The 42,851-nt window shown below is 71.7% G+C and carries 32 protein-coding genes (1 of these 32 running past the window's edge); 8 read left to right on the plus strand and 24 right to left on the minus strand.

The annotated features are described in order from the left end of the window. From ACFVDM_RS25610 to ACFVDM_RS25625, 4 genes are all read right to left on the minus strand, one after another. Positions 1-403: the beginning of an ABC transporter permease gene (locus ACFVDM_RS25610; RefSeq protein WP_383644487.1), read on the minus strand. The gene continues 578 nt to the left of window position 1, outside the view; the window shows 403 of its 981 coding nt (coding positions 1-403); it begins with the start codon at positions 401-403; the stop codon falls past the left edge of the window. Beyond that, positions 400-1,470, minus strand: coding sequence for an ABC transporter ATP-binding protein (locus ACFVDM_RS25615; protein ID WP_383644489.1), 1,071 nt, complete (start codon positions 1,468-1,470; stop codon positions 400-402). Before ACFVDM_RS25615 ends, ACFVDM_RS25610 begins: the two co-directional genes overlap by 4 nt. Before the next feature lie 42 nt (positions 1,471-1,512). After that, positions 1,513-3,192 carry an ABC transporter substrate-binding protein gene (locus ACFVDM_RS25620; protein WP_383644492.1) on the minus strand — a complete coding sequence of 560 codons (1,680 nt, stop codon included), beginning with the start codon at positions 3,190-3,192 and terminating at the stop codon, positions 1,513-1,515. A 150-nt stretch (positions 3,193-3,342) separates the two neighbouring features. Further along, entirely contained in the window at positions 3,343-4,317 is a 975-nt protein-coding gene (locus tag ACFVDM_RS25625; protein WP_383644495.1) for a LacI family DNA-binding transcriptional regulator, read from the minus strand. Between the two features lie 293 nt (positions 4,318-4,610). Here ACFVDM_RS25625 and ACFVDM_RS25630 point away from each other — a divergent pair, with 293 nt between their 5' ends. Further along, the gene (locus ACFVDM_RS25630; RefSeq protein ID WP_383644498.1) at positions 4,611-6,482 is read left to right on the plus strand and encodes a ricin-type beta-trefoil lectin domain protein; all 1,872 of its coding nucleotides are present in this window, start codon (positions 4,611-4,613) and stop codon (positions 6,480-6,482) included. A 61-nt stretch (positions 6,483-6,543) separates the two neighbouring features. On the opposite strand, the gene cimA is transcribed toward ACFVDM_RS25630, so the two are convergent. From cimA to ACFVDM_RS25650, 4 genes are all read right to left on the minus strand, one after another. Beyond that, entirely contained in the window at positions 6,544-8,151 is a 1,608-nt protein-coding gene (gene cimA, locus ACFVDM_RS25635) for a citramalate synthase (protein WP_383644501.1), read from the minus strand. Positions 8,152-8,429: 278 nt separating this feature from the next. Then, a complete protein-coding gene (locus tag ACFVDM_RS25640) occupies positions 8,430-9,761 on the minus strand; it encodes an MFS transporter (RefSeq protein WP_383644504.1) in 1,332 nt (443 codons plus the stop codon). A gap of 163 nt (positions 9,762-9,924) precedes the next feature. Further along, positions 9,925-11,010 (minus strand): branched-chain amino acid aminotransferase, encoded by a 1,086-nt coding sequence (locus ACFVDM_RS25645; RefSeq protein WP_383644507.1) that lies wholly within the window; start codon positions 11,008-11,010, stop codon positions 9,925-9,927. 240 nt (positions 11,011-11,250) lie between these two features. Then, the gene (locus ACFVDM_RS25650) at positions 11,251-12,288 is read right to left on the minus strand and encodes a 3-isopropylmalate dehydrogenase (RefSeq protein WP_383644510.1); all 1,038 of its coding nucleotides are present in this window, start codon (positions 12,286-12,288) and stop codon (positions 11,251-11,253) included. Positions 12,289-12,417: 129 nt separating this feature from the next. Here ACFVDM_RS25650 and ACFVDM_RS25655 point away from each other — a divergent pair, with 129 nt between their 5' ends. Further along, positions 12,418-13,980, plus strand: coding sequence for a purple acid phosphatase family protein (locus ACFVDM_RS25655; RefSeq protein WP_383644513.1), 1,563 nt, complete (start codon positions 12,418-12,420; stop codon positions 13,978-13,980). 27 nt (positions 13,981-14,007) lie between these two features. Here the strand turns inward: ACFVDM_RS25655 and ACFVDM_RS25660 are convergent, their stop codons facing one another. The 4 genes from ACFVDM_RS25660 to ACFVDM_RS25675 form a co-directional block, all read right to left on the minus strand. Beyond that, positions 14,008-14,139, minus strand: a complete 132-nt coding sequence (locus ACFVDM_RS25660) for a hypothetical protein (RefSeq protein ID WP_383644516.1) — start codon at positions 14,137-14,139, stop codon at positions 14,008-14,010. A 268-nt stretch (positions 14,140-14,407) separates the two neighbouring features. Beyond that, complete coding sequence (locus ACFVDM_RS25665) at positions 14,408-14,965, minus strand: GNAT family N-acetyltransferase (RefSeq protein WP_383644519.1); 558 nt, start codon at positions 14,963-14,965, stop codon at positions 14,408-14,410. A 125-nt stretch (positions 14,966-15,090) separates the two neighbouring features. Further along, complete coding sequence (gene pruA / locus ACFVDM_RS25670) at positions 15,091-16,722, minus strand: L-glutamate gamma-semialdehyde dehydrogenase (RefSeq protein ID WP_383644522.1); 1,632 nt, start codon at positions 16,720-16,722, stop codon at positions 15,091-15,093. A 40-nt stretch (positions 16,723-16,762) separates the two neighbouring features. Then, the gene (locus ACFVDM_RS25675) at positions 16,763-17,689 is read right to left on the minus strand and encodes a proline dehydrogenase family protein (RefSeq protein ID WP_383644525.1); all 927 of its coding nucleotides are present in this window, start codon (positions 17,687-17,689) and stop codon (positions 16,763-16,765) included. A gap of 190 nt (positions 17,690-17,879) precedes the next feature. Between ACFVDM_RS25675 and ACFVDM_RS25680 the strand changes: the two genes are divergently transcribed. Next, complete coding sequence (locus ACFVDM_RS25680) at positions 17,880-19,022, plus strand: PucR family transcriptional regulator (RefSeq protein ID WP_383644528.1); 1,143 nt, start codon at positions 17,880-17,882, stop codon at positions 19,020-19,022. A 24-nt stretch (positions 19,023-19,046) separates the two neighbouring features. Here ACFVDM_RS25680 and ACFVDM_RS25685 read toward each other — a convergent pair whose 3' ends face one another. Next, complete coding sequence (locus ACFVDM_RS25685; RefSeq protein WP_383644531.1) at positions 19,047-19,526, minus strand: carboxymuconolactone decarboxylase family protein; 480 nt, start codon at positions 19,524-19,526, stop codon at positions 19,047-19,049. A gap of 47 nt (positions 19,527-19,573) precedes the next feature. Here ACFVDM_RS25685 and ACFVDM_RS25690 point away from each other — a divergent pair, with 47 nt between their 5' ends. Continuing rightward, entirely contained in the window at positions 19,574-20,992 is a 1,419-nt protein-coding gene (locus ACFVDM_RS25690; RefSeq protein ID WP_383644533.1) for a PLP-dependent aminotransferase family protein, read from the plus strand. Positions 20,993-21,044: 52 nt separating this feature from the next. Here the strand turns inward: ACFVDM_RS25690 and ACFVDM_RS25695 are convergent, their stop codons facing one another. The 8 genes from ACFVDM_RS25695 to ACFVDM_RS25730 all read right to left on the minus strand — a co-directional run bounded on the left by ACFVDM_RS25695 (position 21,045) and on the right by ACFVDM_RS25730 (position 32,035). Further along, positions 21,045-21,572, minus strand: a complete 528-nt coding sequence (locus tag ACFVDM_RS25695; protein WP_383644536.1) for a hypothetical protein — start codon at positions 21,570-21,572, stop codon at positions 21,045-21,047. Further along, on the minus strand, positions 21,569-22,186 hold the full coding sequence (locus tag ACFVDM_RS25700; RefSeq protein WP_383644538.1) for a TetR/AcrR family transcriptional regulator: 618 nt from the start codon (positions 22,184-22,186) through the stop codon (positions 21,569-21,571). Before ACFVDM_RS25700 ends, ACFVDM_RS25695 begins: the two co-directional genes overlap by 4 nt. Before the next feature lie 104 nt (positions 22,187-22,290). Further along, entirely contained in the window at positions 22,291-23,883 is a 1,593-nt protein-coding gene (serA, locus tag ACFVDM_RS25705; protein ID WP_383644541.1) for a phosphoglycerate dehydrogenase, read from the minus strand. 265 nt (positions 23,884-24,148) lie between these two features. Next, positions 24,149-25,150: a ketol-acid reductoisomerase gene (gene ilvC, locus ACFVDM_RS25710; protein ID WP_383644544.1), complete on the minus strand. Its 1,002-nt coding sequence runs from the start codon at positions 25,148-25,150 to the stop codon at positions 24,149-24,151. A gap of 114 nt (positions 25,151-25,264) precedes the next feature. After that, complete coding sequence (ilvN, locus tag ACFVDM_RS25715; RefSeq protein ID WP_018553223.1) at positions 25,265-25,792, minus strand: acetolactate synthase small subunit; 528 nt, start codon at positions 25,790-25,792, stop codon at positions 25,265-25,267. Between the two features lie 20 nt (positions 25,793-25,812). Beyond that, on the minus strand, positions 25,813-27,669 hold the full coding sequence (locus ACFVDM_RS25720; protein WP_383644547.1) for an acetolactate synthase large subunit: 1,857 nt from the start codon (positions 27,667-27,669) through the stop codon (positions 25,813-25,815). 214 nt (positions 27,670-27,883) lie between these two features. Next, a complete protein-coding gene (locus tag ACFVDM_RS25725) occupies positions 27,884-30,736 on the minus strand; it encodes a putative bifunctional diguanylate cyclase/phosphodiesterase (protein ID WP_383644550.1) in 2,853 nt (950 codons plus the stop codon). A 336-nt stretch (positions 30,737-31,072) separates the two neighbouring features. After that, positions 31,073-32,035 (minus strand): 2-hydroxyacid dehydrogenase, encoded by a 963-nt coding sequence (locus ACFVDM_RS25730; protein ID WP_383644553.1) that lies wholly within the window; start codon positions 32,033-32,035, stop codon positions 31,073-31,075. Positions 32,036-32,146: 111 nt separating this feature from the next. Here ACFVDM_RS25730 and ACFVDM_RS25735 point away from each other — a divergent pair, with 111 nt between their 5' ends. The 3 genes from ACFVDM_RS25735 to ACFVDM_RS25745 all read left to right on the plus strand — a co-directional run bounded on the left by ACFVDM_RS25735 (position 32,147) and on the right by ACFVDM_RS25745 (position 34,820). Continuing rightward, positions 32,147-33,109 (plus strand): aldo/keto reductase, encoded by a 963-nt coding sequence (locus ACFVDM_RS25735; protein WP_383644603.1) that lies wholly within the window; start codon positions 32,147-32,149, stop codon positions 33,107-33,109. Positions 33,110-33,231: 122 nt separating this feature from the next. Next, complete coding sequence (locus ACFVDM_RS25740) at positions 33,232-34,512, plus strand: PQQ-dependent sugar dehydrogenase (RefSeq protein WP_383644556.1); 1,281 nt, start codon at positions 33,232-33,234, stop codon at positions 34,510-34,512. A 38-nt stretch (positions 34,513-34,550) separates the two neighbouring features. Next, entirely contained in the window at positions 34,551-34,820 is a 270-nt protein-coding gene (locus tag ACFVDM_RS25745; protein WP_383644559.1) for a DUF6191 domain-containing protein, read from the plus strand. Between the two features lie 28 nt (positions 34,821-34,848). Here ACFVDM_RS25745 and ACFVDM_RS25750 read toward each other — a convergent pair whose 3' ends face one another. The 3 genes from ACFVDM_RS25750 to ACFVDM_RS25760 all read right to left on the minus strand — a co-directional run bounded on the left by ACFVDM_RS25750 (position 34,849) and on the right by ACFVDM_RS25760 (position 40,653). Further along, positions 34,849-37,974, minus strand: coding sequence for an AAA family ATPase (locus ACFVDM_RS25750; protein WP_383644606.1), 3,126 nt, complete (start codon positions 37,972-37,974; stop codon positions 34,849-34,851). Between the two features lie 57 nt (positions 37,975-38,031). Beyond that, entirely contained in the window at positions 38,032-38,205 is a 174-nt protein-coding gene (locus ACFVDM_RS25755; RefSeq protein WP_383644562.1) for a hypothetical protein, read from the minus strand. A gap of 216 nt (positions 38,206-38,421) precedes the next feature. Then, entirely contained in the window at positions 38,422-40,653 is a 2,232-nt protein-coding gene (locus ACFVDM_RS25760) for an MMPL family transporter (protein WP_383644565.1), read from the minus strand. 298 nt (positions 40,654-40,951) lie between these two features. On the opposite strand from ACFVDM_RS25760, the gene ACFVDM_RS25765 reads away from it, so the two are divergent. After that, positions 40,952-42,814 (plus strand): protein kinase, encoded by a 1,863-nt coding sequence (locus ACFVDM_RS25765; protein ID WP_383644568.1) that lies wholly within the window; start codon positions 40,952-40,954, stop codon positions 42,812-42,814. Positions 42,815-42,851 lie beyond the last annotated feature (37 nt).

Below are 42,851 nucleotides of genomic sequence, written 5' to 3' on the forward strand. Positions count from 1 at the left end.
TGTCCATCCAGGAGCCGCGCCGCCAGCCCGCGAAGACCCCGAGGCCGGTGCCGAGGACGAAGCTGATCAGTGTGGTGATGCCGACGAGGGCGAGGGTCCAGGGCAGCGACTGCGCGATGATCTCGCTGACCGGGGTGGGGAAGAAGGTGAAGGAGAGGCCGAGGTCGCCGTGGAGCAGATGGGACCAGTAGTCGGTGTACTGCTCCCAGAGCGACTGGTTCTTGTCGAGGCCGAAGAGGGCCTTCAGCGAGTCGATGGCGCTGGTGTCCAGCTGGCCCTGGAAGCGGGCGATCAGTGCCTGGACGGGGTCTCCGGGCATCAGCCGCGGGATGAGGAAGTTGATGGTGATGGCGGCCCAGGCGGTGACCAGGTAGAAGGCGAGCCGTTGGAGCAGGAACTTCACTTCGCAGCCTCCTTCTCGTGGTCGTCGGTGCGGGCGGTGCCGGTGTTCTCGTACAGCCAGCAGGCGGCCCACTGGCCGTCGGCCAGGTCGAAGCGCGGCGGCAGTTCGGTGCGGCAGCGCTCCATCGCCTTGGGGCAGCGGGGGTGGAAGCGGCAGCCGGCCGGCGGGTCGATGAGGGAGGGCGGCTCGCCGGTGCCGTTCTCCTCCCCGTCCTCGTTGTCCTCGTCGTCGCCCGCCCGGTCCGGGTGGGGGGCGGAGGCGATGAGGAGCTGGGTGTACGGGTGGGCGGGGCGCTGGGTGACGGTCTCGCTGTCGCCGCCCTCGACGATGCGGCCCGCGTACATCACGAGGGTGGTGTCGGCGAAGTAGCGGGCGGACGCGATGTCGTGGGTGATGTAGAGGATCGCCAGGTGGAAGCGGTCCTTGAGGTCCTTGAGGAGGTTGAGGATCCCGAGCCGGATGGAGACGTCCAGCATCGAGACGGGCTCGTCGGCGAGGAGGACCCGGGGGTCGGCGCCGAGCGCGCGGGCGATGGCCACGCGCTGGCGCTGACCGCCGGACAGCTCGTGCGGGAACTTGTCCAGGTACTGATGAGGAGGAGTCAGCTGGACCCGGTTCAGCAGAGCGGTCAGGTTCTTCTCCAGCTCCTCCTCGCCGCTGCCGGCCCGGCCGTGGATCCTCAGTGACCGGGTCAGGTGGTAGCGCACGGTGTGCACGGGGTTCAGTGAGGCGAACGGGTCCTGGAAGATCAGCTGGACCCGGCGTACGTAACTGCGGAAGGACCGGCCACGTCCGGCCTTCACCGGCTGCCCGTCCAGGAGGATCTCGCCCGAGGTGAGCGGATACAGCTGGGCGAGCAGTCTGGCGACGGTGGACTTCCCGGAGCCCGACTCCCCCACCAGGGCCGTGACGGTGCCGCGCCGCAGTTCCAGCGAGGCGTCGTCGACGGCGTGGACGGTGCGGCGGGTGCGCGCGAGGAGGTCGCGGGCGGTGCGCCGCACGGCGAAGTGCTTGGTGACTCCGCGTGCTTCGAGCACGATGTGGTTGTTCTCTGACTGTTCAGACATGGCCGATACCCTGCGTCCCTGAATCCCCTGAATCGCTGCGTACTACTTGGCGGGCTTGAGCCTCAGCACGATCTCCAGCGAGGAGCGCTGGGTGTGCTGCGGGTCGGCGTACGGGTCGGCCTCGGTCGGCCAGCCCACCCAGTTCTTGGTGGAGTACTCCGCCCCGATGGGGGCCGCGGCGGTCGGGACCATCGGCGCCTGCTCGACCATGATCTTCTGGAGGGTGGCCATCGCCGCGGTGCGGGCGGTCTCCGTGGTGGCCTCGGCGAAGTCCTTCAGCGCCTCGGTCGCCTCGGTGCTCTTGAAGCGGCCGAAGTTGCCCTGCTGGGAGGGCTTGCCGATGGGCTGGAGCAGCGCGCCGTCCATGATGTTCTGGTACATGTCGTACGGGGTGGCGCCGCTGTTGGTCCAGTGCAGGGTGGCGTCGAAGTTGCCGTTGGCGACGTTCGCGCCCCAGGCGTCGGCGGTCTGCGTCTTGACCTTGGCGTCGATGCCGATCTGCTTGATGTTGTCCTTGATGATCGACAGGCCGGTGATGTAGTCGTTCCAGCCGGCCGGGTCGGTGAGCGTCAGCTTCACCGGCTTGCCGGACGGGTCCTTGAGGACGCCGCCGGCGAGGGTGAAGCCGGCCTTCTCCAGGACCTTCTTGGCGCCCTCGACGTCGGGCTTGGTGGTGGCGCTCTTGTACTCGGGGGCGATGAAGGACTCACCGGCCGGCAGCGGAATGCCGGTGGGGTTGGTGATCTCCGGGTAGAGCGTGGCCTCGGCCTGGGTGTAGATGGCGTTGCGGTCGATGACCATCGCCATGGCCTTGCGCAGCGCCGGGTTGTCGAAGGGCTTGCGGGTGGTGTTGAACCAGAGGCCGTGGATGCCGAGCCCGGAGGGGAACCACAGCTTGTGGTTCTTCGGGTCCTTGTCGATGAAGAGCTTCTTGAAGTCCGGCATGAAGACGAACGACCACTCCAGCTTGCCGCTGGCCAGCGCCGTGGTGGCGGCGTTGTTGTCGTTGTACGTGCTGTAGCGCAGCTCCTTGACCTTCGTCGACCCCTTCCAGTAGGTCGGCGTGGCGACCAGGGTGGTGGTCTGCGGGGTGAAGGTCTTCAGCTTGTACGGGCCGGAGCCGACGGGCGTCCGGTTGGGCCAGGTCTCCGGGTTGTCGACCTTCTCCCAGATGTGCTTGGGCACGATGTACTGCTGGATGATCTTGTTCTGGTTGACGTACTGCGAGTCGTCGAAGGTCAGGACGACCTTCTTGTCCTGGACCTCGACGCCGCCCCACTTGATGCCGTCGGCGTTGAGCGCCGGGTGCTTCTTCAGCAGGTCGAAGGTGAACGCGACGTCCTCGGCGGTGAGCGGCTTGCCGTCGGCCCACTTGGCGCGGTCGTCGAGGGTGAACGTGACCTTCGTGTAGTTGAGGTCCCACTTCCAGTCCGTCGCCAGCCACGGGTCGGCCTTGTCGGACGGCCGGATCTGGCTCACCATCGCCAGCGGCTCGTAGATCATCCAGCGGTAGCCGAGGGTGGCACCGGCCGAGGTGTTGAGGAACGGGTTGCTGTTGTTGGTCTGCGGTCCGTCCGGCTTGCCGAGGTTCAGCACACCGGTGGCGCCGCCGCCGGACTTGTTGTTCCGGTTGGAGTTGGCGGACGAGCATCCGGCGGCGAGCGCGACCACCGCGGTGGCGACCGCGACGGCTCTGAGCGTGTGGTGACGGCGTGCGGACATGGCGACTCCAGGAGGGACTGGCGGGTCTGGGAGATCCGGAAACGGGCAGCGCGGGGCACGCCGGACGACGGCCTGTGCGGTGGTACGGGGTGCGGTGCGGGCGGCCCGCCGTGCGCCACTCGGCGCCCTGGCGGACCGGAGCCCGGTCCGCTAGGGCGCCGAGTGGCGCACGACCAGTTCGGTGGGCAGGACGACCGGCGCGTCGGGTGCCGGTGTGCCGCCGAGGTGGGAGAGCAGCATCCGTGCGGCCGTCTCACCCATCTGCCGGGTGGGCTGGCGCACGGTCGTCAGGGGCGGTTCGGTGTGCTCGGCCATCGGGATGTCGTCGAAGCCGACCACCGCGACGTCGTCGGGCACGCTCCGTCCGGCGGCGCGCAGCGCCCGCAGGACGCCGGCCGCCGAGATGTCGTTGTGGGCGAAGACCGAGTCGAACTCCGTGCCGGAGGCGAGGAGCCGCTCCACGGCCAGCCGGCCGCAGGCCTCGGTGAAGTCGCCGCGGACGACGAGGTCGGTGGGCAGCACAGAGAGGAATCCCGCCAGCCGGTCGCGTACGCAGCCGAAGTCCTCGGGGCCGGTGACGACGAGGGGCCGGGTGCGGCCGGCGGCCCGCAGATGGCGAGCGGCCGACGCGCCCCCGTCGTGGTTGGTGGTCACGACGGAGGGGAATTCGGGGTGGTGGCCGCGATCGTCGATCAGCACGATCGGCAGGCCGCTGCGGTGCAGGGAGGTGAGGTGGTCGAGGGTGTTCTCCGGTTCGACGACCACGAGTCCGTCGAAGGCGCGCGCCGACACCTGGCTGGTGAAGCGCTGGACGGACTCGGCGCCGCGGTTGCAGGTGAAGAGCAGGAGTCCGTAGTCGGCCGCCTCGACGGTGTCGACGACGCCCTGGAGCACCTCGCCCATCCACGGCCAGGTCAGCGAGGGCACCAGCATGCCGACCGTACGGCTGCTGCCGCGGGCCAGTCCGACGGCTCCCGAGCTGGGTACGTAGCCGAGCTGTGCGATCACTTCACGAACGCGGGCGGCCGTCGAACCGTCCACTTCTCCCTTGGTGTTGATGACCCGGGACACGGTCGTCTTGCTGACGCCGGCCTCACGGGCGACGTCGGCGATGGTGACACGCATCGGGGGCCTCCAGGACAGAACGGGACAGAGCAAGCGGCCGGGAGTGGAACCGGTACCGCAACCGGTTCCGGAACCGGTACCGGCGTTGGTGGCGTGAGTTAACCCCGCTGGAACACGGCCGTCAATACTTCACGTCGAAATTGGTCCGGACCCATTTCGACGGCACGCGGAGACGGTGATTGCGTTCAACTAATGAACGCGCAGGCCTCTTGACGTGAACACGCGGGTGCCGTTCACTCCTGCCTCGTCCGACGGCACTTCCCCCACGCTCCCGCCGAGGAAGGCATCCAGCCATGACCCGTTCAGGAAGGGCGGCGAGGGCACTGCTCGCCGCCGTGCTCGCGACCGCCGGTCTCTCCGGGCTCTCGTCCGGCACCGCCCAGGCCGCGGGCGAGACGGTGCACATCGCCCTGACCACCACGGACGACGCGGGGGGCCGCCATGTCACGCGCGGCCTCCAGGACCAGACCCCGATCACCTTCACCGCGGGCAGCGGCGGCGCCGGCACCACCGTCACGGTGGACGAGAACACCCGCTACCAGACCTTCACCGGCGGCGGAGCCTCCTTCACCGACACCGCCGCCTACCTGATGAAGAGCAGCGGGGCGCTCAGCCAGGCGACCCGTGACGCCACGATGAAGAAGCTCTTCTCCCCCACGGAGGGCATCGGGCTGTCCTTCGTCCGCAATCCGATGGGCGGTTCGGACCTGGCGCGGTACGGCTACACGTACGACGACCTGCCGGCCGGTCAGACCGACCCGTCCCTCGCGAAGTTCTCGATCGCACATGATCTCGAAGACGTGCTGCCGCTGACGAAACAGGCCAAGCAGCTCAACCCGGCGCTGACGACGGTGGCCTCGCCGTGGACCGCGCCGGCCTGGATGAAGGACAGCGGGCAGCTCAACGGCGGCTGGCTGAAGGCGGAGAACTACGGCACCTACGCCGACTACTTCGTGAAGTACCTCCAGGCCTACCGCGACCAGGGCGTCCCGGTCGACTACGTCACCGCGCAGAACGAGCCCACCTGCTGCGGCGGTTACCCCTCGATGAGCTGGAACGGCTCCGGCCTGGCCTACTTCACCAAGAACGAGCTGCTGCCCAAGCTGGCCGGCGCGGGCCTGGCCACCAAGGTGCTGGCGCACGACTGGAACTGGGACACCTACGACGCGTACGCCGCGGCCACCGTGGACGACGCCGCGGTCCGCAGCCACCCCAACTTCGGCGGGGTGGCCTGGCACGGCTACGGCGGCGACATCACCAAGCAGACGGCGGTGCACGCCCAGTACCCGTCGATGGACGCCTTCCAGACCGAGCACTCCGGCGGCACCTGGATCGCCGACCAGCAGCGCGAAGACATGATGAACATCATCGATTACACCCGCAACTGGGCGAAGTCGGTGACCAAGTGGTCCCTGGCGGTGGATCAGAACCGCGGCCCGCACAACGGCGGCTGCGGCACCTGCGACGGCCTGATCACCGTGCACGACGGGGATTCCAGGAGCGGCCAGGTCGACTACACGATCGAGTACTACACGATGGGGCATCTGACCAAGTTCGTCCGGCCCGGCGCCGCCCGGATCTCCTCCACGGCCAGCTCCACCGTCCCGAACGTCGCCTGGCGCAACCCGGACGGCTCCAAGGCACTGATCGCGTACAACGGCGGCGGCTCCGCCCAGCAGCTCACGGTCAACTGGGGCGGCAGCACCTTCACCTACACCCTGCCTGCCCGCACCTCGGCGACCTTCACCTGGTCGGGGACGCAGTCCGGTTCGGGCAGCGGCGGCACCTCGGGCGCGTTCAACGGTTCCGGCAAGTGCCTGGACGCGACCGGGAACTCCGGGGCGGACGGCACCCCGGTCCAGATCTGGGACTGCACCGGCGCGGCCAACCAGCGCTGGACGCTCCAGAGCGACGGCAGCGTCCGCACGCTCGGCGCCTGCCTGGACGTGACCGGGGGCTCCACGGAGAACGGGGCGAAGGTCCAGCTGTACACCTGCAACGGCACCGCGGCGCAGCGCTGGAGCTACAACGCCGCGACGGGCGATCTGGTCAGCACGGCGGCGGACAAGTGCCTGGACGTCGTGGACCGGTCGACGGCCAACGGGGCCCGTACCCAGATCTGGACGTGCACCGGCGCGGCCAACCAGAAGTGGCGCCTCCAGTAGCGGCGCCCGCGCTTCCCCGGACGTGGGGGTGGTCGGGCCGTGGCCGGACCACCCCCACGTCCTACTCGGTGGGCTCGACGCCCGCGCGGAGCAGCCCGTAGGTGTACGCGTCCTCCAGGGCCTGCCAGGACGCGGCGATGACGTTCTCGGCGACCCCCACGGTCGCCCAGTCGCCGGAGCCGTCGCCCGTGGTGATCAGGACCCGGGTGGTGGACTCGGTGCCGGTGCGGCCCTCCAGGATGCGGACCTTGTAGTCCATCAGCTCCATCTTGGCGAGCTGAGGGAAGATCCGCTCCAGGGCCACGCGCAGCGCCCGGTCCAGCGCGTTGACCGGGCCGTTGCCCTCGGCGGTGGCGACGATGCGCTCGCCCTGGGCCCAGAGCTTCACGGTGGCCTCGTTGGCGTGCGTGCCGTCGGGGCGGTCCTCGACGATGGCGCGCCAGGACTCGGTGCGGAAGTAGCGGCGTACCCGGCCCTCGGCCTCGGCGCGCAGCAGCAGTTCGAAGGAGGCGTCGGCGGCCTCGTAGGTGTAGCCCTGGAGCTCGCGCTCCTTGACCCGCTCGACGACGCGGCCGATGAGCGCGCGGTCGCCGCCGAGGTCGACGCCCAGCTCCTGGCTCTTGAGCTCGATGGAGGCGCGGCCGGCCATGTCGGAGACCAGCATCCGCATGGTGTTGCCGACGAGGGCGGGGTCGATGTGCTGGTAGAGATCCGGGTCGACCTTGATCGCGGAGGCGTGCAGCCCGGCCTTGTGCGCGAACGCGGAGACGCCGACGTAGGGCTGGTGGGTGGAGGGCGTCAGGTTGACGACCTCGGCGATGGCGTGGGAGACGCGGGTCATGTCGGCGAGCGCACCCTCGGGCAGCACCTTCTTGCCGTACTTCAGCTCCAGCGCCGCGACGACGGGGAAGAGGTTGGCGTTGCCGACCCGCTCGCCGTAGCCGTTGGCGGTGCACTGGACGTGGGTGGCGCCGGCGTCCACGGCAGCCAGGGTGTTGGCGACGGCGCAGCCGGTGTCGTCCTGGGCGTGGATGCCGAGCCGGGCTCCGGTGTCGGCGAGGACCGTGGAGACGACGGCCTGGACCTGGGCCGGGAGCATGCCGCCGTTGGTGTCGCAGAGGATGACGACGTCGGCGCCGGCCTCGGAGGCGGCCTTGACGACGGCCTTGGCGTACTCGGGGTTGGCGCGGTAGCCGTCGAAGAAGTGCTCGCAGTCGACGAAGACCCGGCGGCCCTGTTCGCGCAGGTGGGAGACGGTGTCGCGGACCATCTCCAGGTTCTCGTCCAGGGTGGTGCGCAGGGCCAGCTCCACATGGCGGTCGTGCGACTTGGCGACCAGCGTGATCACCGGGGCGCCCGAGTCCAGCAGCGCCTTGACCTGCGGGTCGTCGGCGGCGGTGCCGCCGGCCCGGCGGGTCGCGCCGAAGGCGACCAGCTCCGCGTTGCGGAAGTCGATCTCCTCGCGGGCACGGGCGAAGAACTCGGTGTCGCGGGGGTTGGCTCCGGGCCAGCCGCCCTCGATGAAGCCGACGCCGAACTCGTCCAGGTGCCGGGCGATGGTCAGCTTGTCCGCGACCGTCAGGTTGATGCCTTCACGCTGGGCGCCGTCGCGCAGCGTGGTGTCGAAGACGTGGAAACTGTCGTCGGTGGGCTTGGCCTTGGTGGTCATGCTGGTCTGACTCCTGTCGGATGAGTGGATCCGGACGATCTGATTCCACTTGCCCCCATCATCCCGCGTGCCTCGCCCCGGCCGTGGTGAGGGCCGGAAAACGAAAAAACCCCTCGCGGGTGCGAGAGGTCTGCGCGCGGGTCTGGGGCACGGTGGCCGTGCCGTACGTGGTGATACGGAACGGTCACTGCGGACCGGCGCGCCTGCTGCCAATAATCATGACGAACGAGGGCACGGAGGCAGTCTCGCACAGGACCGCCCCCGCGCCCCGCCCCGTCTCAGGATGCGGGCGTGATCGTGGTCGCTTCCGGGACGGCCGCCCGCTTCCCCCCGTCGAGGGCGGCGACCCGGTTCAGATCGATGTCCCTGGTCTCGCGCATCGTCAGATAGACGACGAGCGAGACGGCCGCGCACCCCGCCACGTACCAGTAGAAGCCCGATTCGTGACCGGCCCTCTTGAACCACAGCGCCACGTACTCGGCGGTGCCGCCGAACAGCGCGTTGGCCAGGGCGTAGGAGAGCCCGACACCCAGCGCGCGGATGCCGGTCGGGAAGAGTTCCGCCTTCACACAGGCGTTGATGGAGGTGTAGCCGGTCACCACCAGCAGGGCCAGCAGCGCGAGGCCGAAGGCGGGCCAGAAGGTGTCCGCGTGCCGCAGCAGCGTCATGATCGGCACGGTCAGGAAGGTCGAGCCGACCGCGAAGGTGATGAGCAGCGGGCGGCGGCCGATCCGGTCGGAGAGCATGCCGGCCGGCGGCTGGACGCACATGAAGACGAACAGCGCGCAGAAACTGACGAGCGAGGCGGTGGACTTGTCCATGCCCGCGCTCTTCGAGAGGAACTTCGTGAGGTACGTCGTGTACGTGTAGTAGGCGACGGTCCCGCCCATGGTCAGCGCCATCACCAGGAAGGCCTCGCGGCGGTGCTGCCACAGCAGCCCCAGGGTGCCCCGGCTCGCGTCGGCGGCGGCCCCGGAGTCCGCGTACACCTCGGTCTCCAGCAGGGAACGCCGCAGGTAGAAGACGATCGCGGCGCCGAGCGCGCCGACGACGAAGGGGATGCGCCAGCCCCAGCTGTGCAGCGCGGCGTCCGACAGGTTGCGCTGGAGGAGGATCTGGAGACCGAGGCCGACGAGCTGCCCGGCGGTCATGGAGACGTACTGGAAGCTGGAGGCGAAGCCACGCCGCTCGGGGGCGGAGGCCTCGGTGAGATAGGTGGCGCTGGCGGCGTACTCGCCGCCGACGGACAGGCCCTGGAGCAGCCGGGCGAGCATCAGGACGGCGACGCCCGCGTATCCGGCGGTGGCGTAGGTGGGGGCGCAGGCGATGAGGATCGCGGAGGCCGACATCAGGGTGACGGTCAGGGTGAGCGCGGCCTTGCGGCCTCTGCGGTCACCGATCCGGCCGAGCAGCCAGCCGCCGACCGGGCGCATGAAGAAGCCGACGGCGAAGATGCCCATCGTGTTCATGAGGTTGGCGGTCTCGTTGCCCTCGGGGAAGAAGGCGTCGGCGAAGTAGACCGCGAAGGTGGCGTAGACGAACCAGTCGAACCACTCGACCATGTTCCCGGCCGAGCCGACCCAGATTTTCTTCCACTGCTCTCGTCCCATGATCCGTCACCGTGCCCGAACCGCCGGAAGCCGGACAAGGGCGCACAGCACGGGCGCCACCCGGACGTGTGTGCGCCCCCTCCACGACCGGGTGAGAGGCCGGAAACGGACGGGGCCGCGCCCCCGGAACAAGAGGGGGCGCGGCCTCGGTGGAAGGTCCGTCCTAGCCGAGCGGGTGCATCCAGCCGTGGGTGTCCTCGACGACGCCGCGCTGGATGTCCAGCAGGCGCTCGCGCAGCTTGAGGGTGACCGGGCCGGGGGTGCCGTCGCCCTGGGTCCACTCGCCGCCCGCGCTCTTCACCGTGCCGACCGGGGTGATGACGGCGGCGGTGCCGCAGGCGAAGACCTCGGTGAGGGTGGAGTCGGCGGTGTGGTCGCGCCACTGCCCGATGGAGACGCGGCGCTCCTCGGAGGTGCAGCCGAGGTCCCCGGCGAGCTTGAGGAGCGAGTCGCGGGTGATGCCCGCGAGGAGGGAGCCGGTGAGGGTCGGGGTGACGATGTGGTCCCCGTAGACGAAGTACAGGTTCATCCCGCCCAGTTCCTCGACCCACTGGTGCTCGACGGCGTCGAGGTAGGCGACCTGGTCGCAGCCCTTGGCGGCGGCCTCGGCCTGGGCGAGGAGGGAGGCGGCGTAGTTGCCGCCGGTCTTGGCGTCGCCCATGCCGCCCGGGACGGCGCGGACGCGGTCCTCGGAGAGCCAGATGGAGACGGGCTTCACCCCGCCGGGGAAGTAGGCACCGGCCGGCGAGGCGATCACGAGGAAGAGGTACTCGTTGGCGGGCCGGACGCCCAGGCCGACCTCGGTCGCGATCATGAACGGGCGCAGGTACAGCGACTCCTCGCCGCCGTGCGGCGGCACCCAGGCCGCGTCCTGGCGGACCAGCGCGTCGCAGGCCGCGACGAAGGTCTCGACGGGCAGCTCCGGCATGGCCAGCCGGCGCGCGGAGGCCCGGAAGCGCTCGCCGTTGGCCTCGGGCCGGAACGTGGCGACCGTGCCGTCGGGCTGGCGGTAGGCCTTGAGCCCCTCGAAGATCTCCTGGCCGTAGTGGAGCGTCATATTGGCCGGGTCGATCGACAGCGGGGCGTACGGGACGAGCTGCGCGTCGTGCCAGCCGCGCCCCTCGGTCCACTTGATGGTCACCATGTGGTCGGTGAAGTAGCGGCCGAAGCCCGGCTTGGCCAGGATGGCCTCGCGCTCCGCGTCGGACAGTGGGTTCGAGGAGGGCTTGAGCTCGATCGTGGTCGTCATGAGTGCGTGTCCTTCACCGTATTTGTGTGTGTCGGGCCGCGTCCGCGCCTCCCCTGTCAGACAGGTACTAGGACGTCCGAGCTTCACTGCGGCCACGGTCCCGTTCGATTATCGCCCGACGGGGGCCGTGCACGGAAATGACGCGTATGCGGTCCGGGTTCGATGGTGGCACCCGGGGCCGCACAGGAGAAGCCGCCGGGTGCGTCTGCGACCCGGCGGCTTCGTGGTGGAGTCGTCGGATCAGCCCGCTACGCGTACCGCGAGGGCGTCGCCGATCTCGTCGGTCGTACGGGCCCCGTCGCGCTCCGCCAGGTCGGCGGAGACGGCGTCCTCGATGCGCGCGGCCTCGGACTCGTAGCCGAGGTGGCGCAGCAGGAGGGCGACGGAGAGGATCGTGGCGGTCGGGTCGGCCTTGCCCTGCCCCGCGATGTCGGGGGCGGAGCCGTGGACCGGCTCGAACATCGACGGGAAGGCGCCCGTCGGGTTGATGTTGCCGGAGGCGGCCAGGCCGATACCGCCGGTGACGGCGGCGGCGAGGTCGGTGAGGATGTCGCCGAAGAGGTTGTCGGTGACGATGACGTCGAAGCGCTCCGGCTGGGTGACGAAGAAGATCGTCGCCGCGTCGACGTGCAGGTAGTCGGTGGTGACCTGGGGGTACTCGGACGCGACCTTGTCGAAGGTGTTCTTCCACAGGTGGCCCGCGTAGACCAGGACGTTGTTCTTGTGGACCAGCGTCAGCTTCTTGCGGGGGCGGGCGGCGGCGCGCTCGAAGGCGTCGCGGACCACGCGCTCGACACCGTAGGCGGTGTTGACGCTGACCTCGGTGGCGACCTCGTGCTCCGTGCCGGTGCGCAGCGAGCCGCCGTTGCCGGTGTACGGGCCCTCGGTGCCCTCGCGGACGACGACGAAGTCGATGTCCGGGCGGCCGGCCAGCGGGGTCGCGGTGTTCGGGAAGAGCTTCGACGGGCGCAGGTTGATGAAGTGGTCGAAGGCGAAGCGCAGCTTCAGCAGCAGCCCGCGCTCCAGCACGCCGGAGGGCACGGACGGGTCACCGATCGCACCGAGCAGGATGGCGTCGTGGCCCTTGAGGGCGTCGAGCTCCGCGTCGGGGAGGGTTTCGCCGGTACGGTGCCAGCGCCGGGCGCCAAGGTCGTACTCCTTGGTCTCCAGCTTCACGTCCTGCGGGAGAACAGCGTTGAGGACCTTGAGGCCCTGGGCCACGACCTCCTGGCCGATACCGTCACCGGGGATCACTGCGAGATTGATGCTGCGAGACATGTCCGCACCTTACTGCGCGTCCCACCCCATGACACGTCACGTCCACCATACGGACACATGGGGAGCTGTACGTGTACCGTTCACCTATCCGACGGTACGGAGACAGCCGGCCGGTGCAGGTTGTCGCCCATGGACATCCCCCGCTTCGGCATCCCCGAGAAGCTCGCCGACCGCATGACCATGGCCGAGCAGCACGAGTACCTGCGCTCCCGGCTGACCCGGCGCGGTGTGCTGCGCACCGGCGTGGCGACCGCCGCCGTGGCCGGCACCGCCGGGCTCGCCTCCTCCCCCGCCCACGCGGCCCCCTCGGTACTCACCTCCGCGACCACCACCCGGGTCGACGGCGCCCTGGTGGCCCCCTTCGGCCGCCACCTGGCCTACGGCGCCGATCCGAAGACGCGGATGACGGTCTCCTGGCAGGTCCCCTTCGCCGTGCGCCGCCCGTACATCCGGATCGGCCTCAAGCCGTGGGCGCTCAGCCGGAAGATCGACGCAGAGGTCCGCCACCTCACCACGCCGCTGCTGAACGACGGAAGGATCGCGGCCGCCGAGCAGTACTACGTGCACGCGGCCCTGGAGCGGCTGAAGCCCGGTACGACGTACTACTACGGCGTCGGCCACGACGGCTTCGACCCGGCCGACACCCGCCACCTGGGCACGCTCGGCACCTTCACCACCGCGCCCGAACGCGCCCGGAACTTCACCTTCACCGCCTTCGGCGACCAGGGCGTCAGCTACCACGCCCTCGGCAACGACCAGCTGATCCTGGGCCAGAACCCCGCGTTCCACCTGCACGCCGGGGACATCTGCTACGCCGACCCCTCGGGCTCCGGCCGGCCCACCGACACCTACGACGCCCGCACCTGGGACCAGTTCCTCGCGCAGACGGAGACGGTCTCCAAGACGGTGCCGTGGATGGTGACGACCGGCAACCACGACATGGAGGCCTGGTACTCACCGGACGGCTACGGCGGGCAGAACGCCCGCTGGACGCTGCCGGACAACGGCCCGGACCCGGTGAACCAGCCCGGCGCGTACTCCTTCGTGCACGGCAACGTGGGGGTGATCGCGCTCGACGCCAACGACGTCAGCTACGAGATCCCGGCCAACTTCGGCATCAGCGGCGGCCGTCAGACCCGCTGGCTGGACCGGCGCCTGGGCGAACTGCGGGCCCGGCACGACATCGACTTCCTGGTGGTCTTCTTCCACCACTGCGCCTTCTCCACGACCAACGCGCACGCCTCGGACGGCGGGGTGCGCGAGGCGTGGGTGCCGCTGTTCGAGAAGCACCAGGTGGACCTGGTGATCAACGGCCACAACCACGTGTACGAGCGTACGGACGCGATCCTGAGGAACGCGGTCCGGCGCCCCGTGCCGATCGGCGAGCGCACCGATCCGACGCGCGACGGCATCGTCTACGTCACGGCGGGCGGCGCGGGCAAGGCGCTGTACGACTTCCCGGTGCCGGACAGCTACGAGGGGCATGTCACGGACCTGGAGAGCGTGGACACGTACCACGTGGCCAAGGGCGGCGCGAAGGCCGCCGAGACCGTGGAGTGGTCGCGGGTGCGCTACACCGGCTTCTCGTTCCTCGCGGTGGAGGTGGAGACGGGGCGGCACCCCCGGATGAAGGTCAGCGCGCTCGCCGAGTCGGGGGCGCGCATCGACCACTTCGAGATCAGCAGGGGCTGAGCCCCGGCCCCGTGCGGGCGGCCCGGTTCAGTGACCGGTGGAGCCGCCGTTGTCCCTGCGGTCGAGCGCGCGCTGCAGGGCGGCGGCGGCGTTCTGCCGCTCGGACTCGGTGGGGCGGTGGGAGTGGCGGACGCGGCGGCGGACAGTGGTCTCGGCCATGGTGATCGACTCCTTGAGATCGCGAGGATTTCGAAATCCGCACAGCGTGAGCGTGCTGTCGAGATCGGTGATTTCGAGGTGCCGGAAGGGGCGGGGAGCGGGCGCCGCAGGGGTTGCCTGCGCGGGGCGCGCGCTCACGACCGCCGGTCGCTCGATCAAGCGAGACGTTCGGCTTCTACAAAGCTAAGGCAGCCCTGCCGGTCTGTCTCCACAATTACTCGGACTTCCTACTATCTGAGACGGAGGTTTACGCACACCTCTCCTCCGCTCACATCACGTCGCCGTCCCGCCAGTCGAAGACCAGCAGGTCGGAGCCCGGTTCCCCGGTCGCCGGAAGGGGTGCGCCGCCGGTCCCCCGGACATACGTGCTGCCCTCCTCGTGCGGCAGCCGGACGACGCCCTCGGGGCCCTGGACCGCGATCCGTCCGGGCCACGCCGTCCAGCCGCGTCCGGTGTACAGCGGGACCGCGCCGGCCGACGCGGCGAGCGCCCCGAAGGCGTACGCCCCGTCGACGACCTCCTCCAGGGCGGCCATGATCCGCCCGCCGAGCCCCCGGCGCCGGTGGCCGGCGCGGACGGCGACGCCCTCCACGTAACCGACCCGGAGCGAGCGCCCGGCGTGCACCGCGCGCCGCTGGATCACGCTGCCGTGCGCGAGGAGCCCGCTGCCGTCGCTCACCCAGGCGTGGACGCCGCCCAGGGTGTGGTCCCAGTCGTGGGCGTCGAACCGCCCCTCGAAGGCGGTGTCCAGGAAGGCGTGGATCTCGTCGAGGAAGGCGGGGGCGAGGGCGGAGGTGTGGGCGGTGCTCGGCATGGGCTGGGTCATGGGACCCAGCCTGTCAGCCTTCCGGCCGTCATGGGCGCGCGCATGGAAACCGCCCCCCGGCCGGCAGGGGAACCGGGCGGGGGGCGGGAATCGGGGCGGGGCGCCCGCGGGCGCCCCGGTGGGCGTCAGCCCTGGTGGGGGTAGGTGTACTCGGTCGGCGGGACCAGGGTCTCCTTGATGGCCCGGGTCAGGGTCCAGCGCTGGAGGTTCTGCGGCGCACCGGCCTTGTCGTTGGTGCCGGAGGCACGGCCGCCGCCGAAGGGCTGCTGGCCGACGACGGCACCGGTCGACTTGTCGTTGATGTAGAAGTTGCCCGCGGCGTACCGCAGCTTCTCCATCGTGTACGCGGCCGCGGCGCGGTCGTTCGCGATGACGGAACCGGTCAGGGCGTAGTCGGAGACCGACTCCATCTGCTCCAGCATCGCGTCGTAGTTCTCGTCCTCGTAGACGTGGACGGCGAGGATCGGGCCGAAGTACTCGGTCGTGAAGACCTCGTTCTCGGGGTCGGTGCACTCGATGACGGTCGGGCGGACGAAGTAGCCCACCGAGTCGTCGTAGGTGCCGCCCGCGACGATCGTGCACGCCGGGTCGGCGGCGGCGCGGTCGATGGCGGCCTTGTTCTTCGCGAAGGAGCGGTCGTCGATGACGGCGCCCATGAAGTGCGACAGGTCGGTGACGTCGCCCATGGTGATGGAGTCGACCTCGGCCGCGAAGGCCTCCTTGAAGCCCGCGTTCCAGATCGAGGCCGGGATGTAGGCGCGCGAGGTCGCCGAGCACTTCTGGCCCTGGTACTCGAAGGCACCGCGGGTCAGGGCGGTCTTCAGGACCGCCGGGTCGGCGGAGGGGTGGGCGACGACGAAGTCCTTGCCACCGGTCTCGCCGACGAGCCGCGGGTAGGTGCGGTAGTTGGCGATGTTGGTGCCGACGGTCTTCCACAGGTGCTGGAAGGTCGGGGTGGAGCCGGTGAAGTGGATGCCGGCCAGGTCGCGGTGGTTCAGCGCCACCTCGGAGACGGCGATGCCGTCGCCGGTCACCAGGTTGATGACGCCCTTGGGCAGACCGGCCTCCTCCAGGAGCTGCATCAGCAGCACGGCGGCGTGGGTCTGGGTCGGGGACGGCTTCCACACGACGACGTTGCCCATGAGGGCGGGCGCGGTCGGCAGGTTGGCGGCGATGGCCGAGAAGTTGAACGGCGTGATCGCGTAGACGAAGCCCTCCAGCGGGCGGTGGTCCATGCGGTTCCACACGCCCGGGGAGTTGGCCGGGGGCTGCTCGGCGAGGATCTGGCGCGCGTAGTGCACGTTGAAGCGCCAGAAGTCGACCAGCTCGCAGGGACAGTCGATCTCGGCCTGCTGGGCGGTCTTGCCCTGGCCCAGCATCGTGGAGGCGGCCAGCGTCTCGCGCCAGGGGCCGGAGAGCAGCTCGGCGGCGCGCAGGATGATCGCGGCGCGGTCGTCGAAGGACATCGCGCGCCAGGCCGGGGCGGCGGCCAGGGCGGCGTCGATCGCATCCTGGGCGTCCTGCTCGGTGGCGCCGGCGAAGGTGCCGAGGACGGCCTTGTGGTTGTGCGGCTGCACGACGTCGACGCGCGCGCCGCCGCCCATGCGCTTGACGCCGCCGATGGTCATCGGCAGCTCGATCGGGTTCTCGCCGAGCTCCTTGAGCTTCGCCTCCAGACGGGCGCGCTCCGGGGTGCCCGGGGCGTAGGAGTGGACCGGCTCGTTGACCGGTGCGGGGACCTGGGTGACAGCGTCCATGGTGTCCGTTGCTCCTTGAGGTAGTCGGATGGAGGGGTGCTCAGCCCTTGGTGAGGATGGAGCGGCCGAAGAAGAGGAGGTTGGCCGGCTTCTCGGCGAGGCGGCGCATGAAGTAGCCGTACCAGTCGGTGCCGTAGGCGGTGTACACGCGCATGCGGTGGCCCTCGGCGGCGAGGCGGATGTGCTCGTCGCTGCGGATGCCGTACAGCATCTGGAACTCGTACTCGTCGAGCTTGCGGCCGGCCTTCCGGGCCAGCTCCTGCGCGATGGCGATCAGGCGGGGGTCGTGGGACCCGATCATCGGGTAGCCCTCGCCCTCCATCAGCGTCTTCAGGATGCGGACGTACGCCTTGTCGATCTCGGCCTTGTCCTGGTACGCGACGGAGGCGGGCTCCTTGTAGGCGCCCTTCACGATGCGCACCCGGCTGCCGGCGGCGGCCAGCCGGCGGGCGTCCTCCTCGGTGCGGAAGAGGTAGGCCTGGATGACGCAGCCGGTCTGCGGGAAGTCCTTCCGCAGCTCCTCGTGGATGGCGAACATCGAGTCGAGGGTGGTGTGGTCCTCGGCGTCCAGGGTGACCGTGGTGCCGATCGCGGCGGCGGCCTCGACGACCGGGCGGACGTTGGCGAGGGCCAGCTCGTGACCGTTGTCCAGCGACTGGCCGAACATGGAGAGCTTGACGGACATCTCCGCCCTGGTGCCCAGACCCAGGTCCTTGAGGCGCTCGACGAGCTCCAGGTAGGCGTCACGGGCGGCGGCGGCCTGCTCGGGAGTGGTGATGTCCTCGCCGACCACGTCGAGGGTGACTTCGAGGCCCTTGCCGGCGGCGTCCTCGATGACCGGGACGACCTGGTCGACGGTCTCGCCGGCGATGAACCGGTCGACGACCTGCTTCGTGCCCGGTGCGGCCGAGATGAAACGGCGCATCTTGTCGCTGCGTGACGCGGCGAGAATCACGGGACCCAGCACGGGGCACCTCCACGGAAAGTACGAACGAAGGCCGAACCGCCCGAAGTGCCCCGGAGGGGGACAGAAGCGGTACAGCACGGAGAACCACCGTGAAATCTAAGGATCCCTCCGATCCTGTGCCATCGACAGCTGTCACGCATCCGTGCCCTGGATCTCAGACATATGTCTGAAGGGGTGCGAGAATGGCGGGGTGAAGGGCGATTACCAGGAGCTGGTCGACGAGATCTCCGCGGCTCTGGGCGTGCCGGCCACGCTGGAGGACCGCGATTTCGGCCTCGTCGCCTTCGGCGCCCATGACAGCGACGACGACACGGCGATGGACCCCGTCCGCACCCGGTCGATCCTGACCCGCCGTTCGACCCCGGCGGTCCGCGCCTGGTTCGAGAACTTCGGCATCACCCGCGCCACCGGCCCCGTCCGCATCCCGGCCGCCCCGGAGGCCGGTGTCTACCGCGACCGGATCTGCCTTCCGGTACGCCATCGGGGTGTCGTCCTCGGATACGTCTGGCTGCTCGACGCGGACCCGGGGCCGACCGACGCGCAGCTGGAGTCCGCGATGGAGGTGGCGGCCCGGATCGGGGCGCTGCTCTGGGACGAGGCGCGGGCCGGCACCGATCTGTCCCGGGAGTTCGGGGCGGTGCTGGCGGCCGGGCGGGGCTGGCAGCGCGATATGGCGGTGGCCGCGCTCAGCGAGGCGCTGGGCCCGGACGCGGAGGGGCTGCACACCGTGGTGTGCGTGATGCCGTGGACGGGCGAACCGCCGTCGGCGCGTACGGTGCCGTCGGCGGCGGCCCTGTCCGCGGCGAGCGCCCCGGGCGGCACCGGGGGTCCCGCGCTGGCCGCGCTGATCCGGCTGCGCTCCCCCGAGGTGCTGGATCCGGCGCTCACCGCCGCGGAGCGGCTGCGCGCCACGGCCGGGCCGGCGGCGACGGCCGGGATCGGGGTGGCGCGCCGGGGACTCGCGGAGCTGGCGGACGCCTGGCACGAGGCCACGGCGGCGGCCCGCGCGGCGGCTGCGGAGAGCCGCTTCGGCCCGCTCGCCGAGTGGTCGGCCATCGGTCCGTACCGGCTGCTGACCGCGCTGCCACCGGACACCCCGTCCGACCACGCGGTGCGTCCGCTGCTCGCCCCGGCCCAGCGGGAACTGGCGCACACCGCCGAGGTCTTCCTCGACCGGGCGGGCCAGGCCTCCCGGACCGCGGCCGAGCTGGGCATCCACCGGCAGACGCTCTACTACCGGCTCTCCCGGGTGCAGCAGCTCACCGGCCTCGATCTGAACGACGGCGAGGACCGGCTGCTGCTGCACATGGCGCTCAAGGCGTCCCGGCTCTGAGGCCGGGGCGCCCGGCCGGCGGCGTCAGGCCGCCCGCTCGTCGGTGCCCGCCACCTTGCCGGTGGACAGGGCGATCCGGTTCCAGGTGTTGATGGTGAAGATCAGGGCCAGCAGTCCGGCGAGCCGGGTCTCGTCGAAGACGGCGGCGGCCCGCCCGTAGACCTCGTCCGGGACGCCGCCGCGCGAGACGAGGGTGACGGCCTCGGTGAGGTCCAGCGCGGCCTGCTCCTCGGCGGTGAAGAAGTGCGCCGCCTCCCGCCAGACGGCCACCATGTGCAGCCGCTCCTCGCTCTCGCCCGCCTTGCGGGCGTCCTTGGTGTGCATGTGCAGGCAGTAGGCGCAGCCGTTGAGCTGGGAGGAGCGGATCTGCACCAGCTCGACGAGGGCGGGGTCGAGGTCCTGGCGGGCGGCGGCGTCGAGGCCGATGAGGGACCTGAAGGCCTTCGGGGCGGCCTTGGCGAAGTTGATGCGGGGGGCGTGGACCGCTGTGTCGTGGTTCGTCATGCCCTCTACGTTAGAAGCGCGAAAGACCTCGCGTAGGGTGCATTTCCATGGCGGATTCATGGGTCAATTCCGAGGGGTCCATCGGCAGTGACCTGCTTTTGGAGCTGGCGGGTCCGGGCAGCCGGCGGGCGGTGCTCATCCGGGCGCTGCGGGAGGCCGTACGGGACGGCAGGCTGGCCCCCGGCACCCGACTGCCGCCCTACCGTTCGCTCGCCGCCGATCTGGGACTGGCCCGCAACACCGTGGCCGACGCCTATGCCGAGCTGGTCGCCGAGGGCTGGCTGACGGCCCGCCAGGGCTCCGGGACACGGGTCGCGCGGCGGGCCGCCCCCGTCGCCTCCGCCCGGACCCCGCGCAGGGCCCCGCACCGCCCGGCCGAGCCGGTGCACGATCTGCGCCAGGGGCAGCCGGACGCCGGTTCCTTCCCCCGGTCCGCCTGGCTGGCCGCCGCCCGCCGTGCCCTGAACGCGGCACCGAACGACGCCTTCGCACCGGGCGATCCACAGGGCCGGACCGAGCTGCGCCACGCCCTGGCGGACTATCTGGGCCGCTCCCGCGGCGTGCGCACCACCCCGGACCGGATCGTGATCTGCTCCGGTTTCGCCCATGCCCTGCGGCTGTTGACGGCATGCGGGGTGGAACGGGGCCGGCTGGCCGTGGAGGCGTACGGACTGCCCTTCCACCGCTCGGTCCTGGAGGCCGCCGCGGTGCGCACCGTCCCGCTGCCGCTCGACGCCGACGGGGCGCGGACCGGGGAGCTGACCGGGCTCTCCGGGGTGCGCGCGGTCCTGCTGACACCCGCCCACCAGTTCCCGACCGGCGGGCCGCTGGGGCCGGAGCGCCGGGCGGCCGTCGTCGACTGGGCACGGAGCCGGGACGGGCTGCTCGTGGAGGACGACTACGACGGGGAGTTCCGTTACGACCGGGAGCCGGTGGGGGCCGTGCAGGGGCTGGATCCGGACCGGGTGCTGTACGTGGGTTCGGTGAGCAAGAGCCTGTCCCCGGCCGTCCGGCTGGGCTGGATGGTGCTGCCGGAGCGGCTGGTGGAGCGGGTGCTGACGGCGAAGGGGGAACGGGAGGCGTGGGCGAGCGTGCCCGACCAGCTGACCCTGGCCGAGCTGATCGCCTCCGGTCACTACGACCGCCATGTCCGCCGGATGCGCCGCACCTACCGCGACCGCCGCGACCGGCTCGTCGCCGCGCTCGCCGCGCGGGCTCCGCACATCACGGCCACCGGCATCGCGGCCGGGCTGCACGCCGTGCTGCGGCTGCCGCCCGGGACCGAGCGGTCCACGGTGAAGGCCGCCACCTGGCAGGGGCTCGCCCTGGACGGACTGGACGCCTTCCGCCATCCCGACGCGCCGGCCGACGCCCCGGACGGACTGGTCGTCGGCTACGCGACACCACCGGACCACGCCTTCGGCGCCGCGCTGGAGGCCCTGTGCCGGGCGCTGCCACCGGCGTAGGGCGCGTTCGGGGCCGTGCCGGGCCGGACCGCAGGGTCTGACGGCCGTCGGCTCAGAGCCAGGCCGGCGGGTCCGGGGCGATGATCGGGCGGTCGCTGACGGCGGCGGCCATGATCAGGGGCGCGTCCCCGTCGCTGTGGCCGACGCCCACCGCGATCCAGCGCCGGCCCGCGGTGACCGGCCCCCAGACGAGCAGATCGCCGGTGCAGTCCTCGTCGAGCAGCGCCGCGAAGAGCTCGGGCACCGGCTCGCCCGCCTGGTGGAGCAGGAGCGCGCCGTGGACCGGCACCTCGTGGTGGCCGCCCCAGCGGCGGTCCAGCTCCCCGGTGAGCGCGGCCAGCCGGGTGTCCCCGGCCTCCTGGGCCTCGTCCCAGGCGGCACCGTCCACCCCGACGAAGGATCCGGACTCCCAGAGCGGGACGACGCGGAACCCGTCCCCGGTCGTCGCCGCCCACTCCCCCGTGGCGGGATCGCCCTCGGCCGTGACCGGACCGCCCGCGGGCAGCGGGGCGGCCGCCAGGGCCTCGACGTCCGCGACCGCCCGGCCGAGCGCGAAGTCCTCCCCCGCCCTGACGGTCACCGGGCGGTACCGACCGGTGCCGGGGCGGGCTGCGTCCGGCCCTCCAGGACAGCCTTCAGACCGTCCGTCAGATCCTGGGCGGAGGGCGCCGACTCGCTGTCCATCAGCCACTGGACCATGACCCCGGCGAGCAGCGCCTGGCAGAAGAGACCGGCCACCCGCGCCTTCTCCGGGTCGGTCTCGGGGTCGATGCCGAGCATGGACTCGGCGAGGCCGTCGCGGCCCTCCTTCTGCGGTCCGGCCAGGGCCTTCTGGAGGCCGGGGTCGGAGTCGATCCGGGAGATGACCTCCATCTGGAGCTGCCAGACCGCCCGGGTCTGCTCATAGCTCCCGATCACCCGCTCCCAGGTCTCGCGGAACTGGTCGAGCGGCGCGGCCGGCACCTCGGGCGCGTCCGGCTCCCCGTCCTCGCCCTCGGTCAGCACCTCGCCCCACTCCTCCGTCACCTTCAGGAAGGCGAGGTTGAGCAGGGCCTCCTTGGAGCCGTAGTGGTAGCCGATGGAGGCGAGGTTGGTGCCCGACGCGGCGACGATGTCGCGTGCCGTGGTACGGGCGTACCCCTTCTCCAGCAGGCAGCGCTTGGCGCCTTCGAGCAGATCCTCACGATGTCCCATGACAGCAGCGTACCCGGCATGCAGACGTTTGTGTAAGACGTACGTCTAGATGCCGGGTACGGCCGCACGGGAACGGGTCCGCGCGGAAGGCCGGGCGGTGAGGGTCAGTCGGTGAGGTCGACCGAGCGGGCCGAGGCCGCGCCGATCTCCGAGGCGATCTCGGCCAGCACCGACGCCGGGACGGTGTCGTCGACGGTGAGGACGACCAGCGCCTCGCCGCCCGCGGCGGCGCGGGAGACCTGCATGCCCGCGATGTTCAGACCGGCCTCGCCGAGGACCTTGCCGACCACGCCGACGACGCCGGGGCGGTCGTCGTAGCGCAGCACGACCATGTGGTCGGCGAGCGCCAGGTCCACATCGCGGTCGCCGATGGCGACGATCTTCTGGAGGTGCTTGGGGCCGGCCAGGGTGCCGGAGACCGCGACCTCCTCGCCGCCGGCCAGGGTGCCCCGGACGGTGACCACGTTGCGGTGGTCGGGCGACTCGGAGCTGGTGGTGAGGCGGACCTCGACACCGCGCTCCTGCGCGAACAGCGGGGCGTTGACGTAGGACACCGTCTCGTCGACGACGTCCTCGAACACGCCCTTGAGCGCGGAGAGTTCGAGCACCTTGACGTCGTGCTGGGTGATCTCGCCGTAGACCTCGACGTCGAGGCGGGCGGCCACCTCGCCGGCCAGGGCGGTGAAGATCCGGCCCAGCTTCTCGGCGAGCGGCAGACCCGGGCGCACGTCCTCGGCGATGACGCCGCCCTGGACGTTGACCGCGTCCGGGACCAGCTCACCGGCGAGCGCCAGACGGACGGACTTGGCGACGGCGATGCCCGCCTTCTCCTGGGCCTCGTCGGTGGAGGCGCCCAGGTGCGGGGTGCAGACGACCTGGTCGAACTGGAACAGCGGGGAGTCCGTGCAGGGCTCCTTGGCGTACACGTCGAGACCGGCGCCGGCGACGCGGCCCTCCTTGAGGGCGGAGGCCAGCGCCTCCTCGTCGACGATGCCGCCGCGCGCGGCGTTGACGATGCGCACCGAGGGCTTCACCTTGTGCAGCGCCTCGTCACCGATCAGACCCAGCGTCTCCGGGGTCTTCGGGAGGTGCACGGTGATGAAGTCGGAGACCTCCAGCAGCTCGTCCAGCGAGAGGAGCTTGACGCCCATCTGCGCGGCGCGGGCCGGCTGGACGTAGGGGTCGTACGCGACGATCTTCATGCCGAAGGCCGACATCCGCTGGGCGACCAGGACGCCGATGCGGCCGAGGCCGACGACACCGAGGGTCTTCTCGCTCAGCTCGACGCCGGTGTACTTGGAGCGCTTCCACTCGCCGTTCTTCAGGGCGGTGTTGGCCTGCGGGATGTTGCGCGCGGTGGCGACGAGGAGACCGCAGGCCAGCTCGGCGGCGGTGACGATGTTGGAGGTCGGGGCGTTCACGACCATCACGCCGGCCTTGGTGGCGGCGGAGACGTCCACGTTGTCCAGACCGACGCCGGCGCGGGCGACGACCCGGAGCTTCTTCGCGGCGGCGATCGCCTCGGCGTCGACCTTGGTGGCGGAGCGCACCAGGATGGCGTCGACGTCGGCGATGGCGGGGAGCAACTCGGCGCGGTCCGCGCCGTTGCAGTGCCGGATCTCGAAGTCCGGTCCCAGGGCGTCCACCGTGGCGGGCGACAGCTCTTCAGCGATGAGTACGACAGGTTTCGAGCTCACGTGAGTCCTCACAGATCCAGTGCGGACGGCCGTCCCGACGGCCGCAGGCGGTGGAGGGGCTTGCCGCGTGGAAGACGCACGACACTGTGGGCCTGACGCGTGTATGTGTGGAGAAGTGTAGTCATGCGGGAGGACGCGTACTGCGCCCCGTTGGAAGGATCACCCACACGAGGCTGGACGACTTGTACACACGTACGACGCCGCCTCTTCCAGCGGTGGAAACGGCCCCGGGGGCGGACCGTGGTCCGCCCCCGGGGCCGGTGTACTACGCGTCCTCGTCGTTGACCCAGCTCATGAGCTTGCGCAGCTCACGGCCCGTGGTCTCCAGGAGGTGGTCGCTGTCGGCCTTCTTGTACTCGTTGTACTTGGGCAGACCGTTGTGGTACTCGGCCATCCAGGTCTTGGCGAAGGTGCCGTCCTGGATCTCGGCGAGAACCTTCTTCATCTCGGCCTTGGTGGCGTCCGTGATGATCCGCGGACCGGTGACGTAGTCGCCCCACTCGGCGGTCTCGGAGATCGACCAGCGCATCTTCTCCAGGCCGCCCTCGTACATGAGGTCCACGATGAGCTTCAGCTCGTGCAGGCACTCGAAGTACGCGATCTCCGGCTGGTAGCCGGCCTCGGTCAGGGTCTCGAAACCGGCCTTGACCAGAGCGGCGGTGCCACCGCAGAGGACGGCCTGCTCGCCGAAGAGGTCGGTCTCGGTCTCCTCGGTGAAGGTCGTCTTGATGACGCCGGCGCGGGTGCCGCCGATGCCCTTGGCGTACGAGAGCGCCAGCTCCAGGCCCTTGCCCGTGGCGTCCTGCTCGACGGCCACGATGCACGGAACGCCGCGGCCCTCCTCGTACTGGCGGCGGACCAGGTGACCCGGGCCCTTGGGGGCGACCATGCAGACGTCGACGTTGGCCGGCGGCTTGATGAAGCCGAAGCGGATGTTCAGGCCGTGGCCGAAGAACAGCGCGTCGCCGTCCTTGAGGTTGTCCTTGACGGACTCCTCGTAGACCTGGGCCTGGATCGGGTCCGGGACCAGGATCATGATGACGTCGGCCTCGGCGGCGGCCTCGGACGGGGTCACCACGCGCAGGCCCTGCTCCTCGGCCTTGGCCTTGGACTTGGAGCCCTCGTGCAGACCGACACGGACGTCGACACCCGAGTCACGCAGCGACAGCGCGTGGGCGTGGCCCTGGCTGCCGTAGCCGAGGACCGCGACCTTGCGGCCCTGGATGATGGACAGGTCGGCATCGTCGTCGTAGAACAGCTCGGCCACTGGGTCTTCTCCTTGGTGTGCAGGTGTTGCGTCCCACCGTACGGCGGGGTGCGTCAGATACGTTTTCGGGTCTCGCCATACGAGCGGCGGCGGGTCGGCGAGTCCCCGGGGGGGTTACGCCGTGCGGTCGAGGGCGCGCAGGGACCGGTCGGTGATCGAGCGCGCGCCGCGCCCTATGGCAATGGTGCCGGACTGGACGAGCTCCTTGATGCCGTACTGCTCCAGCATCTTGAGCATCGCCTCCAGTTTGTCGGCGCCGCCGGTCGCCTCGATCGTGACGGCCTCCGGGGAGACGTCCACGGTCTTGGCCCGGAACAGCTGGACGATCTCGACGATCTGGGAGCGGGTCTCGTTGTCGGCGCGGACCTTCACCAGGACGAGCTCCCGCTGGATCGCAGCGGAGGGCTCCAGTTCGACGATCTTCAGGACGTTGACCAGCTTGTTGAGCTGCTTGGTCACCTGCTCCAGGGGCAGGTCCTCGACATTCACGACGATGGTGATGCGGGAGATGTCGGGGTGTTCGGTGGTACCGACCGCGAGCGAGTCGATGTTGAAGCCGCGGCGGGAGAACAGGGCGGTGATCCGGGCGAGGACACCGGGCTTGTTCTCGACCAGGACGGAGAGCGTGTGCTTGGTGGACATGGAGTCGGTCTCTCTCTGTCTCAGTCGTCTTCGTTGTCGCCGAAGTCGGGGCGGACGCCCCGCGCGGCCATGACCTCGTCGTTGGAGGTGCCGGCGGCGACCATCGGCCACACCATGGCGTCCTCGTGGACGATGAAGTCGATGACGACCGGGCGGTCGTTGATCGCGTTGGCCTCGGCGATGACCTTGTCCAGGTCGGCCGGGTCCTCGCAGCGGATCGCGTGGCAGCCCATGGCCTCGGACAGCTTGACGAAGTCCGGGACCCGGGTGCCCTTCGCCGCGTTGCCGTCGGTGTCGGCGCCGGAGTGCAGCACGGTGTTGGAGTACCGCTGGTTGTAGAAGAGCGTCTGCCACTGGCGGACCATCCCGAGGGCACCGTTGTTGATGACGGCGACCTTGATCGGGATGTTGTTGAGCGCGCAGGTGGTGAGCTCCTGATTTGTCATCTGGAAGCAGCCGTCGCCGTCGATCGCCCAGACCGGGCGATCGGGCATGCCGGCCTTGGCCCCCATCGCGGCCGGGACCGCGTAGCCCATCGTCCCGGCGCCGCCGGAGTTCAGCCAGGTGGCGGGCTGCTCATACTGGATGAAGTGCGAGGCCCACATCTGGTGCTGGCCGACGCCCGCGGCGAAGATCGTGTCCGGCGGGGCGAGTTCACCGATGCGCTTGATGACCTGCTGCGGCGAGAGGCTGCCGTCCTCCGGCAGGTCGTAACCGAGCGGGTAGGTCTCGCGCCAGCGGTTGAGGTCCTTCCACCAGGCGGCATAGTCACCGGTGTTGCCCTCGGTGTGCTCGGCCTGGACGGCCTGGACCAGATCGGCGATGACCTCGCGGGCGTCACCGACGATCGGGACGTCGGCCTCGCGGTTCTTGCCGATCTCGGCGGGGTCGATGTCGGCGTGGACGACCTTGGCGTACGGGGCGAAGCTGTCCAGCTTGCCGGTGACGCGGTCGTCGAAGCGGGCCCCGAGGGCGACGATCAGATCGGCCTTCTGCAGCGCGGTGACGGCGGTGACCGAACCGTGCATACCGGGCATTCCCACGTGCAGCGGGTGGCTGTCGGGGAAGGAGCCGAGCGCCATCAGCGTGGTGGTGACGGGCGCTCCGGTCAGCTCGGCCAGCACCTTGAGTTCGGCGGTGGCCCCGGCCTTCATGACGCCGCCGCCCACGTACAGCACCGGGCGCTTGGCCTGGGTGATGAGCTTGGCGGCCTCACGGATCTGCTTGGCGTGCGGCTTGGTGACCGGGCGGTAGCCCGGCAGGTCCATCACCGGCGGCCAACTGAAGGTGGTCTGCGCCTGGAGGGCGTCCTTGGCGATGTCGACCAGGACCGGTCCCGGACGGCCGGAGGCGGCGATGTGGAAGGCCTCGGCGATCGTGTGCGGGATGTCCTCGGCCTTGGTGACCAGGAAGTTGTGCTTGGTGACCGGCATCGTGATGCCGCAGATGTCCGCCTCCTGGAAGGCGTCCGTACCGATGGCGGCGGAGGCGACCTGGCCGGTGATCGCGACGATCGGCACCGAGTCCAGGTACGCGTCGGCGATCGGGGTGACCAGGTTGGTGGCGCCGGGGCCGCTGGTGGCCATGCAGACGCCGACCTTGCCGGTGGCCTGGGCGTAGCCGGTGGCCGCGTGGCCCGCGCCCTGCTCGTGGCGGACGAGAACGTGACGGACGCGCCGGGAGTCCATCATCGGGTCGTACGCCGGAAGGATGGCGCCGCCGGGAATGCCGAATACCGTGTCGGCCCCCACCTCCTCGAGGGAGCGGATGAGGGACTGCGCACCCGTGACGTGCTCAACGGTGGCGGAGGACGATCCGCCGTTACGGGCCCGCGGCTGGGGATGGTGGGCCCCGGTGGCCTGCTCGGTCATCGGCATTCTCTTCTCGAAGCTGAGGTTTTCGCGAGTGTTTTACGACGTTTTGCGTGGTGCCAGTGCAACAAAAAACCCCTCGTGCCGTGAGGCAAGCGAGGGGAGCGCGTCGGTGCGGGTGGCGGAGCCATCGAGGGACTCCGCTTCAGCCGACGCGCTGTCCAAGTACGAGAATTCGGGTGCGCATGGCATTGACCCTCTCTCCGACGCACTCGACGTGTCAAGTGGGTGGGACGGGCGTCTCAGCATGTGAACCCGTCAGGAGGGGCACCGAACCCCCCGCCAGCACCGGCCGGACCATCTTCCCGCCGGGCACCGGGAACTCTCCCCGGACCAGTGCGCGGCGCAGCCGGTACTCGTCGAGCGGTCCGGAGAACGCCATGCCCTGGCCGTGCGTGCACCCCATGGCGCGCAGCGCGAGGACCTGCTCCGGTACGTCGACGCCGTCGGCCACGGACTGCATGCCGAGGTCGCAGGCGATCCTCAGCAGCCCGCTGGTGATCTTGTGGAGCCGGGCGGACTCCACGACGCCCTCGACCAGGCCCCGGTCCAGTTTCAGTACGTCGATGGGGAGCCGGCGCAGTGCGTTGATCGCCGCGTAGCCGCTGCCGAAGCCGTCGAGCGCGATCCGTACGCCGAGTCTGCGCAGGGCGGCCAGGCGCTGCTCCAGCTCCTCGAAGGGGACCCGGGGGTCGCTGTCGGCGACCTCGATCATCAGCGCCCCGGAGGGCAGCCCGTAGCGCGTCAGCAGCGCCTCCACGGAGCCGAAGGGGATCCCCTTGTCGAGGAGCCTGCGGGCCGGAAGGCGGACGGCGACCGCGACCTGGTGCCCGGCCCTGGCCCGGTCGGCGGCCTGCTCCACGGCCTCCTCCAGCAGCCAGCGGCCCAGCTCCGCGGTGCGCTCGCTGTCCTCGGCCACCCGGAGGAACTCGGCGGGGGTGAACAGGATGCCCTGGGCGGAGCGCCAGCGGGCCTGGGCGGCGACGGCGGCGACCGTCCCGCTGGCCAGATGCACCACGGGCTGGTGCAGCAGGGCGAACTCCCCGTCGCGCAGGGCGCTGCGCAGCCGGGCCGCCAGTTCGGAGCGGCGGGCCACCTCGGCCTGCATCTGCGGGGCGTACAGCTCCACGCGGTCCTTGCCGCCGGCCTTGGCGCGGTACATCGCGAGGTCGGCGTTGCGCATGAGGTCGGTGGGGGTGCTCCCGGGCTCGGCGAAGGCGACGCCGATGGAGGCGGTGACGCGGGCCTCGCCGGCGCCGATGCGGTAGGGCTCGGAGAGGGTGACGCGCAGCCGGTCGGCGATCTCGTGGACCTGGAACTCGCGGGCGGCCTGGTCGCGTGCGCCGTCGCCGACGATGAGGGCGGCGAACTCGTCGCCGCCGAGCCGGGCCGCGGTGTCGCCGGCCCGGATGGAGTCCTGTAGCCGGCGGGCGGCCTGGATCAGCAGCTCGTCGCCGGCCTGGTGGCCGAGCCGGTCGTTGGCGGCCTTGAAGCCGTCCAGGTCGATGAAGAGGACCGCCGTGCCCGCGTCGCCGGAGCGGCGGCCGCCGAGCGCCTTGCGGACCCGGGAGGTGAACAGCGCCCGGTTGGGCAGGTCGGTGAGCGGGTCGTGCTCGGCGTTGTGCTGCAACTGGGCCTGGAGGCGCACCCGTTCGGTGACGTCGCGGCTGTTGAGGATCAGCCCGCCCTGGTGGCGGTTGACGGTGGACTCGACGTTCAGCCAGTCGCCGCTGCCGGAGCGGAAGCGGCATTCGATGCGCGTGGTGGGTTCGTCGCCGGGCGGGGCGGCGAGGAACCGGCGCACTTCGTGGACCACCCGGCCCAGGTCCTCGGGGTGGATGATCGAGGCCAGTTCGGCGCCGACCAGCTCGTCCGCCTCCCGGCCGTACACACCGGCGGCGGCGGGGCTGACGTAGCGCAGGACACCGGTCGGGGCGGCGATCATGATGACGTCGCTGGAGCCCTGCACCAGGGAGCGGAAGTGGTTCTCCTTCTGGGCCAGTTCCTGGGTGAGGGCGATGTTGTCGACGAGCATGATGCCCTGCCGGACGACCAGGGCGAGGACCACCGTGCAGCCGGTGAGGACCACCACGCGGTCCACCCGGCGGCCCTCGATGACGTTGTAGAGGATGCCCAGGGTGCAGACGGCCGCCGCCAGATACGGCGTCAGCGCGGCCAGCGAACCGGCGATCGGGCGGCTGGGCGTCGTGGTGGTCCGGGGGGCCGCGCCCGCCGCGTCCTCCCCGGCGGCCCGCGCGTCCCGGCCGGCGCCCCAGGGGGCGTACGCGAGGAGCAGCGATCCGGCGAACCAGCCCGCGTCGAGCAACTGGCCGGAGTGGTAGGTCTGGCGGAGCAGCGGTGAGGTGAACAGCGCGTCGCACAGGACGGTGAGGGCGAGCGCGGCGATGGCGGTGTTGACCGCGGCGCGGTTGACGTTGGCGCGCCGGAAGTGCAGGGCGAGCACCATGGAGACGAGGACGATGTCGAGCAGCGGATAGGCGAGCGAGAGCGCCGCCCGGGTCACGCTGACGCCCTCGGCGTCCGCCAGGTGCGCGGTGTGGGCGAGGGCCAGGCTCCAGGAGAGCGTGAGGAGCGAGCCGCCGATCAGCCAGGCGTCGAGCACCAGGCAGACCCATCCGGCCCGGGTGACGGGGCGTTTGGCGAGGACCAGCAGGCCCACGATGGCGGGCGGGGCGAAGCAGAGGAAGAAGAGGTCGGCGACCGAGGGGCTGGGCACGCGGATCCCGCGCACGCACTCGTACCACCCCCAGACGGCGTTGCCGCCGGCGGCCATCAGCGAGGAGAGCGAGAACAGCAGCCAGGCCGGGCGGAAGCGCAGGTCGGCGGAGCGGGCGAAGAGGAAGCAGGAGACGGCGGCGGCGAGCGCGGCGGCGCTGAGGCCGAAGTCGCCCATGAAGAGGGCCAGTCGGGCCGATCCCCAGCCGACCGACGCCCCCACCGCGTACCCCGTGCAGACGAGGCCGAGGACGAGCTGCGGGACCAGTGCGGGGGTCCGGCCGGCGGTGCGGCGGGGCGCCAGGACCGCGGTGCGCGTGCCCGCCGGCGCGCTCACCGGGATGACCCCGCCGGGCCGTGTCCGGAAGGTCCCGCCGCAGGCCGCGAGACGGGCGGGAGTGTCCGGAAACGGCCCGGCGCCGCATGCCCCCGGTGCCGGGACGCCTCGGGCCGTCGCCGTCCGTCGCGCGCCGGATCGTTCGCCCATCGGTCGTCCATCGCCCATCGCCCCCCTCGCGTACGGCTTCCTCCCCGGCGCCGCCCCTGCCACGGCGCAGCCCCCCGTTCGGGACGATACACCAGACTCGTCACACAGGGACATAGTTCCTCTACTCTCCGTGACGACCTGCGCGGTTGTCGGCACGGAGCGGAGTGGATCCTGCTCGCTGCGTGGTCAGCCGGTGGTGCGGACGACGTTGTGGAGCGGCTCGCCCGCGGCGAAGCGGCCGAACTGTCCGGCGAGCAGCCGCTTGGCCCGCGGCCGGAACGCCGAGGTGCTGCCGCCGACGTGCGGAGTGATCAGGACGTTCGGAGCATGCCAGAGGGGATGGCCGGAAGGGAGCGGTTCCGGGTCGGTGACGTCGAGGGCGGCGTGCAACCGTCCGGAATCGAGTTCGGACAGCAGGGCCTTGGTGTCGACGACTCCGCCGCGCGCCACGTTCACCAGGAGCGCCCCGTCGCGCATCGCGGCGAGGAAGTCCGCGCCGACCAGCCCCTGTGTCGAGGGGTTCAGCGGGGTGGACAGGATGACGATGTCGGCCTCGGGCAGCAGGGCGGGCAGATCGTCGAGCGTGTGTACGGGGCCGCGTGCGGTTGTCCGTGCGGAGCGCGCGACGCGCGCCACCCGCGCGCACTCGAACGGCACGAGCCGGTCCTCGATGGCGGAGCCGATCGAGCCGTACCCCACGATCAGCACGGACTTGTCGGCGAGCGCCGGGTAGAAGCCGGAGCGCCACTCCTCCTTGTCCTGGCCGTGCACGAAGCCGGGGAAGCCGCGCAGCGAGGCGAGGACCAGCGCGAGGGTGAGTTCGGCGGTGGAGGCCTCGTGGACCCCCTTGGCGTTGCAGAGCCGGACCCCGGGGGGCAGCAGGCCGAGGCCGGGCTCCACGTGGTCGATGCCGGCGGAGAGCGTCTGGACGACCTGGACGCGGGTCATCTCGGCGAGCGGACGGACCGCGACGGCGGAGCCCTTCATGTAGGGGACGACGTAGTACGCGCAGTCGGCGGGGTCGGCCGGGTAGTCGGGTCCGCCGTCCCAGAAGCGGTAGGTGAGGCCCTCGGGAAGTCCGTCGATCCCGTCCGCCTCGAAGGGCATCCAGACCTCGGGGGCGGGCGCGGAGTGCGTGGTGGAAGTCATGGTCAGGAGGCTATGCGAACCCCGTGGGGAGGCAGAGGTTAGTTTGGGGAGCGGTACGAGGGAGGGTTCGGGGAGTTGGAGCGCAGGAGTCTGGGCGCGGCGGCGCTCGCCGTGGGCGCGGTCGGTCTCGGCTGCATGCCGATGAGCTGGGCGTACAGCGCGTCGCGGCAGCGTGGGGACGACGCGCTGCGGGCGGTCCACGCGGCGCTGGACGCGGGGAGCGATCTGCTCGACACCGCCGACATGTACGGGCCGTTCACCAATGAGCTGCTGGTCGGGCGGGCGCTGAGGGGACGCCGGGACCGGGCGTTCCTCTCCACCAAGTGCGGTCTCCTGGTGGGCGATCAGCACATCGTGGCCAACGGCCGCCCCGGATACGTGCGCCGGGCCTGCGACGCCTCGCTGCGCCGGCTGCAGACGGATGTGATCGACCTCTACCAGCTCCACCGCGCCGATCCGGAGGTGCCCGTCGAGGAGACGTGGGGCGCGATGGCGGAGCTGGTGACTGCGGGCAAGGTGCGGGCCCTCGGACTGTGCGCGGTCGGTGCCGGGCGGGCACGCCGGGGTGCCCGGCCGCACGAGGGAACGATCCGGCAGCTGGAGCGGGTGCAGCAGGTGTTCCCGGTGAGCGCGGTGCAGGCGGAGCTGTCGGTCTGGTCGCGGCAGGCGCTGGACGCGCTGGTGCCGTGGTGCGCGGCGCGCGGGGTCGGGGTGCTGGCGGCGATGCCGCTGGGCAGCGGCTATCTGACGGGGACGCTGACGCCCGGTCAGGGCTTCGAGCCGGACGATCTGCGGGCCAGGCACCCCCGGTTCACCGCCGAGATGATGGCGGCGAACCAGCCGCTGCTGGTGGGGCTGCGCCGGGTCGCCGAACGGCACGGGGCCACCCCGGCCCAGGTGGCGCTGGCCTGGGTGCTGCGGCAGGGGCCCCAGGTGGTCCCGGTGCCCGGGACCAAGCAGGAGCGGTGGGCGGTGGAGAACGCGGGCGCGGCCGGTCTGGAGCTGACGGCCCGCGACCTCGACGAGATCGACCGGCTGCCGGCCGCGCGGGAGTCGTGGGACGCGCGGGACTGAGGGCGTCGGGGCGGGCGGGACCCCGGGGAGCGGCGGGGCGGAACCGATCCGTGGGCCGGATCCCTGACCCGTCGGTGCCGTTCGGGGAACTCCGGGCGCGGTGGCGGTGTAAGAACAGGGGGATGGCGGCCGTCGAAGGGATCGGTGTGGTGCGTGGTGCGGTGCGGGAATCCGGACGGGAACCGGCGGGGCGTCGACCGTCCCGGCGGCGGACGCGGCGCGGCGCGGCGGCCGCGCTGGCGGCCGGTGCGCTGATCCTCGCCGCGGGGTGCTCCTCGCAGGAGGGGGCGGAGAGTTCGGCCGGGCAGGGTGCGAGCTCCCCGGCCGCGTCCGGGTCCCGTCCGGCCTCCTCCCCGCCGGCGTCGCCCTCCCCCTCCCCCTCGCCCTCGGGTCCGCCCGCGAAGGGCTCGGTGAAGGTGGTCTCCACGCTCGCCCGGGGGCTCGACTCCCCCTGGGGGCTGGCGGAGCTGCCGGACGGCGATCTGCTGGTGGGCTCCCGCGACAAGGGGACGATCACCCGGATCGACGGCAGGACCGGGAAGAAGACCCTGCTGGGCACGGTTCCGGGGGTCGCCGCCGGCGGCGAGGGCGGCCTGCTCGGGCTCGCCGTCTCGCCCGACTACGGCACGGACCATCTCGTCTACGCGTACTTCACCACCGCGTCGGACAACCGCATCGCCCGGATGCTGTACGACGAGAAGGGCACGAACCCGGGCCAGCTGCTGGGTGCCCCGGACACCATCCTGCGGGGCATCCCCAAGGGGGCGGTCCACAACGGCGGACGGATCGCCTTCGGCCCGGACCGCGCGCTGTACGCGGGCACCGGCGAGACCGGTGACAAAGGGCTGGCCCAGGACGAGGACTCGCTGGCGGGCAAGATCCTGCGGATGACCCCGGACGGCGAGCCGCTGCACGGCAATCCGCGCGCCGACTCCGTGGTGTATTCGCCCGGTCACCGCAATGTGCAGGGGCTCGCCTGGGACGGCCGCAAACGGCTGTGGGCCTCGGAGTTCGGCCAGGACACCTGGGACGAGCTGAACCTCATCGTGCCGGGCGGCAACTACGGCTGGCCCGAGGCGGAGGGCAAGGCCGGCAAGGCGGGTTTCCTCGATCCCGTGGCACAGTGGAAGACGTCCGAGGCGTCGCCGAGCGGCATCGCCTACGTCAGGGGTTCGGTCTGGATGGCCGGGCTGCGTGGTGAGCGTCTGTGGCGGATTCCGCTGTCCGGCACGGACCAGGAACCACTGGCGGCCCCCCAGGCGTTCCTGAAGGGGACGTACGGGCGGCTGCGCACGGTGCTCGCCGCCGGTGGTGACCGGCTCTGGCTGGTGACCAGCGAGACGGACGGGCGCGGCACCCCGAAGCCGGGGGACGACAGGATCCTGGTGGCCGAGGTGCGGTAGCCGGGGCCGACGACAGCAGGCGGAAGGGTGCGCACACCGTGTTCAACTTCTTCGAGGAACTCTTCGCACCCGGCCGCAGGCACACCAACGACGAGCGCAGGCGCCTGGAGCTGAGCCGGGTGGATCTCGGCGTCGGCGATCCCGCGCGCGGTCCGATCGATCTGTCCTCGGGCAAGGTCGTGGTGCGCCGCCGCGACGAGGACGACGGCGACCCGGCGGAGCCGGACGACGGCGGGGACGGAAACGGCGACGGCGGCCACGCCGACGGGGACGGTGACGCGGGCGGCGCGGACGGGGACGGCGCCTGAGCGCGCCCCGCCGGACTCCCCCGTCCCGTTACGCGTCCTCCCTCGGCGTGCGGTACAGCCGCAGCCGGTGGGCCAGGGCGGCCGCCTCGCCCCGGCCGTTGACGCCGAGCTTGGCGAGGATGTTGGAGACGTGCACGCTCGCCGTCTTGGGCGAGATGTAGAGCTCCTCGGCGATCCTGCGGTTGGTGTGCCCCGCCGCCACCAGCCGGTGGACGTCCTGCTCGCGCGGGGTCAGCCCGAAGGACTCCACGGCGGCGGCCGCCGCGGCCCTCAGCTGCTCCTCGTGGTCCGGGCCCTCCTGTTCCTCGCCCCGCTCCGGAACTGTCACCGCGTCCGGGACCTCCTCGTCGGGGGCGGTGGCCGCCTCGCCGAGGGCGATCCGGGCCCGGCCGGCCAGCAGCTCGACGGACTCGGCGAGGGGGCGCGCCCCGAGCCGGCGGGCCGCGGCGTGGGCCTCGCGCAGCAGGGTCGTGGCAGCGCCCCGGTCACCGGCGGCGATCAGCAGGGCCTCGGCCCAGCGGTGGTGGATCTGCGCCGTCTCGTACGGGCGGCTCAGCGGGGCGAAGGAGCGGGCGGCGTCCGACCAGTGGTCCGGGGTGTCGACGCCCTCGGCACGGGCCAGCTCGGCCTCGATCAGCGTCGCGTAGGCGGCCCAGACGGGGACGAAGACCGGCAGCCGCTTGAGGTGGGAGCGGACGAGGGCGAGGACGGCGGGCCGGCCCGGTTCGGTGGCGGGCAGGCCGCGGGCGTCGGCCTCGGCCGCCGCGACGGCGTGCAGCATCGGGAAGGCGTACCGCTGGGTGCCGGGCGGGAAGCCCTCCGCGGCCTGTGCCTCGAAGATGCCGCGGGCCTCGGGCAGACCGCCCTGCTGGGCGGCGAGGACGAGGGCGTGCCGGGCCAGGTTGAGGAAGTGCTGGGGCTGGGGGTCGCTGGTGCCGAAGCAGCGGCGGGCCAGGGCCAGTTGGTGCTCGGCCTCCGCCAGGTCCCCTCGGGCCAGGGCCACTTCGGTGCGGCGGCTGGCGACGAGCCCCTGGGACTTGCGGGAGAACGCCTTGCGGGAGGCGGCCTCGGTGGTGGTCAGCGCCTCGTCCCAGCGGCCGAGCGAGAAGAGGGACATCGCCTGGTTGGTGCGGACCCAGGCCTCCATGTCCGCGATCCCGTGGTTGTGGCAGGTCTCGATGCCCCGGTCTGCGGCGGCCACGGCCTCCAGCGAACGGCCCGTACCCTCCAGGATGGAGGGCAGGTTGATCGAGGCGCGGCCCATGATGCCGACGATGCCCAGCTCGTCGGCGCGGTCGCGGACCTCGTACATCTCGGTGATGCCCTCGTCGACCGCTCCGGCGTCGACGGTCAGCCAGCCCCGGGTGAGCCGGGCGTGCAGTTCGATGGACTCGGCGCCGACCAGCCGGGCGTACTCCACGGCCCGGTCGGTGGCGACGAGCGTGTCGGGGCCGGGCCGGTGCAGCGCGCCCCAGCCGGCCACGCTGGTGAGCACGTCGGCGTGCACGGCCGACGGGGGCAGTCCCCGGACCAGCTCCTCGGCGGTGGCCAGTTCGTCCCAGCCGTCGCCGCGGGTGGTGTCCTGGACGAGGCGGGAGCGCTGCACCCAGAACCAGGCGGCGCGCAGGGCGTCGTCCTCGCCCTCCAGGATGCGCAGGGCCCGCTTGCAGATCGCCAGGGCCCGCTCCCGCTCGCCGCCGAAGCGGGCGGCGATCGTGGCCTCGGCCATCAGGTCGAGATAGCCGAGGGCGGGGCAGCCGTCCGGTCCGCAGGCCGGGTACACCTCGGCGTGCTCGATCGGGCGCAGGGTGCCGCGCACCTCTTCCGGGGCGTCGTCCCACAGCTCCATCGCGCGTTCCAGCAGCCGCAGCTGTTCGGCGTACGCGTTGCGGTGGCGGGCCTCGACGGAGGCCTTGACGACGGCGGGCAGGGCCTTGGCGGGATCGTGCGCGCCGTACCAGTAGCTGGCCAGCCGGGTGGCCCGCTCACCGTCGCGGACGAGGGAGGGGTCGGCCTCCAGCGCCTCGGCGTACCGGCGGTTGAGGCGGGAGCGCTCGCCGGGCAGCAGATCGTCGCTGACGGCCTCGCGGACGAGGGAGTGGCGGAAGCGGTAGCCGTTGCCCTCCGGGGTGGTGAGCAGCAGATTGGCGCCGACGGCCCCGCGCAGCGCCTCGATCAGCTCGTCCTCGGCGAGTCCGGCGACCGCGGCGAGCAGTTCGTACTCGACGGTGGAGCCGCCCTCGGCGACGATCCGGGCGACGCGCTGGGCGTCGTCCGAGAGCGCCTCCACACGCACCAGGAGCAGATCGCGCAGCGAGTCGGGGAGCACGCTCCCGTCGCCGTCCCCGCACTCCAGCGCGCAGGCCAGTTCCTCGACGAAGAAAGCGTTGCCGTCGGAGCGCTCGAATATCTCGTCCACCAGGCCGGGCTCGGGGGTGTCGGCGAGTATGCCGGTGAGCTGGCGGCGGACCTCGGCGCGGTTGAAGCGGCGCAGTTCGATCCGGCGCACGGTGCGCAGCCGGTCCAGCTCGGCCAGGAGGGGGCGCAGCGGATGGCGGCGGTGGATGTCGTCGGCGCGGTAGGTGCCGACGACGACGAGGCGGCCGGTGCGCAGCGTCCGGACGAGATAGGCGAGCAGATGCCGCGTGGAGGAGTCGGCCCAGTGCAGGTCCTCCAGGACGAGGACGACGACGCGGTCGGCCGAGATCCGTTCCAGCAGGCGGGCGGTGAGCTCGAAGAGGCGGGCGGTGTCGTGCTCGTCGGCGGCGCCCCGGCCGGCCTCGCCGAGCTCGGGCAGGAGCCGGGCCAGCTCGCGCTCCTGTCCGGCGCAGGCGGCCGCCATCTCCTCGGGCAGGGTGCGGTGCAGGGTCCGCAGGGCGGTGGAGAAGGGCGCGTACGGCAGGCCGTCGGCGCCGATCTCCACACAGCCGCCGACCGCGACGGCGGCCTCGCGGCGGACCGCCACCGAGAGGAACTCCTCGACCAGCCGGGTCTTGCCGACGCCCGCCTCGCCGCCCACGAGCAGCGCCTGCGGCCCGCCGCCGCCGTCCGTGGGGGCGGCGGCGCGGGCGAGCGCCTCGGTGAGGGTGCTGAACTCGCCGGTGCGGCCGACGAACACGGGGCTGACTGACCTGGTCTCCACGGAGCCGAGCATCGCACACGGGTCCGACACCGCGGGCCCGGTCGTCCCGGCGGGCATCGCGACCGGTCCCTACGCGGCGGGGGCGAACCGCTCGCGGTCCGTACTCACCGTCCCCTCGTCCTCGTGGCGGGCGGACCGGCGGGCCTTCCGCGCCGCCCGGCGGGCCTCGCGCGCCAGCCGCTCGGTCGCGGCCCGGCGGACCAGCTCGGCGGCCATGATCTTGTGGAGCTCCAGCTCGTACATGCGTGTCCCCTGAAGACGAGAGTGGTGGTCCGGCGGGTCTTCCGCCGTGCCACCACTCTCGTCCCCCAGGGGGTCCCGTCGCATCGGGCGAGTTCCGCATCCCTGCAAGGCCGCCGCCTTAGAGGACGGCGGGTACCACCGGGGTCCGGCCCCGCCCCGCCCCGCGGATGCCTTAGACGGCGCGGCGCGGTGCCGTACGCGGGCGGGGGCGGCGGCTCAGCGGGCCGCCCGCCCGGCCGGTACGGCCTCCTCCGCCCCGTCGGTCGCGGAGGTCGCGGGGACCGACGGCCGCGGGATCGCCGCGGTCTCCGGCGGCTCGATGCTGATGCGCGGCAGACGGCGGTCCAGCCAGCCGGGAAGCCACCAGTTCGCCCCGCCGAGCAGATGCATCAGCGCGGGCACCAGCAGGGTGCGCAGCACGAAGGCGTCCAGGGCGACGGCGGCGGCGAGGGCGATGCCGAACATCGCGATGACCCGGTCGCCGCTGAGCACGAAGGCGAGGAAGACGGAGATCATGATCACCGCGGCCGAGTTGATCACCCGGCTGGTCTCGGCGAGGCCGACCCGGACCGCCCGGCAGTTGTCCCGGCTCTCCAGCCACTCCTCGTACATCCGGCCGACCAGGAAGACCTGGTAGTCCATGGAGAGGCCGAAGAGGACGGACACCATGATCACGGGGAGGAAGGGCTCGATGGGGCCCGCGCTGCCCAGGCCCAGCAGTTCGCTGCCCCAGCCCCACTGGAAGATCGCGACGACGACGCCGAACGAGGCGGCGACCGCCGCCACGTTCATCACGGCCGCCTTCAGCGGGATGCCGACCGAGCGGAACGCCATCAGCAGGAGCAGACAGCCGAGCCCTATGACGACGCCGACGAAGAGCGGCAGCTTGCCGATGATGATCCCGGCGAAGTCGTCGTAGCTGGCGGTGACCCCGCCCACATGGGTGCGCAGCGAGGTGTTGTCGGCGGCCTTCGGCAGCACGTCGGCGCGGAGCCGGTCGACGAGTTCGCTGGTCTCCCGGGACTGCGGGGAGGAGTCGGGGACGACGGTGACGTACGCGGTGTCGCCGCTGGAGTTGTAGGTGACGGGCAGCACCCGGGCGACCCCGTCGGTGGCGCGGAGCGTGGCGGGCAGGGCGTCCATGGCGAGCCGGTCGTCGGCGCCGTCCAGCCGGGCGGCGATCGTCAGCGGGCCGTTCACCCCGGGGCCGAAGCCGTCGGCGAGCAGGTCGTACGCCTGCCGGGTGGTCGAGGACCTCGCGTTGTTGCCCTGGTCGGAGCTGCCGAGGTGGAGCGAGAAGGTGGGCAGGGCGAGGCCCAGCATGACGAGGGCCGCGAGGCCGCCCAGCAGCTTGGGGTGGCGCTCGACGAAGGCGGACCAGCGGGCGGCGAAACCGGTGGGCGGCTCGGGCCGCGGGCCGTGCTCGGCGAGCCGCCGCCGTTCGCGCCGGCTCAGCGCCCGCATGCCGATCAGCGAGAGCAGCGCGGGCAGCAGGGTGACGGAGGCCGCCACGGTCAGCACCACGGTGAGCGAGGCCGCGACGGCGACGCCGTTGAGGAAGCTCAGCCGCAGGATCAGCATGCCGAGGAGCGCGATGCAGACGGTGGCCCCGGCGAAGACGACGGCCCGCCCGGTCGTGGCGACGGCGTGCTCGGCCGCCTCCGGGACACTCATGCCGCGCCGCAGCGCCCTGCGGTGCCGGGTGACGATGAAGAGCGCGTAGTCGATGCCGACGCCGAGCCCCACGAGCATGCCCAGCATGGGCGCGAAGTCGGCGACGGTCATCAGATGGCCGAGCAGCACGATGCCCGCGTAGGCGGTGCCGACCGAGACGAGGGCGGTGGCGATGGGCAGCAGGCTCGCGGCGAGCGAGCCGAAGGCGAGGAAGAGCACCACGGCGGCGACGGCCACCCCGACGGCCTCGCTGAGGTGCGCGGCCGGTGCCTCGGTGAGTGCTGTGGCCGGGCCGCCCAGTTCGACCCGCAGATGCTCGCTCGCGGCGGCCTTCGCGGTGTCGACGACGGCCTCGGCCTGGGCGACGGGGATGTCGTCCGCGCCGCGGTCGAAGGTGATCGTGGCGTAGGCGGTGTGCCCGTCGGCGCTGATCTGCCCGGCGCCGGTCTCCGTGTACGGTCCCTCGACCGCGCCGACGCCCGGCAGCCGTTCGATCTCGTGCAGGGTTCTCGTCATCTTCTGGGTGACGTCCGTGGCCCGCACCGTGGAGTCGTCGGTGTGCCAGACGAGCGTGTCCGTGTCCCCGCCGAGATGGGTGAAGCCGCTCTTCAGCAACTGGGAGGCCTGCCCGGACTCGGTGCCGGGCGCCTCGTAGTCGTTGGTGTAGGCGGAACCGGCGAACCCGGCCGCGGCCGCCGTCCCGCCGAGCGCGAGCAGCCAGAGGAGAACGGCGAGGAGGCGGTGCGTGACGCACCAGCGGGCGATGGCAGCCAAGGGACGTGCTCCCTGCGGGTTCGTGGTCCCCGCGGGGGTCCGGGCAGGACCGTCCGCGTGAGAACGCATGACCTGAGAACCGTCACTCTGACAGCCATCTGTGATCGTTTGCCCGTTTCGTGGGCTTACTCACAGGGCTTCGATCCCCCTATGAGCGATATGCGCACCGCCGTACGGCGGCGGGGGCGCCTCGGGAGTGTCCGGCGGACGGCCGCTCGGCGGGCCCCCTCGGTGCTCCCGGGCGCGGGTGATCCCCGCTATCTTGTGAGCTTCCCAATTACCGTCCCTGGGGGGTCTGTTGAACAGCGCGTCGCACCATATCGGGCCCGATCCGGCACCGGACAGATACCGCCTGCTCAACTCCATCGGCCGCGGCGGCGAGGCCGTGCTGTACCGGGCGGAGATCGAGCTCGACGGCGCCCCCGAGACCGTGGTCGTCAAGGTGCTCGACTCCAAGACCACGATCACCATCGAGCAGTTCCAGCGGCTCAGCGCCAAATGGCGGGAACAGGCGGAGCTGCTGCGCTTTGTGAACCGGCCGGGTGTCGTCGGCGTGCGCGAGCACTTCGAGGGGCCGCCGATCCACGGGGCCGGGGACGCGTCCACCGCCGCGGGACGGGCCCTGGTCCTGGTCATGAACCATGTCGACGGGCTCGACCTGCGGGACTGGCGCGCCGAGCGGACGCTCACCACGCACGCCGAACGCCGCGAGGTGCTCCGTACGCTCGAACAGCTCGCGGACGTGCTGGACTGGCTGCACTCGGGCCGGGCGACCCCCTCGGGCCGCACCGTCGTCCACGGCGACCTCTCCCCCGGCAACGTCATGGTCGACGCGCACGGCCAGGCCACGCTCGTGGACTTCGGGCTGAGCAAGCTCACCGCCGACCACCAGACCGCCGAGGTCTGGTTCACCCCCGGCTACGCGGCCCCGGAGGTCTTCGAGGGCAAGCGGACCCCCGGCACCGACCGGTACGCCTTCGGCGCGATCGCCTACTTCCTGCTCAGCGGCGAGGCCCCGCCCAGCACCCCCGAGCAGTTGCGGGCCGCGCTGCGCGCCCTCCCCCAGGTGGCCGCCGCGACGCCCGAGCGCCGGGACCGCATCCTCTCCGTCTGCGCGGCCGAGCCGGACGGCCGCCCCGAGAGCCTGTCGTCCTGGGTGAAGGACGTACGGTCCGCCGTGGTGTCCACGACGGTCACGGGCCCCTCGCAGCGCGCGGAGTCCGTACAGGACGCCCCTCCGGCCCCGCTCCTGCCGCCGGGCGTTCCCACTCCGCCGCTCGGGGCACCACCCCTCGCCGGCCTCCCGGCACAGCCGCCCGCCTTCCCCCCGCCGATCACCGCCTCCGGCGACCCGGGGGTGGCGCCGCCCACGACCGTCCGTCCGGAAACGGCCCCGGAGGAGCCGTCCGCACCGGAACCGACGGTCCCGACACCGGCCGCTCCCACCCCGACCGCCGTGACCCGGGCCCCGGCACCGGCACCGGCACCGGCACCGTCGAAGCCGGCGAAGAAGCGCCGGCCGGTCCTCGTCCCGCTGCTCTCGCTCGCCCTGGCGGCCGCCCTGGTGACGATCGGCGTCCAGGCCCTGCGCACGGGTGACGACGACAAGGGCGACGGCAAGGGGGCGAAGGCGGCGCCCACGGTGACGGTCACGACGACGACGCCCGCCGACGGGTCGGCGGAAGAGCCGGAGAGCGGGTCGACGGCCTCCCCGGGGGCCTCGGACGGCACCACCGCACCGCCCGAGGCGGCCTCGGTGGACAGCAAGTCGCTCACCACCCTGGACCCGGTCGCCAGCGGCCAGTTCGCCGACCTGGCCGTCGGCAGCGGCACCCTGAACAGCACGTACTACGACACCGCCCTGGTCCCGGACGGCGGCGACGAGGAGTGCAGCGGCTCCGCGGAGTACAACCTGAGCCGCGAGTGGAAGACCCTCACCCTGGTCGCCGGGGTCGACGACAACTCGTCGAACAAGGCCGCCCGGATCACCATCGAGGTCGACGGCGAGCCCGGTTTCACCGGTGAGGTGCTGCTCGGCAAGCCGAAGCCGATCTCGGTGCCCGTCACCGGCGTCCTGCGGCTCAGCATCTCGTACGCCGATCCGGGCGACTCCTGCGACATGGGCGATCTGGTCCTCGGCTCCCCGACGCTGAAGAAGTGACGCGCGAGGGGCGGTGCGCCCGGCCGCTGCCGGGCGC

Origin of the sequence: Streptomyces sp. NPDC057682 (assembly GCF_042799575.1) — a bacterium.
Lineage (GTDB): Bacteria > Actinomycetota > Actinomycetes > Streptomycetales > Streptomycetaceae > Streptomyces.

What these genes read in the sequence shown, in the direction of transcription:
- ACFVDM_RS25615 (WP_383644489.1), bottom strand. Translation starts at nt 1,470, where the DNA reads ATGTCTGAACAGTCAGAGAACAACCACATCGTGCTCGAAGCACGCGGA.
- ACFVDM_RS25620 (WP_383644492.1), bottom strand. Translation starts at nt 3,192, where the DNA reads ATGTCCGCACGCCGTCACCACACGCTCAGAGCCGTCGCGGTCGCCACC.
- ACFVDM_RS25625 (WP_383644495.1), bottom strand. Translation starts at nt 4,317, where the DNA reads ATGCGTGTCACCATCGCCGACGTCGCCCGTGAGGCCGGCGTCAGCAAG.
- ACFVDM_RS25630 (WP_383644498.1), top strand. Translation starts at nt 4,611, where the DNA reads ATGACCCGTTCAGGAAGGGCGGCGAGGGCACTGCTCGCCGCCGTGCTC.
- cimA (WP_383644501.1), bottom strand. Translation starts at nt 8,151, where the DNA reads ATGACCACCAAGGCCAAGCCCACCGACGACAGTTTCCACGTCTTCGAC.
- ACFVDM_RS25640 (WP_383644504.1), bottom strand. Translation starts at nt 9,761, where the DNA reads ATGGGACGAGAGCAGTGGAAGAAAATCTGGGTCGGCTCGGCCGGGAAC.
- ACFVDM_RS25645 (WP_383644507.1), bottom strand. Translation starts at nt 11,010, where the DNA reads ATGACGACCACGATCGAGCTCAAGCCCTCCTCGAACCCACTGTCCGAC.
- ACFVDM_RS25650 (WP_383644510.1), bottom strand. Translation starts at nt 12,288, where the DNA reads ATGTCTCGCAGCATCAATCTCGCAGTGATCCCCGGTGACGGTATCGGC.
- ACFVDM_RS25655 (WP_383644513.1), top strand. Translation starts at nt 12,418, where the DNA reads ATGGACATCCCCCGCTTCGGCATCCCCGAGAAGCTCGCCGACCGCATG.
- ACFVDM_RS25660 (WP_383644516.1), bottom strand. Translation starts at nt 14,139, where the DNA reads ATGGCCGAGACCACTGTCCGCCGCCGCGTCCGCCACTCCCACCGCCCC.
- ACFVDM_RS25665 (WP_383644519.1), bottom strand. Translation starts at nt 14,965, where the DNA reads ATGACCCAGCCCATGCCGAGCACCGCCCACACCTCCGCCCTCGCCCCC.
- pruA (WP_383644522.1), bottom strand. Translation starts at nt 16,722, where the DNA reads ATGGACGCTGTCACCCAGGTCCCCGCACCGGTCAACGAGCCGGTCCAC.
- ACFVDM_RS25685 (WP_383644531.1), bottom strand. Translation starts at nt 19,526, where the DNA reads ATGACGAACCACGACACAGCGGTCCACGCCCCCCGCATCAACTTCGCC.
- ACFVDM_RS25690 (WP_383644533.1), top strand. Translation starts at nt 19,574, where the DNA reads ATGGCGGATTCATGGGTCAATTCCGAGGGGTCCATCGGCAGTGACCTG.
- ACFVDM_RS25700 (WP_383644538.1), bottom strand. Translation starts at nt 22,186, where the DNA reads ATGGGACATCGTGAGGATCTGCTCGAAGGCGCCAAGCGCTGCCTGCTG.
- ilvN (WP_018553223.1), bottom strand. Translation starts at nt 25,792, where the DNA reads ATGTCCACCAAGCACACGCTCTCCGTCCTGGTCGAGAACAAGCCCGGT.
- ACFVDM_RS25720 (WP_383644547.1), bottom strand. Translation starts at nt 27,669, where the DNA reads ATGCCGATGACCGAGCAGGCCACCGGGGCCCACCATCCCCAGCCGCGG.
- ACFVDM_RS25730 (WP_383644553.1), bottom strand. Translation starts at nt 32,035, where the DNA reads ATGACTTCCACCACGCACTCCGCGCCCGCCCCCGAGGTCTGGATGCCC.
- ACFVDM_RS25740 (WP_383644556.1), top strand. Translation starts at nt 33,232, where the DNA reads ATGGCGGCCGTCGAAGGGATCGGTGTGGTGCGTGGTGCGGTGCGGGAA.
- ACFVDM_RS25750 (WP_383644606.1), bottom strand. Translation starts at nt 37,974, where the DNA reads ATGCTCGGCTCCGTGGAGACCAGGTCAGTCAGCCCCGTGTTCGTCGGC.
- ACFVDM_RS25755 (WP_383644562.1), bottom strand. Translation starts at nt 38,205, where the DNA reads ATGTACGAGCTGGAGCTCCACAAGATCATGGCCGCCGAGCTGGTCCGC.